44 protein-coding genes, 1 tRNA gene and 1 pseudogene are annotated in these 54,968 nt (G+C 71.0%); 7 read left to right on the forward strand and 39 right to left on the reverse strand.

Annotated features, from left to right (window positions below; all coding sequences use genetic code 11):
- The 4 genes from E4099_RS01295 to E4099_RS01310 form a co-directional block, all read right to left on the reverse strand.
- The coding region (locus E4099_RS01295) for a DUF6531 domain-containing protein (RefSeq protein ID WP_135337007.1) at window positions 1-3,876 on the reverse strand (3,876 nt) is incomplete at its 3' end.
- A complete protein-coding gene (locus tag E4099_RS01300) occupies window positions 3,873-4,409 on the reverse strand; it encodes a hypothetical protein (RefSeq protein ID WP_135337008.1) in 537 nt (178 codons plus the stop codon). The genes E4099_RS01300 and E4099_RS01295, both read right to left, overlap by 4 nt.
- On the reverse strand, window positions 4,409-4,747 hold the full coding sequence (locus tag E4099_RS01305) for an SseB family protein (RefSeq protein ID WP_135337009.1): 339 nt from the start codon (window positions 4,745-4,747) through the stop codon (window positions 4,409-4,411). The genes E4099_RS01300 and E4099_RS01305 overlap by 1 nt, the downstream gene beginning before the upstream one ends.
- 256 nt (window positions 4,748-5,003) lie before the next feature.
- Window positions 5,004-5,612 carry a sigma-70 family RNA polymerase sigma factor gene (locus E4099_RS01310; RefSeq protein ID WP_245244475.1) on the reverse strand — a complete coding sequence of 203 codons (609 nt, stop codon included), beginning with the start codon at window positions 5,610-5,612 and terminating at the stop codon, window positions 5,004-5,006.
- A 76-nt stretch (window positions 5,613-5,688) separates the two neighbouring features.
- Between E4099_RS01310 and E4099_RS01315 the strand changes: the two genes are divergently transcribed.
- A complete protein-coding gene (locus E4099_RS01315; RefSeq protein WP_135337048.1) occupies window positions 5,689-6,516 on the forward strand; it encodes an alpha/beta fold hydrolase in 828 nt (275 codons plus the stop codon).
- Window positions 6,517-6,892: 376 nt separating this feature from the next.
- Here the strand turns inward: E4099_RS01315 and E4099_RS01325 are convergent, their stop codons facing one another.
- From E4099_RS01325 to E4099_RS01425, 21 genes are all read right to left on the reverse strand, one after another.
- Window positions 6,893-7,732, reverse strand: a complete 840-nt coding sequence (locus tag E4099_RS01325; protein WP_135337012.1) for an ATP-grasp domain-containing protein — start codon at window positions 7,730-7,732, stop codon at window positions 6,893-6,895.
- Window positions 7,729-8,664, reverse strand: a complete 936-nt coding sequence (locus E4099_RS01330) for an ATP-grasp domain-containing protein (protein ID WP_135337013.1) — start codon at window positions 8,662-8,664, stop codon at window positions 7,729-7,731. The genes E4099_RS01325 and E4099_RS01330 overlap by 4 nt, the downstream gene beginning before the upstream one ends.
- 355 nt (window positions 8,665-9,019) lie before the next feature.
- Window positions 9,020-9,400 carry a transposase family protein gene (locus E4099_RS01335; RefSeq protein WP_209446498.1) on the reverse strand — a complete coding sequence of 127 codons (381 nt, stop codon included), beginning with the start codon at window positions 9,398-9,400 and terminating at the stop codon, window positions 9,020-9,022.
- Between the two features lie 98 nt (window positions 9,401-9,498).
- A complete protein-coding gene (locus E4099_RS01340) occupies window positions 9,499-10,212 on the reverse strand; it encodes an alpha/beta fold hydrolase (RefSeq protein ID WP_135337014.1) in 714 nt (237 codons plus the stop codon).
- Window positions 10,213-10,402: 190 nt separating this feature from the next.
- Complete coding sequence (locus tag E4099_RS01345; protein ID WP_245244476.1) at window positions 10,403-11,311, reverse strand: helix-turn-helix domain-containing protein; 909 nt, start codon at window positions 11,309-11,311, stop codon at window positions 10,403-10,405.
- Window positions 11,312-11,522: 211 nt separating this feature from the next.
- Window positions 11,523-12,770 (reverse strand): PucR family transcriptional regulator, encoded by a 1,248-nt coding sequence (locus tag E4099_RS01350; protein ID WP_135337016.1) that lies wholly within the window; start codon window positions 12,768-12,770, stop codon window positions 11,523-11,525.
- Window positions 12,771-12,908: 138 nt separating this feature from the next.
- Window positions 12,909-15,752: an ATP-binding protein gene (locus tag E4099_RS01355; RefSeq protein ID WP_342451896.1), complete on the reverse strand. Its 2,844-nt coding sequence runs from the start codon at window positions 15,750-15,752 to the stop codon at window positions 12,909-12,911.
- Window positions 15,753-15,855: 103 nt separating this feature from the next.
- The gene (locus E4099_RS01360; RefSeq protein ID WP_135337018.1) at window positions 15,856-16,470 is read right to left on the reverse strand and encodes an FMN reductase; all 615 of its coding nucleotides are present in this window, start codon (window positions 16,468-16,470) and stop codon (window positions 15,856-15,858) included.
- A complete protein-coding gene (locus E4099_RS01365; protein WP_135337019.1) occupies window positions 16,467-17,564 on the reverse strand; it encodes an LLM class flavin-dependent oxidoreductase in 1,098 nt (365 codons plus the stop codon). Before E4099_RS01365 ends, E4099_RS01360 begins: the two co-directional genes overlap by 4 nt.
- Before the next feature lie 91 nt (window positions 17,565-17,655).
- A complete protein-coding gene (locus tag E4099_RS01370; protein WP_135337020.1) occupies window positions 17,656-18,492 on the reverse strand; it encodes an alpha/beta fold hydrolase in 837 nt (278 codons plus the stop codon).
- Window positions 18,493-18,624: 132 nt separating this feature from the next.
- Window positions 18,625-21,396: a helix-turn-helix transcriptional regulator gene (locus E4099_RS01375; RefSeq protein WP_135337021.1), complete on the reverse strand. Its 2,772-nt coding sequence runs from the start codon at window positions 21,394-21,396 to the stop codon at window positions 18,625-18,627.
- Window positions 21,393-22,280 carry a carbohydrate ABC transporter permease gene (locus E4099_RS01380; RefSeq protein WP_135337022.1) on the reverse strand — a complete coding sequence of 296 codons (888 nt, stop codon included), beginning with the start codon at window positions 22,278-22,280 and terminating at the stop codon, window positions 21,393-21,395. The genes E4099_RS01375 and E4099_RS01380 overlap by 4 nt, the downstream gene beginning before the upstream one ends.
- Window positions 22,277-23,239: a carbohydrate ABC transporter permease gene (locus tag E4099_RS01385; protein ID WP_135337023.1), complete on the reverse strand. Its 963-nt coding sequence runs from the start codon at window positions 23,237-23,239 to the stop codon at window positions 22,277-22,279. Before E4099_RS01385 ends, E4099_RS01380 begins: the two co-directional genes overlap by 4 nt.
- Window positions 23,239-24,570, reverse strand: a complete 1,332-nt coding sequence (locus E4099_RS01390) for an ABC transporter substrate-binding protein (protein WP_135337024.1) — start codon at window positions 24,568-24,570, stop codon at window positions 23,239-23,241. The genes E4099_RS01385 and E4099_RS01390 overlap by 1 nt, the downstream gene beginning before the upstream one ends.
- Before the next feature lie 228 nt (window positions 24,571-24,798).
- Window positions 24,799-25,539, reverse strand: a complete 741-nt coding sequence (locus E4099_RS01395) for a GPR1/FUN34/YaaH family transporter (protein WP_245244478.1) — start codon at window positions 25,537-25,539, stop codon at window positions 24,799-24,801.
- 14 nt (window positions 25,540-25,553) lie between these two features.
- Window positions 25,554-27,440, reverse strand: a complete 1,887-nt coding sequence (locus E4099_RS01400) for an amidohydrolase (RefSeq protein WP_135337025.1) — start codon at window positions 27,438-27,440, stop codon at window positions 25,554-25,556.
- On the reverse strand, window positions 27,437-28,390 hold the full coding sequence (locus E4099_RS01405) for an alpha/beta hydrolase (RefSeq protein WP_135337026.1): 954 nt from the start codon (window positions 28,388-28,390) through the stop codon (window positions 27,437-27,439). Before E4099_RS01405 ends, E4099_RS01400 begins: the two co-directional genes overlap by 4 nt.
- An 83-nt stretch (window positions 28,391-28,473) precedes the next feature.
- Entirely contained in the window at window positions 28,474-29,082 is a 609-nt protein-coding gene (locus E4099_RS01410) for a Dps family protein (protein WP_135337027.1), read from the reverse strand.
- Between the two features lie 91 nt (window positions 29,083-29,173).
- Window positions 29,174-29,695: a DoxX family protein gene (locus E4099_RS01415; protein ID WP_135337028.1), complete on the reverse strand. Its 522-nt coding sequence runs from the start codon at window positions 29,693-29,695 to the stop codon at window positions 29,174-29,176.
- Window positions 29,696-29,700: 5 nt separating this feature from the next.
- On the reverse strand, window positions 29,701-30,363 hold the full coding sequence (locus E4099_RS01420) for a hydrolase (protein ID WP_135337029.1): 663 nt from the start codon (window positions 30,361-30,363) through the stop codon (window positions 29,701-29,703).
- A 224-nt stretch (window positions 30,364-30,587) separates the two neighbouring features.
- Window positions 30,588-31,244, reverse strand: a complete 657-nt coding sequence (locus E4099_RS01425; protein ID WP_135337030.1) for a TMEM175 family protein — start codon at window positions 31,242-31,244, stop codon at window positions 30,588-30,590.
- A 348-nt stretch (window positions 31,245-31,592) separates the two neighbouring features.
- Between E4099_RS01425 and E4099_RS01430 the strand changes: the two genes are divergently transcribed.
- Window positions 31,593-32,627 (forward strand): helix-turn-helix transcriptional regulator, encoded by a 1,035-nt coding sequence (locus E4099_RS01430; protein WP_245244481.1) that lies wholly within the window; start codon window positions 31,593-31,595, stop codon window positions 32,625-32,627.
- Window positions 32,628-32,687: 60 nt separating this feature from the next.
- Here E4099_RS01430 and E4099_RS01435 read toward each other — a convergent pair whose 3' ends face one another.
- On the reverse strand, window positions 32,688-33,665 hold the full coding sequence (locus tag E4099_RS01435; RefSeq protein ID WP_135337031.1) for an alpha/beta hydrolase: 978 nt from the start codon (window positions 33,663-33,665) through the stop codon (window positions 32,688-32,690).
- 409 nt (window positions 33,666-34,074) lie between these two features.
- Between E4099_RS01435 and E4099_RS01440 the strand changes: the two genes are divergently transcribed.
- The 3 genes from E4099_RS01440 (at window position 34,075) to E4099_RS01450 (ending at window position 37,494) form a co-directional block, all read left to right on the forward strand.
- A complete protein-coding gene (locus E4099_RS01440; protein ID WP_135337032.1) occupies window positions 34,075-35,574 on the forward strand; it encodes a PucR family transcriptional regulator in 1,500 nt (499 codons plus the stop codon).
- 700 nt (window positions 35,575-36,274) lie between these two features.
- A complete protein-coding gene (locus E4099_RS34995) occupies window positions 36,275-36,673 on the forward strand; it encodes a hypothetical protein (protein ID WP_342451897.1) in 399 nt (132 codons plus the stop codon).
- A gap of 146 nt (window positions 36,674-36,819) precedes the next feature.
- Window positions 36,820-37,494, forward strand: coding sequence for a sigma-70 family RNA polymerase sigma factor (locus tag E4099_RS01450; RefSeq protein ID WP_245244485.1), 675 nt, complete (start codon window positions 36,820-36,822; stop codon window positions 37,492-37,494).
- A 48-nt stretch (window positions 37,495-37,542) separates the two neighbouring features.
- Here E4099_RS01450 and E4099_RS01455 read toward each other — a convergent pair whose 3' ends face one another.
- The 11 genes from E4099_RS01455 to E4099_RS01505 all read right to left on the reverse strand — a co-directional run bounded on the left by E4099_RS01455 (window position 37,543) and on the right by E4099_RS01505 (window position 50,997).
- Window positions 37,543-38,346, reverse strand: coding sequence for an ABC transporter ATP-binding protein (locus E4099_RS01455; protein ID WP_135337035.1), 804 nt, complete (start codon window positions 38,344-38,346; stop codon window positions 37,543-37,545).
- A complete protein-coding gene (locus E4099_RS01460) occupies window positions 38,343-39,308 on the reverse strand; it encodes a FecCD family ABC transporter permease (protein ID WP_135337036.1) in 966 nt (321 codons plus the stop codon). Before E4099_RS01460 ends, E4099_RS01455 begins: the two co-directional genes overlap by 4 nt.
- A gap of 74 nt (window positions 39,309-39,382) precedes the next feature.
- Window positions 39,383-40,411 carry an ABC transporter substrate-binding protein gene (locus E4099_RS01465; protein ID WP_135337037.1) on the reverse strand — a complete coding sequence of 343 codons (1,029 nt, stop codon included), beginning with the start codon at window positions 40,409-40,411 and terminating at the stop codon, window positions 39,383-39,385.
- Between the two features lie 69 nt (window positions 40,412-40,480).
- A complete protein-coding gene (locus E4099_RS01470; RefSeq protein WP_135337038.1) occupies window positions 40,481-44,755 on the reverse strand; it encodes a non-ribosomal peptide synthetase in 4,275 nt (1,424 codons plus the stop codon).
- Entirely contained in the window at window positions 44,742-44,999 is a 258-nt protein-coding gene (locus E4099_RS01475; protein ID WP_135337039.1) for a phosphopantetheine-binding protein, read from the reverse strand. The genes E4099_RS01470 and E4099_RS01475 overlap by 14 nt, the downstream gene beginning before the upstream one ends.
- 56 nt (window positions 45,000-45,055) lie before the next feature.
- Window positions 45,056-46,648, reverse strand: a complete 1,593-nt coding sequence (locus E4099_RS01480) for a long-chain-fatty-acid--CoA ligase (RefSeq protein ID WP_135337040.1) — start codon at window positions 46,646-46,648, stop codon at window positions 45,056-45,058.
- 73 nt (window positions 46,649-46,721) lie between these two features.
- Window positions 46,722-47,264 carry a (2E)-enoyl-ACP glycyltransferase gene (gene scoD, locus E4099_RS01485; protein ID WP_135337041.1) on the reverse strand — a complete coding sequence of 181 codons (543 nt, stop codon included), beginning with the start codon at window positions 47,262-47,264 and terminating at the stop codon, window positions 46,722-46,724.
- Window positions 47,261-48,151 carry a (3R)-3-[(carboxymethyl)amino]fatty acid oxygenase/decarboxylase gene (scoE, locus tag E4099_RS01490; RefSeq protein ID WP_135337042.1) on the reverse strand — a complete coding sequence of 297 codons (891 nt, stop codon included), beginning with the start codon at window positions 48,149-48,151 and terminating at the stop codon, window positions 47,261-47,263. Before scoE ends, scoD begins: the two co-directional genes overlap by 4 nt.
- Window positions 48,152-48,179: 28 nt before the next feature.
- Entirely contained in the window at window positions 48,180-48,416 is a 237-nt protein-coding gene (locus tag E4099_RS01495; RefSeq protein WP_135337043.1) for an acyl carrier protein, read from the reverse strand.
- Window positions 48,413-49,510 carry a beta-ketoacyl-ACP synthase III gene (locus tag E4099_RS01500; RefSeq protein WP_386389043.1) on the reverse strand — a complete coding sequence of 366 codons (1,098 nt, stop codon included), beginning with the start codon at window positions 49,508-49,510 and terminating at the stop codon, window positions 48,413-48,415. Before E4099_RS01500 ends, E4099_RS01495 begins: the two co-directional genes overlap by 4 nt.
- An 83-nt stretch (window positions 49,511-49,593) precedes the next feature.
- Window positions 49,594-50,997: an MFS transporter gene (locus E4099_RS01505; protein WP_135337044.1), complete on the reverse strand. Its 1,404-nt coding sequence runs from the start codon at window positions 50,995-50,997 to the stop codon at window positions 49,594-49,596.
- A gap of 931 nt (window positions 50,998-51,928) precedes the next feature.
- Here E4099_RS01505 and E4099_RS34770 point away from each other — a divergent pair.
- Window positions 51,929-52,949, forward strand: a pseudogene (locus E4099_RS34770) (heavy metal translocating P-type ATPase); the annotation flags it as partial.
- Between the two features lie 130 nt (window positions 52,950-53,079).
- Window positions 53,080-53,502, forward strand: a complete 423-nt coding sequence (locus E4099_RS01525) for a copper chaperone PCu(A)C domain-containing protein (RefSeq protein WP_167828258.1) — start codon at window positions 53,080-53,082, stop codon at window positions 53,500-53,502.
- A 58-nt stretch (window positions 53,503-53,560) separates the two neighbouring features.
- On the opposite strand, the gene E4099_RS01530 is transcribed toward E4099_RS01525, so the two are convergent.
- Window positions 53,561-54,313, reverse strand: a complete 753-nt coding sequence (locus E4099_RS01530; protein ID WP_135337047.1) for an aspartyl/asparaginyl beta-hydroxylase domain-containing protein — start codon at window positions 54,311-54,313, stop codon at window positions 53,561-53,563.
- A 469-nt stretch (window positions 54,314-54,782) separates the two neighbouring features.
- Window positions 54,783-54,867, reverse strand: a tRNA-Leu gene (locus E4099_RS01535).
- Window positions 54,868-54,968 lie beyond the last annotated feature (101 nt).

Below are 54,968 nucleotides of genomic sequence, written 5' to 3' on the forward strand. Positions count from 1 at the left end.
GCTGACGGCGTCGGCCGGGGCGGGGAGGGGGGTGCCCCAGAGGGTGGTGCGGTGCTGCCAGACCAGGGTGCCGTCCGGGGTGACGAGCTCGGTGGGGGTGCCGGCCTGGTCGGTGACGACGGCATGGCAGCGGGTGGAGCCCAGCTCCTGGTCGGTCTGGGTCACCGGACTGTGGGTGCCGGGGGCGTAGTCCCAGGTGGAGGTCGCGCCGCGGTCCGTGGTCTGTTCGACCAGGTGGCTGCCGTCCCAGGTGAAGGTGGTGGACGTCCGGTCCGGGCCGGCCTTGGATATGCGGCGGCCCAGGGCGTCGTAGGTGTAGGTCCACTCCTCGCCCCGCGGAGTGATGGCTCGGGTGAGGCGGTTCTGCGTGTTCCAGTGGTAGACCCAGGTGGCGGTGGTGCCGTCGAGGCGCTTGCGCGTTCTGCGGACCAGCCGGCCCGCCCCGTCGTGCTCGTAGGTGGTGCGGCCCGCCTGGCGGATCAGGGTGCCCTCGTAGGCGCGCTCGGCCGGTGCCTCGTGTCCGGGAGCCGCGGCGTGCGTCTGGTTGCCCGCCGAGTCGTAGGCGTACGCCTCGGTCCAGCCGTGTGCCCGCACGCCCGTCACTCGGCCCATCGGGTCCAGCGAGAAGCCGCGGGTTCCCGTGCTGAGTTCGCGGATCTGCGTGACGTAGCCGTCCGGCCGGTGGGTGTAGCTGCGGTGCTGCAGCAGGCGGTCCTCGGTGTCGGCGGTGACGCTCTGCGCGGTCAGCAGGCCCCTGGCGCTCCAGCTCTGGGTGAGGGTGACCGCTCCGATGGCCCGCCGGGTCTCCCGGCCCTCCGCGTCGTACTCGAAGGCGAGGGTGTGACCGGCCGTGCTGAGCGTGGACGGCAGCCCCGTCGGGCCGTAGGCCCAGATGGAGGTGAGCCCCGAGGGCGTGGTGCGGTGGGTCCGGTTGCCCACCGCGTCATAGGCGTAGGTGGTGGCGCGGCCGTTGACCGTCTCCGCGGTGATCCGACCCAGCGGATCGCGTTCCAGGGTCAGTTCGCTGTCCGCGTTCACCGCACGGGCCAGGGCCCCGCCGGTGTCATAGGCGTAGGTCGTCACCTCGCCAGAGGACTCGTCGTGCTGGGTGACCACGCGGCCCATCGCGTCGCGCGTATAGCGCAGGGTCTCACCGAGCGCGTTGGTCTGGGCGATGAGCCGGCCCGCGGGGTCGCGCTCGTAGCCGCGCCTCGCCCCGTTGAAGTCGGTCTCCGCGACCAGGCGCCCGGCCGCGTCGTACTCGTAGGTCCACCGCCGTTCCTGCGGGTTGGTGACCGCGATCAGGCGCAGCTCGGTGTCGTATGTGAAGGCGTACCGCGCCCCGTCCGGGTCGGTGCGGGTGGCCGGCAGGTCGAAGTGGGTGTGGGTGTGGGTGGTGGTGTGTCCGGCGGCGTCGGTGTACAGGGCGAGGTTGCCCTCGGTGTCCCACTGCCATGTCTCCCGGGTGCCGTCCGGCGCCTCGCGCCAGGCGGGCCTGCCCTCGATGGTCCAGCCGTGCCGGGTGGTGTGCCCGAGCGGGTCGGTTACGGCGGTGATCTGCCCGTGCGGTCCTCGGTGGACGTGGGTGGTGTGGCCCAGGGCGTCGGTGATCGCGACGGGGAGGCCGGTGGCGTCCGGCGTGATCTCGGTGGTGTTGCCCAGGGGGTCGACGACGGCCGTGAGGTGGCCCGAGGCGTTGTAGGCGTACCGCGTCGTGGCGCCCGTGGGGTCGGTGGTGGAGGTGCGGGCCCCGCGTTCGTCGTAGTCGTACCGCCAGATGGCGCCGCCCGGCTCGCGGATCTCCACCGGCAGGCCCTGCTCGTCGTAGACGGCCTCGGTGACCGTGCCGTCCGGCCGCTCGACGGCGATGAGCCGGCCCTGCTCGTCGTGGCGGTAGCGGGTGGTGTTGCCCAGCGGGTCGGTGACGGCGACGGGGCGGCGGTTGTCCTCGTCCCATTCGGTGCGGGTGGTGTTGCCCAGCGGATCCGTCGCCGCGACCACCTTGTACGCCTCGTTGAGGACGTACGTGCTGGTGTTGCCCAGGGAGTCGGTGTAGCGGGTGGTACGGGCCGCCGTGTCGTAGTGGAACCGGCCCGAGAGGATGCCCTCAGGACCTATGCCGCGCAGCACACGGCCCCGGTGGTCGTACACATAGGCGTAGGTGGTGCCGTTCCGGTCCGACCAGGACGTCATCCGGTGCTTCTCGTCGTACCGGTAACGCAGCTCCTTGCCGGTGGAGTTGACGACCTCGGTCAGATCGCCGGCGCCGTCGTAGCCGAAGGAGACCAGCGTGGTGCTGTGCTGGTGGTCCTCGCCGTGCAGCAGGCGCAGGGCGGTGATGCGCAGCAGTGCGGGATCGGTGTCGACCGCGATGCGGTAGCCGCCGGAGTGGGTGATCCCCGTCGGCGCGCCCTGCGCGTCGTAGTGGACCTCGATGCGGTCGCCCTCGCCGGTGCGGTCGGTGATCGCCTGGAGCGCCAGCTCCCGGCCGCCCACCGGCAGCGGGGCGAAGTGCAGGGCGCGGCCCTGCTCCGGGATGGTGATGCTGAAGGTGCCGCCGGGCTTGCCGTCCCAGCACAGCGGCCAACGCGGCCCGTGGGTGGGCATCGTGGGCACGCCGGGCCTCGGCACCGGGTAGCTCAGCAGCATCCCGTCGTCGGTGATGTAGACGACGCCCGCGTCGTCGATCTCCAGCCGCTGGTCCAGCGTGCCGGCCCAGGTCCGGCCGAACCAGCCGCCGCACGGGTGCCCCGAGGCGTAGTGCCGCTCCAGGACCAGCGGCAGGGCCCCGGGCAGGGTGACGTCGGTGGCCGACATGACCATCTCGCCGGTGGCCACATCGATCGGCTCACCGGTCGTGCACCGTTCGCTGCCGGGTGTGCAGGTCTTCTTCGGATCGCTGTCCACGTGGTCGCGACCCTTGCCGTCCCGGCTCAGCGCGCGCTCCCGGTCCAGCAGGCGCCGTGCGGCGCGCTCCGCCGTCGTGGCGCCGCGCCGCAGCGCCCCCGAGCCGCCGGAGGCGAGGGCGAGCAGCAGGTCAGGGGTGAGTTGGCCGGCCGCCCGGGCCGGGTTGCGCTGCCACTCCTCCCAGTTGAGGACGGCCTTCGCGAACTCCTTGGGGTGCTCGGCGGCGTAGGCGGCGCCGTCCGCTATGGCCGCCAGGTGGAGCAGGGCGCCGTCGGGCCCGTCCTTCACCAGGGACTCGAAGTCCTTGTACATGCCCCACACGGAGTCGCCGGCCCCGCTGAAGAAGTCCCCGAGCCCCTTCTTGACCTTGTCGAAGCCCTTTGCTCCCGGGGGCTTGACCGGGGCCTTCTTCGCCGCCGTGTCGATTGCGTTCTTCGACGCGGTGACGACCAGTGCGAGCTCCGCCTCCAGCTTGTCCAGACGGCCGTAGCAGGCGATCAGCGCGGCGTTGCCCGGATCCGCGTCCGGAGGGCGCTTGGGCAGGGGATCGTCCTTGCGGTCCACCGCCTCGTTGTAGGCCGTGACATCGGACCAGTACTTCTGGGAGGCCGCCCGCGCGGCGTCCGCGTCCTCGATGAGCGGTTTGACCCGGGTATGGAGCGAGCGCAGTTTGTCGGCGTACGAATCCAGCGCGCTCGCGGCGGCCTTGAAGTAGGTCTGAGCGTTCTCCAGCTCCAAAGGGAGCTTCGACGTCGCCGTCTTGAAGCCCTCCGAGCCGGCTCCGGTCCAGTTCAGGAGGGAGAGGTCGGTCAGCTTGTCGTTGCCGTCACCGAACGCACCCGCGTAGGCGAGGAGCTTGTTGACGAGCTCGTCGATGACGGACGGGTCGCCGGGGATGACGTCCGAGGGTTTGGCGTGCGGCGGTATGCGGTCGGGTCCGCCGCCGTCTATCGCGTCGCGCGAGGTCATGCGATCGTTCCCTTCGATCCACCGTCGACCAGCCATGTGCCGTCGACCGTCAGGCGCGGGTTGGTCGGCACATCGCCCACATGGGTATCGCCGTCATCCAGCCAGGGCTCCTGGTAGATCTGCGGCGGTGGATCGAATTTCGGCCGGGACCCGTGCTCCCAGGCCTTCAGCCCGGCCTCGCCGAACGGCAGCTTGGCGATGTTGGCCTCGGTCGGTGAGAAGTCCTTGATGCGCAGCAGATCGGCCATCACATAGGCGGCGATGACCTGGTTGAGGGTCTCGATCACGGTGTCCGTGTGTTCGGCGACCCGCCCCATGCCGAAGCCCCAGGCGGAGAGCATGCCCTCGGCCGCGTGCACGATGTCGAAGGTGGCCGAGAAGTTGATGTGCTCGGCCATGGTCTTCCAGTCGTCCTTGATCTTGTGTGCCGCGACGACCGACTCCTCCAGCGGCGACATGACCTTGAACAGCGAGGCGATCTCCACCTTGTAGCCGTCGCCCGGCTGCGGTCCGCCCTTGTCCGGATCCGCCATCAGGCGTTCCCTCGGGCCTCGGACGCCCGAACCGCTTCGGTGTCCAGGACGAACGTCTGCGGCCCCAGCGGATCCACCAGCGCACGGACCCCTTCGGGGAGCAACTCCGCCAGATCGCTGACGCTTGTCGACGCCCACTCGCACACCCCGGCGAACAGCGCGAGCCGTTCCAGGGAGGTGAACACCGGAACCACCGGGCCGTCCTCGGTCTCGGCGACCAGGAAGCCCGGCTCCTCGGGCCGTTGGAAGTACAGGCGTGCCGACCGCATCGCCGCCAACCGCTCCGAAGGTGACATCGACGCGACGATCTCGTCACGTACCAGGTCACGCAATGACATCTCTTCCCCCGTTCTCCAGGGCCACATGCAGACGGCCCTGGCCAAATATATTCGCACATAGGTGCCGTGAACTGGGGGCCAGTCATTCCGCTTTGGGCGGCGGGACGGATGGCGTCGGTGCCTGTCGGAGTAGGGGGGCGCCTGGGCGGGCGGCGTTCGCCGCCGAGGAAGGATGAGGCGGACCGCCCGGCCCGCGGTTGCCCGGGGCCGGCCGCTCGGGGTGTCCCGTGCCCGGCCGTGCCGCCCGCCGGAGGGGTCAGCCGGCGAAGCCGTCCCGCAGGTGGATCCGCTGGATCTGGCAGGCCAGGGCGCGGCGGGTGGCGGCGGAGGCGGGGCCGGTTGCCCCCGAGGGGAGATCGAGGCCGCGGCTGATCGCGTCGTACGCGTCCCGGTAGCCGCGCGGCAGCGCCGCCCGGTGCAGCCGCAGGTCCGCTTCGACCAGGCGGCGCAGCTCGTCGACGCCCTGCGGGGTGAAGTGCCTTCTGCCCCGGGCGATGGCGATGACATGGCGGGTGCAGCGGGCGGTGTCGGTGAAGGTCTCGGAGATCTCCTCGGCGAGGCCCCAGAGCCGTCCTTCCAGCCAGGGGATGTCCTGCTGGTCGAGGGAGAGGTCGAAGGGGGCCGGTGGGTCGCCCGCCGCGTTCCTCGCGATCTGCTTGGACACGGCGGGCTGACTCATGTCGGCCAGCCGGGCGATTCTGTCCTGGGTCCAGCCGAGCCCGGCGAAGATCCTGATCACCTCGGCGCGCAGCTTCCGCATCTCCTCGCCCGCGCGGATGACCCCGTTCATGTCGGCGAGCATGCGCCCGGCCTGTTCCTCGGTGAGCGCCCCGGGGTCCGGGTGCGTGTGTCGCCTGTCTGCCACAACTCGGTTATATACCACGGGATCCGAGACCATAACTCGGTTGTACAACCTGGTTATGACTGCCATGATCCACGCCATGCCAACCTTCTGCGCACCTGACGGAACCCGGCTCGCCTACCGCGTGACCGGAGACGGCGCCCCGGTCGTCTGCGTCCCCGGAGGCCCCGCCGACTCCGCCTACCTCGGCGACCTCGGCGGCCTGTCCGCGCATCGCCGGCTGATCATCCTGGACCTCCGCGGCACCGGCGGGTCCGCGGTTCCAGCGGACCCGTCCTCGTACCGCTGCGACCGCCTCGTCGACGACGTGGAGGCGCTCCGCGCGCACCTCGGCCTCCTGCGGATCGACCTGCTCGGCCACTCCGCCGGCGCGAACATCGCCACCCAGTACGCGGCCCGGTACCCGCGGCGCCTCGGCAGGCTGCTCCTGGTCGCCCCCGGCACGCGGGCCCTCGGCGTCGCGATCACCGGGGAGGCGCGGCGCGCGATCGCGCGGCTCCGGGAGGGTGAACCGTGGTACCCGGAGGCGTCCGCCGCGCTGGCGGCGGTCACCGCGGGAACGGGCGGCGACTGGGAGGCCATCGCCCCCTTCTTCTACGGCCGCTGGGACGCGGTGGCGCGGCGGCACCACGCGGCCGGCCTGCCGGACAACCAGGAGGCCGTCGCCGGCTTCGCGGCCGAGGGCGCCTTCACCCCCGAGGCCACCCGCGCGGCCCTCGCCACCTGCTCGGCTCCGGTCCTGCTGCTCGCCGGAGAGTTCGACCTGAACAGCCCGCCCGGCTCGGTGGCGGAGTGCGCGGAGTCGTTCCCCGCCGCCGTCCTCACCGTCCAGCCGGGAGCGGGCCACTACCCCTGGCTCGACGACCCCGACCGGTTCGCGGCGAGCGTCGAGGCGTTCCTGGGGTGAGGACCGGCGAGGCTCGCCGGGCCGCTCACCGGCCCGAACCGTCCTGACCGGCCCCGACCCCGCCCGAACGCCCAACGGCTCCACCCCGCTTGACGCTACGCGCCCTCAAGGGTCCGGCGTACCGCGGCAAGTCGCTCCTCGTCCCACTCCACCTGCGGATCCGGTTCCAGGAAGGCGAGGGCGGTGGTGGCGACGCCGAGCGCGGGCTGTGCACGCCCGTCCAGTCGCGAGTGGGTCCACCGGCCTCGCCGGTGACGCGACCGGACGGCGCGGGCGAACTCTGACTGTCGCTCGTCGCGTGCCCGTGGCCCCGGGCGGGGCCGCGTGGGTCATGGCCGGGCTCCCCGAGCGAGTTCCTGGTGGAGGCCGGAGCGCGTCAGGCCTCGTGGGCGGGCGGGCCCGGCCGGGGGCGGCGCAGTGCCAGGGCTGCCAGTGCCGCGGGGGCGTTCTTCGGGCCGCGGATGCCCGGAAAGGCGTTGATGTCGACGACGACGGGCGCGCCCTCGCGGTCCAGCACGTCGACACCGTAGACATCCAGGCCGAAGACCTCTCCCGTGTGGAGGGCGAGTCGGCTCCAGGACCACGGCAGGTCGCGAACCAATGGCGCGGACTGGGCACCGTCCGGCGGGGCACCCACGGGTGCGGGGCGCACTCCCGCGAACACCTCTCCCGCGATCACCCACAGCTTGTGGTCCCAGCCGCTGTTGGCGACGAACTCCTGGAGGACGACGGGCTCGTCGGGCCACTTGGCGGCAAGGTCCCGGAGCTGGGCCGGACCGTCCACCCGGGCGACCAGGTCCGCGCGCCGACTGCGGCGGCTCTTGACCATGAGCGGATAGCCGCTCTCCGGCCGCTCCGCTCCGTCGACGGCCTGGGACAGCGCGTCCAGGGTCCTCGTCCTGGGCATCGGCAGGCCGGCGCCTTCCGCGACGGCGGCGGTCCGGCTCCGGTCCTGGCACAGCTCTGTCGCCGCGGCGGAGTTCACCACCCGCGCGCCGTGTGCCTCGAGGAACCGGGCCAGCGCGAGTGCCCGGGGGGTATGGGCCTTGAGGAGGTAGACGTCGGCGAGATCGTCCGGGGCCACCAGTTCCGAGGGCGATCCGGTTCCGGTGTCCGGGTCCAGAAACGTCACCCGGTGCCCCGCCTCGACCAGTACGGAAGAAGCCGCGGCGAGCAGCGGATGGTCCGGCTTGTCGGTCAGCAGACACACCCTCATATCCGCGCGGCTCCCAGCATGTCCGCTTCGGGATCGGGAACGGGGTGCGGACCAGGCAGTCCATGGGCGATCTGCGGCCGCGTGGGAATGCTCGGGGCGGGGGCGAGCACGCCCGTCCTGGCAGCGCCACCCGTCCTGGCCAGGTCGAGGACGGCTCCGGCCAACCGGGATACGACGTCGGGCACCTGGCGGAAACTCGGGAAGTCGTTGATGTCGACGATCACCGGGCCGTCGGGGCCGAGCACCACGTCGACGCCGTACAGATCGAGACCGAAGACCGCTCCCACCTTCGCCGCCACCGCGGCCACCTCGGCGGGCAGGGGGACGGCTCCCTCGTCGAGCGGCCCGTCCGGATGGAGTGGGGAGCGGCGCAGGGTCGCGTGGAACTCGCCCGCCAGGCAGTAGACCTTCAGGTCGGATCCGGAGTTGGGCACGTGGGGCTGTGCGATGAGCTGGCCCTCTCCCGGCTGCTCCGCCTCCGCCAGTCGCCCGGGGTCCGACACCAGCCGCACCCCGCGCCCCGAACTCCCGTCGGCGGGCTTGACCACCAAGGGGAATAGCTCGTCGGGAACCCCTGCGAACAGCGCGGCCCTCGGTGCCGAATAGGTCACCGGAACCGGTAGCCCGTGCTGTCGCGCGATGACCGATGCGAGGACCTTGTCGCGCACCGCGCGGATCGACCGGGCGTCGTTCACCGTGGTCAGGCCCACAGCCGCTGCGGCCTCCAGCAGGGTGAGCCCGGGGCCGCCGGACACGGTCTTGAGTACCCAGGCGTCATGGGTCCCCGCCCTCACCTCTTCCGAGATCCGCAGTAGTGAGCCGCCAGGGCGGACCACGTCCACCCGGTGTCCCCACGACGACAGCCGTCGGACGACGGCAAGCGGCATGCTGTCATGCCGGTACAGCTCTTCGACGAGGAAGCAGAGCTTCATCCCAATACCCCTCGGTGCCCTCATGACTGAGGACGCGACGATGACGTGCGGTGCTCCTCCGAACACCGCCAAAGGGGCAACGCTACGTCACGCTCAACCCAGGGCGACGGCCACCGTCTGAGGGGCCGACAGATGGCGCGCGGGGCGCGCGAGCGGCAGGGCACGGGACGGGACGCCCAGGGGTGAGGATCATCGGAGCGACGGAGGCGGACGGTGCCGACCAGGCCCGGACGCCAGGTCCGGCGGCATTCGAAACCGGCGGCGAGCCGACCGGCTGCCGACACGGGCGATGACGCGCCGCCCGCGCCTCGGAGACGGGCCGCCGCGCTTGAGCCATTCGCCCAGTCGATCAGGATCAGGAGCCGGCCAGCCTGGCGGGCGTCTGACCCGGGCCGGTGTATCGCTGGAGCGGGCGCCACTGCCGCAGTTCGGCGTTGGCGTGCTCGACGCAGTCCCGGGCCGAGGACTGTCGGCGGCGCACCTCACGCCAGGCGTACTGCTCGCCGAGCGGCGCGTCCTCCTTCGGCTTCTTCGGCGGGGCACCGACCTGGCTGGGGAACTCGTTCGCCAGGCCCCGGTAGCCCTCATCGACCTCGGCCTTGAGGTTGGGGTGCTGCCGGAACTGCTCGGGGATGCCCTCGGTGCACGTGGCTGTCCGGTCGTGCACGCGGCCGGGCCGGTCCGCGCCCGACCACAGCAGACGGCCCTGCCCGTCGCTGACGATGGAGGTCCTCATGATGTTCTGCTTCTTCCTGCCGGAGACGAAGGCCCGCCGTCCGGGCCTGTTCCTCCCGGCTGATGGCCGGGTTCCGCACGGCGGGGCGTGCGGGCCGGTCAGCTCGTCGCCCGTACCACGTCCCTGATCAGGTCGGCGACCTGGCTGGGCTGGGACAGGGCGACGGCGTGGGAGGCGTCCGGGATCTCGGCGACGACGGCTCCGGCCCGCTCGGCGCCGAAACGCTGGACCTCGGGGTTGATCGTGCGGTCGGCCCCGGCCACCAGGGCCCAGGACGGCCGGGTCCGCCACGCGGCCGTGGCCGCGGCCTCGGCGAAGACGGCGGTGGCCAGCGGACGCTGGGTCGCCGCCAGGATGCTGGCCACGTCCTTGGTCACGTCGGCCGCGAAGACGGCGGGGTAGGCCGCCTCGTCGATGGTGACCTCGACCGCGCGGTGGCCGTCGTGGAGCGGGTACGTCCATTCCTTCAGGTTGCTCGTCAGCGGGGAGTCAGGGAAGCGCGCCAGCAGTTGGGCGATGCTCTCGCCTTCGCGCAGGACGTAGGCGGCCACGTAGACGAGCCCGACGACGTTCTCCGCCGCGCCGGCCACAGTGATCAGGGCACCGCCGTAGGAGTGGCCGACGAGCACGGCGGGTCCGTCGATCTGCGAGACGACGGAGGCGAGGTAGGCGGCATCCGAGGCGAGGCCCCGCAGGGGGTTCGGCGGAGCGATCACCGGAATGTCATGGCTCCGCAGTTCCGCGATGACGCCTATCCAGCCTGTCGCGTCGGCGAAGGCACCGTGCACGAGGACGACGGTGGGAGTGGTCATGGGAGTTCTCTTCTCGGTGTCGGGCCACGTGCGAGGCGTCGCGTCACCGACGGCCGGCGTCATGGCGGTCAGGGCGCGGCCCGCGGATCGGCAGGCGGGTCCGTGCGCCTGATCGCTCAGGGTAGAGCCGGAGGAACAGCGCCTCTTGCACGCCGGTGCACCCGCACTGTCATGACAGCGCACGCGCCTCTCATCGCCGTCGCCCGCCTTGGGCGTCGGTGGCCGCCGGAGCGAAGGCGGAGGTCGCCAGTGACTGCCACTGGCTGGGGGTCATGCCGTACGCGCCCCGGAACGTCCGGCTGAAGTGCGAGGGGCTGCTGAAGCCCCAGCGGTGCGCCACCGCCGCCATGGTGAATCTCCGGTTGGACCGGCCCAATTCGATCCGGCAGGACTCCAGCCTGCGTCGCCGCACCCATTGGCCCACCGTGCTGCCGTCGCCCTGGAAGAGCTTGTGCAGGTACCGGACGGAGATGTGGTGGGCGCGTGCGATCGACTCGGGTGACAGGTCCGGGTCCATGAGGTGTTCTTCGATGAAGGCGCGGATCCGGGACAGCATCTCGTTGCCGGCCCCGGCCATCTCGTCGGCCTCGTCCGCGGTGTCCACGTCGAGGAGTTCCATGACCAGGATGGACAACAGGTGAACGGCCGTCCGGGCGCGCCGGTCCCCGATCGTGGACGGGCGGGACTCCGCCGTGGCGGCAAGGGCGGACAGGAAGTCCGACACCAGCGACCCGAGCCCCTCACCGCCATCCATGGGCACCCCGAGCACCCGGTTCAGCTCCGACTCGGTGACTCCCGGATAGCAGCGCGGTATCCGGAAGAAGATCATCTGGCAGTCGTCGCCGAAGCGCAGCAGGTTCCGTCGGGACGGATCGCAGAAGACCAGGTCGTTCGGCTCCAGGCGGGCCTTGGCCCCCTGACGGGCGGTCGTGACGGGTCCGCGGACATGCAGGCCGAGGTAGAGGTGGTTTCCGTCGCTCGAATCCGGCATCTCGGAAAGTACCTGCACCAGCAACTCCGAGGGGAAGGAGGCCGGAGGGAGGTCGAGTGCGCGCCGACTCGCCCGTTCGGCCACGGGGGACATCAGTGATGGGGTCATGGGACATCCGGGCCGGCTCCGTCTCCGGTCCGCCGTGATCGGCTCCTTCATGGCCTCTTCCCTGGTCGGGGGCGGCCCGGTGCGTCCGCCTCGTCCCCGACATCTTCGAACGCGGCGCGCCGCCGCCACCACCGCGTGCTGTAGGACTCGGCGGGGCGATCCTTCTCGCTTTGTCGAATCGGTGGGAGGCCGCCGCGGGGCCGGGCCGCGGTCAGGCGGCCGCCTCGTCGCTCGCGGTGAGGAGTTCCTCGATCCTGAGCCCGAGGTGCAGAGTGAGCCGGTGAGCGCCGTTGTCGAGGTCGAGTCCGGTGATCTCCTGGATCTGGCGCAGGCGGTAGTGGAGCGAGGTGCGGTGGAGTCGCATCGCCTCCGCCGCCCGGGAAATCGATCCGGCGTGCTCAAGGAAGCAGCGCAGGGTGTCCCGCAGCCGGTCGCCGCCGTCGGCCTCGGCCAGGGTACGGAGCGGCTTGGGCACCAGTGACGCGTTCAGGGTGTGCTCGGGGAGTTGGAGGAACACGGTGAGGTCCCCGAGCAGGTCCCAGTCGCCGATGCCCTTCAGGGAGGGCAGTCGGCGCGCCGCGCGGGCCGCCACGAGCGCCTGCTCGTACGAGGTCCATGCGTGGTGGAGGCCCGGGTGCCGCCCGCCGACGCCGATCACGGGGGCGGCCGACGGGTGCAGGAAGGTGCGGAGTTCGTCGAGGATGCGGGCGCACTGGGCGGCGACCTGGTCCGGGCCGCAGGGCCCCTCGCGCAGTTGCAGCAGGATCGCCCGCTCCTGGTCGACCGCGAGGAGGCCCTGTGCCGAGGGCGTCTGCCGGAACCCTTCCAGCACCCCCCGCAGGGCTGCCTCGGACTGCCGCACCGGCTCCGGCCCGCGGCTCAACTGGACGAGGGTGACCAGGACGTGCTCCGCCTCCCCGAGCAGACCGAGTTCCACGGCCCGCCGACGGGCGGCGGTTCGTGCGGCGACGTCGGTGCCGACGAGTTCCAGCACCAGGTTCCGCTCGTCGGTCCTCCGGGGGTCGGTGGCGATGTGCTCCACGTACAGCTGGGCCGCCATGGCCTCGGCGGCCCGGGCGATGGCCTCGGTCTCCTGATCCCCGAGCGCCATCTCGGGCTCGATCACGATGAGCAGCCCGAGGAGATGTCCGCGCTCGCGCAGCGGCACGACGTAACGGGGCAGCAGTCCCAGATCGTCGCGGCCGTCGATGAATCCCGGCCTGGACCACTGGGTCACGCCGTGGGCGAGGACATGGCGGATGGCCGCGTTGTCCGCACAGCCGTGCAACAGGGTGCGGATCCGCACCGGGTCCTCGTCGCCGAAGTGGCGGCTCGTACTGACCATGCGGACCAGCGGATCGGCGACCGCCACGGACCGGCCGAGCTTCTCCGCGAGTTCGTCGACGAGCGCCTGAAGCTCCGGGCTGCCAGGGCGGGCTCGCTGGAGCCTTGCGGTCATGCGTCGTTCCTCTCCCGATCACTGTTCCCCGCGGATCGCCCCCCTTTCCGCGGTTCCCGACCATTGTGGGGAGGCCTGGGCGTCGGCACATCGCATGAATCCTTCATGAGTACGACGCCCGCATGGGATACGAAGCGGTTACTCTCCGCTGTCACGGATCCGCGCCAGCCTGGTCAGCTCCGCCCGCGAGGTGAGGTCGAGCTTGGTGAAGGCCCGGCGCACGTGCGAACTCACCGTGTGCGGCGAGAGGGAGAGGCGCTCGGCCACCTGGAGGTTGGTGAGTCCCTGGGTCACGAGCCGTACCACCCGGACCTCTGCCGCCGTCAGCTCGGGCCACTCCCCGGCCCGTGCGGCCGACGAGGGACGTCGGCGGACACCCGCGGCCCGCAGGCGCCGGCGGACGCGTGTGACGTCCCGCTCGGCGCCCGCTCGGGTGTAGAGGGCGAGGGCCGCCTCCAGGTAGGGCACCGCTTCGAACCTGCGAGTGGCCACGAGTCCGCGTCCGGCGTCCTCCAGCGCCGAGGCCCGGGCCATCGTCCGAGGGCAGTCCTCGTACAGCCGCACCGCGCGCAGGAGGGGACCGAGGTCGTTGTCCAGGAGACCGCGGGCGTGCGCCGCGGTGGCGGCGAGGAAGGGGAGCTCGGGGTTGAGCGCGGCTCGTCGCTCGGCCAGTCCGACCGCCTGCGCGGCCCGCTCGTACGCGTCGGCGCGCACCGCCATGCGGACGAGCACCGGGGTGTCGGCGGGGTCGAGCCAGCCGGCCAGGGCGGGCCGCTCCTCGGCACGCGCCGCCATCACCTCGTCGAGTTCGGCCATGGCACGGTCGGGTCGGCCCTCGACGTCGGCCATCAGTGCCAGCATCCAGGAGCCGACCTCGCGGACGAGTGGTGCGCCGCCGCTCCGCATGCGCCGCGCCCGGGCCGCGTACTCCCGTGCGGCCTGCTGGTCGTTGGTGTGGAGTGCGACGCGCATCATCGCGTGCCGGAGCGTGATGTCGGCGAGGTCCCCCCTGCCGAACTCGTCGGTCATCGCGGACGCGACGTCGGCGGACGCCCGGGCGTCCGCCAGCCGTCCGGCGTCCAGGAGCACTCGGGCGCGATTCGTGAGCCACAGGCGGGTGGTGGCCGTCCGGCCCTGGCCCCGGGCCTCTCGGGCGCCCTCCTCCGCGGCGGCGAGCGCCTCCGCCGAGCGGCCGGCCGCGTTCAGCAGGAAGCCGTGCCACAGAGCCGGTGGATCCCACGGCGACGGGTCGTCGCCCAGTTCGGCGGCCAGGGCGGCGCCCCGGTCCGCCCGCCGGATCGCCTCGGTCCACTCCATCCGGTGGAAGCACACGGCCGACTCGGCCATCACCACGGTGGCCTCGGCCGCGCGGTCCCCCGCCGCCTCGACGCTCTCCCGTGCCTCCGCCAGGGCCTGCTCGGCCGCCTGGCACTCGCCCGCCAGCGCCAGGCCCAGACACAGCAGCCCCAGCAGCCGGGCCCGCAGGGCCGCGGGGATCCGGGGCAGCGACGCCCCGGCACGGGCCTGCCACACCATCTCGGTGAAGCCGAACTGGGCGGACAGGCGCGCCAGGGCCAGGTGTACGCGGGCCGCGGCCTCGGGCCCGAGGCCGTCGGCCGACAGGGCGGCGGCTCCCAGCTCACGTGCTCGGTCCGGCCGGCCCGTCTGCCAGAGCAGCGGGATGGTCTCGGCGATGATCCGCGGCCGCTCCACGGCGTCCTCGGCGGTGAGCTCCAGGGCCTTGAGGCTGAGTTCGGCCGCCGCTTCGGGGGCGGTGGCGGCGAGTTCCGCGGCGGCGGCACGCAGCCGTTCGGCCTGTACCCGGTGGCCCGGCTCCGCGTCGCCGGCCGGCGACGCGGAGGGCCCGATCGGTGCGGGCACGCTCTCCACCGGCAGCTCGGCTGCCTGACGGCGCAGCGCCTGGCGCAGGGACAGCGGAAGGCAGGCTTCCACCGCCTCGCGTATCAGATCGTGGCGGAATTCCAGGCGGTCGCCCCGTTCGACGAGCAGATCAGCGTCGATGGACTCCCGCACCGCGGTGATGAGTGCCGCCGACGATCTGCCGAGCAGTTCGGCGACCAGGGCGACGGTGACCGGGCGGCCCGCGGCGGCCACCGTCTGCACCAGCTCGCGGGCCGCGTCCGACAGCTGGGCGAGGCGGCGTCCGACGGAGGGCAGTCGCCGTGGGGGGACGGATCCGGCCGACAGCCTGGCCATGCCGTTCTCGATCGTCACCACCTCCTCGTTCCTCAGCGCGCCCAGCAGTTCGACCAGCAGCAGCGGCACCCCCTCGGCGCGGCCGGCGAGGCGGAGGACGTCCGGATCGGGAGCGGCGCCCAGGAGGTCCTCGGCGATCCGCGCGATCGCCTGCTCCCCGAGCGCCGGGAGAACCAGCTCGTGTGCGCCGATCTGCCGGAGCCTTTCCAGCGTGGTGCGCACGCCCGGCGGCACGCTGCCGCCGCTCACGGCCACCAGCCACAGGATCGCGTGCGAGGTGAGCCTGGCCGCGATGGTGTGCAAGGTGAGCAGCGTCAGGTCATCGCACCACTGGAGATCGTCGAGGACGATGAGCAGCGGTCCGTCTCCAGCCGTCTCCCGCACCCGGTCCTCCAACTCCTGGAGCAGCCAGAACCGCTGGCCGGGTGTGGTGGCGAGGTCCCGGAGCCGGGTGGCGACCGGCCGCGGGCCCGCCTGGGAGTGCAGCCCGTCCAGCAGTGGGCCGAGCGGCACGAACTGCCCGTCGGGGTCGGCCGCGCCGTGGAACACCCTGATCCCGCGTCGTTCGGCGGAAGCCGCGGCCTCCGCGAGGAGCCTGGACCGGCCGATGCCCGCAGGGCCTTCGACGAGGACGATCCCGCCTTCGCTACGGGCGAGCGCGTCGAGCCGCTCCTCGATGGACGCCAGCTCCGCCTCCCTGCCGCGCAGGGGCGCCCGCGCGGCGTCGAGGCCCTCGGGCACGGGCCATGTTCTCAATCGGTTCACGCTCATTCCGCCGGCCGGGGCCGCACGGGACGGGCTTCGGTCCGCGTGCGGTACGGCGGATCAGTATGCGGCACACCGCCTTCGTCAGGGGCGGGATCCGGTCTCAGTCGAAGCGCAGGTCCGCGAGTTGCCGTTCGAGGGCGGTGACGTCGTCCTCGGGTTCGGCGCGGGTCGGACGGGTGGCCATGAGCGCGGCCAGCTCGGCGCCCGCCCGGCGGACGCGGGCGGGCAGGCCGTCGGTGTGTTGGTCTCCCCCCGACCCCCAGTCCTCGGACGCCGCGTACACCGCGGTGGGTACGGTGGCCGCGCGCAGATAGGCGAAGAGCGGGCGCATGGCGTGTTCGAGGACCAGGGAGTGGCGGGCGGTGCCGCCCGTCGCCGCGATCAGGACCGGCTTCCCGGTCAGGGCGTCCGGGTCGATCACGTCGAAGAAGGACTTGAAGAGCCCGCTGTAGGAGGCCGCGAACACCGGGGTCACGACGATCAGGCCATCGGACCCTGTCACGGTGTCGATCGCGGCGGCCAGGCGCGGCGGCGGAAAGCCTGTCACCAGGTGGTTGGCGACATCGCCGGCCAGCTCGCGCAGCTCCACGACCTCGATGGACGCGGCGTGGCCCCGGGTGGCGAGCTCGTCGCGGGCCGACTCGGTCAGCCGGTCCGCGAGCAGACGGGTGGAGGACGGGGTGCTCAGCCCCGCTGAGACGGCGGTCAGTTTCACGCGGTGGTCACTCCTTCGGCCATCGTGGCGGCGGTCACCCGGGCCGCGTGGACCGGCGCGTCCGGTACGTCGGCGGGGCGTCCGGCGGCGAACTCCTTGCGCAGCACGGGCACGACCTCCTCGCCGAGGATGTCGAGCTGTTCCAGGACGGTCTTCAGGGGCAGGCCCGCGTGGTCCATCAGGAAGAGCTGGCGCTGGTAGTCCCCGACGGTCTCCCGGAACGACAGGGTCCGCTCGATCACCTGCTGGGGGGAGCCCACCGTCAGCGGGGTCTGCTCGGTGAATTCCTCCAGGGACGGGCCGTGGCCGTACACGGGCGCGTTGTCGAAGTAGGGGCGGAACTCCCGTACGGCGTCCTGGGAGTTCTTCCGCATGAACGCCTGTCCGCCGAGGCCCACGATGGCGTCCTCCGGACGGCCGTGGCCGTGGAAGGCGAACCGGCGCCGGTACAGCTGGACCATGCGCCTGGTGTGGTCGGCCGGCCAGAAGATGTTGTTGTGGAAGAAGCCGTCGCCGTAGAAGGCGGCCTGCTCCGCGATCTCCGGGGACCTGATGGATCCGTGCCAGACGAACGGTGGGACGCCGTCCAGGGGCCGGGGCGTCGAGGTGAAGGCCTGGAGCGGCGTACGGAAGGTGCCCTCCCAGTCCACGACGTCCTCGCGCCACAGCCGGCGCAGCAGCGCGTAGTTCTCCTTGGCGAGGTTGATGCCCTGGCGGATGTCCTGCCCGAACCACGGGTACACCGGGCCGGTGTTGCCGCGCCCCAGCATGAGGTCGACCCGGCCGTCGGCCAGGTGCTGGAGCATCGCGTAGTCCTCGGCGATCTTCACCGGGTCGTTGGTGGTGATCAGCGTGGTGGCGGTGGACAGGATCAACGTCTCGGTGCGGGCCGCGATGTAGCCCAGCATGGTGGTCGGGGACGACGGTACGAAGGGCGGGTTGTGGTGTTCGCCGGTCGCGAAGACGTCCAGGCCGACCTCCTCGGCCTTGAGGGCGATGGCGACCATCGCCTTGATGCGCTCGTTCTCGCTCGGAGTACGACCGTTGGTGGGGTCGGGTGTCACGTCCCCGACGGTGAATATGCCGAACTGCATGGGGCTGCTCTCCTGAGCCTGTCTGAATCTCTGCGGGTCGGGGCCGGTGGGCCGGGATTCCGGCCTCACCGGGCGGCTCGATGGTGTGGCGTCACTTCGCCAGGAAGGCGAGGAGCGCGGCGTTGACCTCCTCGGCGTGGGTCCACAGCAGGCCGTGCGGGGCGCCTTCGATCTCGACGTAGTCGGCGGACGGCAGGGCCTTGTGGAAGGGGCGGGCGGTGCCTTCGGCGGGCAGGATGCGGTCGGCCGTGCCGTGCAGGATCAGGGCGGGGACGTCGATGGCCGGGATGTCGCCGCGGAAGTCGGTGTACCAGGTCGACGGCGCGGCGGCCGCGGCGTGGAAGCCGCCGGCGGCCGCGGTGTTCCAGCTGTTGCGGACGGCTTCCTCGCTGATGCGGGTGCCCAGGTTCTCGTCGAGGTTGTAGAAGTCGGCGAAGAAGGCGGTGTAGTAGGCGTAGCGGTCGGCCTTGACGGCCGCGACCACGCCGTCGAAGAACTCCTTCGGTGCGACACCCTCCGGATTGTCCTCGCTCTGGAGCAGGCAGGGCTCCAGCGAGGCGAGGAAGGCGACCTTGGCGACGCGGGCGGACCCGTAGGTGGAGACGTAGCGGGCGACCTCGCCGGTGCCCATGGAGAAGCCGACCAGGACGGCGTCTTCGAGGTCGAGGGTCTCCATCACGGTGTTCAGGTCGGCCGCGAAGGTGTCGTAGTCGTAGCCGGTGGTCGGCTGGGAGGACTGGCCGAAGCCGCGGCGGTCGTAGGTGATGACGCGGTAGCCGGCGTCGAGGAGCGCGGCGCTCTGGCGCTCCCAGGAGTGGCCGTCGAGCGGGAAGCCGTGAATGAGGACGACCGGCCGGCCGGTGCCGTGGTCCTCGTAGTACAGGTCGATGGCGGTGGAGTTCTCCTGGCCCACGGTGATGTACGGCATGGGGCGCTTCCTCGATTCCGGTCGGCTGGGCCGCGCGTCGGCGCGGCGCGGTACGCGGTCACGCTAGGGCCGGCGCGGCGCCGCCTGTTGTCCCGCGGTGCACCACGTCTTGCACGGGGGCGCCACGTCCGCTCAGCTGCCGGCGGGCGCCTCGGTGCCGGTCTGCGCCAGCACGAGGCGGGCCAGGTGGACCCTTGAGTGGACCGAGAGCTTGCGGAAGATCGACGCCAGGTGGGTGTTGACCGTGTGCGGGGAGACGACGAGGGCGGCCGCGGCCGACCGGTTGGTGTGGCCTGCGGCGATCAGCCGCGCGACCTTGCGCTCCGAGGCCGTGAGCGCGTCCCACCCCTGGCCGGGGCGCGGCCCTGGGCCCGTGGCGCGTCGGCCGGAGCGGGGCGTGGCCCGGTCCAGTTCGGCCCGGAGCCGGTCGGCCTCGAAGCCGGCCCCCGCCTGTGCGTAGGCCTCGTAGGCTCTGGTCAGGGTGGGTATGGCGGCGGCGTCGCCCGCGGTCAGCAGCGCGCCCCCGAGGTCGGCGTGAGCCGCTGCCAGATGCAGGGGGCGGGGGCCGGTGCCGAGGATGCGGACCGACCGCTCCAGAAGTCCGTGGTCGGCGGTCACCAGGGCGGCGGTGTGGGCGGCGATCCCCTGTGCGGTCGGTACGCGGGGGTTGCGCGAGGCGTGGTCGGCCGCCTGGGCCGCGAGGTCCTCGGCCAGGGGCCGGTCCTCGGCGCGCAGGGCGATGCGCACGGCTTCGACGAACCGTGTGCGCAGCAGCCTCCACCGGACGAAGGGGTGGTCCCGCTGGGCGGATCGGACCCGTTCGGCCGCTGCGGCGGGGTCGCCGTCGGCGTCGGCGACCACGGCCTCCAGGTACTGGTGTGTGGCGTGGTTCCCCGTGTTCGGCCGGTCGTCCATGGCCGCCCTGACGACGTCCAGGTGTTCCCGCGCGGCGTCGCGGTCGCCGCGCAGCATCGCCAGCAGGCCGCGGTTGACCCGTATGTTGACCAGGTTGCCCGGCACGCCGATGTCGGCTTCCAGTCGTTCGGCGGTGGCGAGGTCGGCCTCCGCGTCGTCGAGCCGCCCGAGCCCCAGGTTCAGGTTTCCCTGGGCCCACATCAGCATCGCGGGACGCAGGTGTTCGCCGCCCGCCGCCCGCAGCAGCTCCCGTGCCGAGTCGAAGTCGTCCATGTGGACCCGTGCGACGATCTCCTCGGGCAGGAAGGCCGTGTCGAAGGCGCTCAGTGCCGTGTGGTGGTCCACGGCGGCAGCACACTCTCCCGCGTTGAGGGCGATCTCGCCGAGGGCGCGCAGCGCGAGGAAACGGGCCTCCCGGTCGCCGGTCCGCTCCGCCTCGGCGAGCGCCCGCTCCCCCGTCCCGCGAGCGGCCTCGAGGTCGCGCCCGCGGGACCGGGCCATCGCCTGCCAGGCCGTCAGCCGGGCGCGTATGGCCGGGTCGGTGGCGACCGCCAGGGCTGCCGTCGAGCGGCGGGCCAGCTCGTGGATGGCGTCGAGGTGCCACAGCGTGTCGCCGAGTGCGGACTGCAGGCGGGCGGAGACGTCCAGGGGCGGGCGCCGGGCCAGCAGCGCGTCGCCGGTCTCCCGTGCCCGGGTGTGCCGGCCCGCGCGGGTCAGCGCGCTGATGGCCCGTTCGCCCACGTCGAACACCGCGGGCTCGTGGGGCGGTACGAGTTCCAGGGCGCGCACAGCCAGGTCGGCGGCGAGATGGGGCATGACGGCGATCACGTCCGTGGCGGCTCGGCCGAGCAGCCCGATCGCCTCCTGGTCGCCGGGTTCGGCGCTCTTGAGCAGATGGGGGACCGCGTCGGCGGAGGTCCGGCCCGTCGCGACGAGCCGGCTCGCGGCCTCCCGGTGCAGCGCCCGTCGTACCGAGGGAGCGAGGTCGGCGTACACCGCCTGGCGGAGCAGGTCGTGGCGGAACAGGAGGCGTTCGCCGTCGTCGTCGAGGAGCCCGGAGGCGATCGCCTCGTCCAGTTCGCCGATGAGGGTGGCGGGGGGTCGGCCGCACAGGGCGGCGGCGTCGGCGAGCGTGAACGCGCGTCCCAGGACCGAGCCGATCCGCAGGAAGTGGAGGGTGCCGGGGCGGAGTGCGGCCAGCCTGCTGCGTACGCCGGGGACCAGGCGCTTCAGCGGATCCGGGCCGTCCACGCCCGACGCCGCGATCCCCGTCAGCATCTCGGACGCGAGAAACGGGTTGCCGCCCGCCCCGTCGAGGAGAGCCGTGACCTTCTGCGGCACGTCGCCGCCGAGGATGTCGTGTGCCAGTTCGGCCAGGGCCGCCCCGGACAGCGGCCGCAGCGGGAACGTCCTCGTCCGCGGCCCGTCCCCGTACGAATCCGGGTCCTCCCTGCCCGCGAGCAGCCACAGGACCGGGGAGGTGAGCAGCCGCACCGGCAGGACGTTCAGGGCGAACCGGCTCAGCGGATCGGCCCACTGGACGTCGTCGATCGCGATCAGTGTGGGGGTGCCCGCCGAGCGCTCCTCGATCAGCTGGGCCAGCCGTTCGACGAGCCAGACGCGCTGATCGTGGTGGCCCGCGAGGTGCGCGAAGTCCGCGGTGGACAGCAGCGGCGGGGCTCCGTGCAGGATGCCCGAGGCCAGCGAGGCCAGCGGGGCCACCTCGTGCAGTTCTTCGGCGCGTCCCTGGCTGACGACGAAGCCGTGGGCCCGTGCGATCGAGACGGTCTCCTCCAGCAGGACGGTCTTCCCGATCCCCGGCTCGCCGAGCAGCAGCGCCATGGCGCCGCCTTCGCCCTGGTGCACCGTCTCGACCAGGGAGCGCAGTCGTGCGAGTTCGGCTTCGCGGCCCCGCAGCCCAGGCCGGCTCAGCCCGGCGTCCGGGGGCTGCTGCGCCAGGTCGCCGCCTGAACCGGTCCCCGGGTTCATCCCTTGACCGATCCGGCGAGCAGGCCCCGTGCGAGGTGCCGCTGGAGGGAGAGGAAGACGAGGATCGGGACGAGCGCCGACACGAACGCTCCTGCCGTGAGCCGCTGCCACTCGTCGCCGCGTGTCCCGGCCAGTTCCGCCAGTCTGACCGTCATCGGCGCGGTGTCGGCCGTTCCGCCCGACAGGGTCAGTGCCACCAGCAGGTCGTTCCACACCCAGACGAACTGGATGATCGCGAACGTGACCAGGGCCGGGCGGGCCAGCGGCAGCACGATCCGGAGCAGAAGCGTCCGGTGCGAGGCGCCGTCGACCCGGGCGGCTTCGATGAGGTCCCGGGGCAGTCCGGCCAGGAAGTTGTGCAGGAGGAACACCGCGAAGGGCAGCGCGAAGACCGTGTGGGCGAACCAGACGTGGCCGAAGCGTGCCGGTCCGGTGGGGTTCCAGGCCGGCAGGAACAGCCATCCCTGGGAGAAGAGCTTCAGCAGCGGCGCGAGTGCCATCTGGAGCGGCACGACCTGGAGCGCGAAGATGCCGACGACGAGCGCGTCGCGCCCTCTGAAGTCGATCCACGCCAGGGCGTACGCCGCGAAGAACGCCAGGACGAGGGGGAACAGCACCGAGGGCACGGTGATGACCACCGAGTTGACGAAGTACTCGGCGAGTCGCCCCGACCCGTTCCCGCCGCCGGACACCACCTCGCCGTAGTTGTCGAGCGTCAGGTGCGGCGAGCCCAGCATGGTCCACCAGCCCGTCGTCTTGATCTCCTGCTCGGGGCGGAAGGAGGACAGGAGCAGACCCAGGGTCGGCGTCGTCCACAGGACCGCGATCACCACGGCGGTCAACGAGAAGGCGCGGGAGGTCAGGCGCTCCCGCACACCGCTCACGCCGCCCTCCGCCGCGCCCGGACCTGGCAGGCGACGACGGGGGTGACGAGGACGAACAGGAGCACGGCCAAAGCCGCGCCGCGTCCCGTCTCGCCGTAACGGAATGCCTGGTCGTACATCTCCTGGGCGATGACACCGGTCTCGAACCGGCCGGCGGTCATGGTCCTGACGATGTCGAACGCCTTGAGGGTGCCGATCGCCTCGGCGAGGACCACGACGAGCAGTGTGGGCCTGATCGACGGGATCGTGATCCGCCAGAAGACCTGTCGCGGGGACGCGCCGTCCAGCAGGGCGGCCTCGACCAGCTCATCGGGAACGGCCCTGATCGCGCCCGCCAGCAGGACGGCCGCGAAGCCCGCCTGTGCCCACACCATCGCCACGATGAGGAACAGGACGTTCCAGGGGGAGTCCACGAGCCACTGCCTCGGTTCGCCGCCGAAAGCGAGGACGAGCTGGTTCAGCAGCCCGATCTGCTCCGCCTCCGCGGGGCGGTAGGCGTAGACGAACCTCCAGACGAGCCCCGCGCCGACGAACGAGATCGCCATCGGCAGCAGGACGAGGGACAGGGCGAGCGCCCGGAACCGCGACCGCACGACAGCCGCCGCGTACAGCAGACCGACCGCGGTCACCAGCAGGGGCACCAGCACCACCCAGATCAGGGTGTTGCGCAGCGCGATCAGTGCCTCGGGGTCGGTGAACATCCACCTGTAGTTGTCGAGCCCGGCCCAGCTGCCTCCCCCGTCGGTGAACGACAGCGCCAGGGTGTGCAGACCGGGCAGCAGGAGACCGACCGTGAGCAGCAGCAGAGCGGGGGCGATCAGCAGGAAGGCCGCGCCCCGCCTCCGCGCCGGTCCCCGGTGCAGCGCCAGCAGGACCAGGCCGACCACGGCCGCGAAGACGGCGAGGGCCTGGAGGAGGTACGCCAGCTTGAACTGCTGGGCGACGACATCGAACGGCATCAGCGGCCCGGCCAGGACCGTTCGATGGAGTCGGCGACCTGCTGGGTGCTCTTGCCGCCGATCCAGTCGACGGCGCCCTTCCAGAACGACCCCGCGCCGACCGACGCGGGCATCAGGTCCGAACCGTCGAACCTGAACCGCGTCCTCGGGTCCTGGAGCAACTGGATCGCGAGCCTGTCGACCGGGGTGTCGGCGTTCGCCGGATCCACGCCCCTGTTCGCCGAGACGAACGGGCCCTTCTTCATGCGCGCGTTGGCGAAGTCCGCGCTCGCCAGGTACTCCTGGAAGGCCCGCACCTCGGGCCGGTCGGCGAAGGCCGCGGCGAACACCCCGCCGCCCAGTACGGGCCGGGTGGCCCTGTCCGGCCCCGGCAGGACGAAGACGAAGACGTCCTTGTCCGGTCCGATCCCGGTGCCCTGCGGCCACTGCTCGGCGTAGAACGAGGCCTGGTGGTGCATCGCGCAGTCACCGGAGAGGATCGGTGTGCCGGCTTCCTGGTAGGCGATCGAGGCCATCGACCGGGCCGGACCGAAACCGCCGTTGGCGTAGCGGTCGGTCCTGAGGACGGATCCCACGGTGTCCATGGCCTGGATCACTCTCGGATCGTTGAACGGGATCCGGTGGGCGACCCACTGGTCGTAGACGGCCGTCCCCTGCTGGCGCAGCAGGACGTCCTCGATCCAGTCGGTCACGGGCCAGCCGGTCGCCTCACCGGACTCGACGCCCGCACACCACGGTTTGACGCCCGATGCCGCGACCTTCTCCGTCACGTCCATCAGCTCGGACCACGTGCGGGGGACGCGCAGTCCCCTGTCCCGGAAGAACCTCGGGGAGTACCAGACGAACGACTTCACGTTCGCGACCAGCGGAGTGCCGTAGAGGGTGCCGTGCACGGTCGCGTAGCTGTTCCACTCCGGCGACCAGCCCCGCTTCGCCAGGGACGCGACCTCGGCACTCAGGGGCTTGAGCTCTCCCGCGCGCGCGAAGCGTGCCAAGAGCCCCGGCTGGGGGAAGAACGCCACGTCGGGCGCGCTGCCGCCCTCGACGCGGAGCTGGATCCGGGTCTCGAACTCTCCGTCCCCCTCGTACTGGACGTCGATTCCCGTGCAGTCCGCGAAGTCCGCCCAGGTCTCTTCGAACAGATCGGCTTCCCGGTCCCGGTTCGACGCGTAGACGCTGACCTGGGTGCCGGGGTGCCTGCCGTACCTGGCGTACGGTGCGCAGTCCTCGGCGGTGCGGGACCGCGAGCCGCTGTCGTGCGGGATACCGCAGGCGGTGGCCGTGCAGACGAGGATGGTGACGGCGAGCGCGAGCCTCGCGCCGAACCTCATGGGTGTGCTTCCTCCGATCGCCAGCCGAAGGTTCTCGGAGGCGGTCCGAAGCTATCAGCGCTCCCTCATAATCGACCAATCGTTCGATTCTGAGGGCGGGTCGGCGCGCGGCGGCCGTGCCGCTCCCCGCACGCACCGGAGGGGCGAGAGCCGGGGAAGCGCGTCGCCGCAGCTCACCCATGATCTCACCCCCTCCGGCGGTGTCCCCCGTGCGGGGTCCCCAGGCGTTCAGAGCGTGCGGCGCACACCCGCCTGGCGTTCCAGATTGCGCAGCTGGACGGTCAGACCGCCTTCCATGGCGGTGTACGCGGGACCGCTGCGGCCGATGGGCAGGACCTCCTCGCTGCGCATGTCCTCCAGCATCAGGGCGAATGCCGCGTACATCGCGACCAGTGCCACCAGGATGCCAAGGGCCCCGGAGGTGCGCGTCAGCCATTCGGCGCCGGTGAGCCCCGACAGGCCGGTGGCCGCCCAGCGGGGCAGGGAGACCACCAGCACCCACCACAGCGCGCGCTTGGGCCGGGTCACGGTGGTCATCAGCGCCCCGAAGCACAGGAACGCCAGGTTGAACACGCCCAGCACCCGCAGGCCTTCGGCCGCGCCGCTGAACATCACGAGCGCGTAGGCCAGCCAGCTGCCGGCGAACACGCCCATGAGCGTCGCCGCGATCACATCGCGGGCGCCGAAGGCCAGAACGCTCACCAGGAGTTGCAGGACGAAGGCGGGCAGCACGCACAGGGCGACGGCTCCGCGGGCCTCGGCCTCGAAGATCCCGAGCTGCATGCACCCCGTCATCACGGAGGCGATCGCCACCGTGAAGAAACCCAGCGGCATGGGCGAGGCGATGGGACGCAGAGTGATCCGGGTCATGGACCGCAGATCCGGTTCGAAACGGCGTTCCGGGGCAGCGTCCGGCCGGTCGGCCGGTGCTGCGTCGCCGCCGCCGGTGGCGGAGGAGGCTTTACTCACGTGCGCTCTCTCTTTCAGTGCTCGAAGCAGGGGTCGAGGAACGACGGCGGCGTATCGGCGGCGGAGCCGCGGTCCACGCGCCACCGGCGGTGCTGCTCGGACTCTGCGACGGCCTCGGCCAGCAACGACGCCTGACGGGCACCCCCCTGGTAGCCGCCGAAACGGGCCACCGGACTCCACTCCGGCCGGATGGGTGGAACGGCCTCGTCGAGTCCCTCGTACTCCGCGCTCGCGTAGACGATGCGACCGCCGACGACGGTGAGGACGGACTCGATGTCGGGAATGACGGCCTCGGGCACGGTGAGGTAGTCGTCCGACAGGATGGCGAGGTCGCCGTAACAGCCCTCCCGCAGGGTTCCCTTGACGTCCTGCTCGCCGGTGAGCAGCGCTCCGCCGCGGGTGTAGAGGCCCAGGGCGGTCTCCCGGCTGACCAGGTTCTCGGCCGGGTAGAGCGCGGTGCCGCCGACGGTGCGCCCGGTCACCAGCCAGTGCAGCGCGACCCACGGGTTGTACGAGGAGACGCGGGTGGCGTCCGTTCCGGCGGCGACGGTCAGACCCCGGTCGAGCATGGCGCGGACCGGTGGGGTGTGGGCGGCGGCCTCGGCACCGTAGCGGTCGCGGAACGCGGTGCCCTGGAAGGACATGCGGTTCTGGATCGACAGGGCGCCGCCGAGGGCCGCGATCCGGTCGAGGCTGCCGGCCGAGACGGTCTCCGCGTGGTCGAAGAGCCAGCGGTTGCCGCCGGGGAACAGTCCCTCCGCCGCGAGTTTCTCGAAGACGGCCAGGTCGCGGCGGATCGTCTCGTCATAGGTCGCGTGGAGCCGGAAGCCCCAGCCGTTCTCCAGCAGGAGCCGGACGGCCTTCTCGAACTCGGCCTCGTACCCGGCGGCGAGCTCGGGCCGGGGCTCGGAGAAGTTCTCGAAGTCGGCGGCGGCCCAGGTCAGGTTCTCGCCCGCGCCGTTCAGCCGCAGCCACTCGTCCCCGTCCCCGGGCTTGACCATCTCGGTCCAGCGCTTCAGGTCGGCGAGCTCCTGTCCGGCCGTCTGCGGGAAGAGGTGGTAGGCGATCCGCAGGGACAACTCCCCTGAACTGGCGAGGTCGACGACCGTGCCGTAGTTGTCGGGGAAGTTCTGGAAGCCGCCCGCGGCGTCGACCGCGGAGGTGAGGCCGAAGCGGTTCAGCTCACGCAGGAAGTGCCGCGTCGAGGTCCGCTTGTCGGCCTCGTCGAGGGCCGGTGCCTTGGCCAGCGTCGAGTACAGGACCAGAGCGCTCGGTGCCGCGAGGAGGACGCCGTTCGGTTCGCCGTCCCGGCCCCGTACGATCTGGCCTCCGCGGGGATCGGGGGTCTCGCGGGTGAAACCGGCGGCCCGCACCGCGGCCCGGTTCATCAGGGCCGACTGGTACAGGTGCAGGACGAAGACCGGGGTGTCGGGGGCGGCGGCGTTCAGCTCGGCGACCGTCGGCATCCTGCGCTCGGCGAACTGCTCGGCGGTCCAGCCGCCGACGACCCGGATCCACTGCCCCTTGGGGGTGCGGCCGGCCTGCTCGCGCAGCATGGCCAGGGCGTGACGCAGGCTGCGCACCCCGTCCCAGCGCAGCTCCAGGACGTAGTTCAGACCGCCCCGGATGACGTGCAGATGGGAGTCGTTCAGGCCGGGGATCACCCTGCGGCCGAGAGCGTCGACGACCCGGGTGCCCGGCCCGACGAGGTGGGCGAGGTCGTGGTCGTCGCCGAGGGCCGCCACCCGGCCGTCGCGGATGGCGACGGCACGGGCCTGCGGGCGGCCGGCGTCACCGGTGAACACCTTCGCGTTGCGGATGAGGAGGTCGGCCTGGGCGGGTTCGCGCCGCGGGGCGGGAACGAGGCCCGCCACCGGCATGCTCGCCGACGGCCCGGTCATGCGAGGGCCTCGCGCAGGGTGTCGGTGGCGACGCGGATGGCGAGCTCCGCGCCCTGCGTCTGGCGCAGTGCGTTCAGCATGACGAAGTCGTGGATGGCCCCCTGGACGCGCAGGGCGGTGACGGGGACGCCGGCGGCGCGGAGCTTCGCCGCGTACGCCTCGCCCTCGTCGCGCAGGACGTCGGCCTCGGCGGTGATGACCAGGGCGGGCGGCAGGTCGGCGAGTTGCTCGGCGGTGGCGCGCAGCGGTGAGGCGGTGATCTGGGCCCGCTCGGCCTCTTCGGTCGTGTACTGGTCCCAGAACCACTTCATGGCATCGCGGCGCAGGAAGTAGCCCTCGGCGAACTGGTGGTACGAGTCGGTCTCGAAGCTCGCGTCGGTGACCGGGTAGAAGAGGACCTGGTGGGTGAGGCGGACATCGCCGCGCTGCTTGGCCATGAGGGTGAGGGCCGCGGCCATGTTGCCGCCGACGGAGTCGCCCGCGACGGCGATCCGGGTGCCGTCGAGGTCCTGGTGGTGCCCCTCGCGGGCGATCCACCGGGCGACGCCGTAGTTCTGCTCGATGGCCACGGGGTAGCGGGCCTCGGGCGACAGGTCGTACTCGGGGAAGACCACGGCCGCCCCGGTGCCGACGGCGAGCTCGCGGACGAGCCGGTCGTGGGTGTGGGCATTGCCGAAGACCCAGCCCGCGCCGTGGATGTAGAGGATGACCGGGAGGGAGCCGGTGGCTCCCCGGGGGCGCACGATCCGGGCGCGGACGTCGCCGGTCGGGCCGCCGTCGACGGTGACCCAGTCCTCGTCGACCTCGGGCAGCGGGACGCCGTCACCGCTTTGGACGTCGTCCACGGCCTTGCGGCCGTCGGCCACGGGGATCTGGTAGAGGAACGGCGGCTGCGCGGTGGCGCCGGCGAAGGCCTCGGCGGCGGGTTCGAGTACCGGCCGATTCTTCATGGGGGGAGTTCTCCTTCGAGGGGATGTACGAGGTGGGGCGGGCGCTCTGCCGCCGCCCGCGACTTCGCCGTGTGAGTCGTCTGTCAGCCGCGGACCAAAGGGGTGTCCACGAGGTGCTCGGCCAGGAACCACACCTGCGCCTCACCGGTGCGGATGACCTCGGACACGAGCAGGTCGGTGCTGCCCTCGTCGCCCTCCTTCGAGAGCCTGGCGGCGGCGTCCCGCGCGTCGATCAGGATCCGCTCGTGCGCGTCGAGGAGCCGCGACAGCATGACGGGGACCTTCTCCACCCCGTCCGGCGGGCGGGGAACGGACGTCAGCTCCGCGACGTGGCGCGGGTCCGCGACGGCGACGCCGCCCAGGCTCTGGACCCGTTCGGCCAGCGCGTCCACGATGGCCAGTTGGGCCTCCGCGTGCTTGTCCAGCATCAGGTGCAGCGAGTAGAAGGTCGCCCCGCGCAGGAGCCAGTGGTGCTTCTTGTACAGGGAGTAGAGGATCTGCGTGTCGGCGAGGACGCGGTTCAGCCGCTGGCAGGCGTACCTGCGGGTGTCGTGGCCAAGGCCGATCGGCAGCTGCCTGAGCGTGCCGAAGGCCTGGGTCTCGGCACCCTTCTGGTGCAGCAGCGGCTGGCCGCCGCCGGTCGGGGACGTGGCGGTGGGTTCGGTGCCGGAGGCAGTGATCGCGGTTTCCATCGAGTACTCCATGGTCGGGACAGAAGTGGGAGGGCCCGGCCGCCCGGGCGGGGACACCGGGCGGCCGGACCCGGTCTCCGCGGCTTCGCGCTCAGCGCTCGCCCGGGGCGGCGGTCCCCGTCGCGGCCGAGGACGGCCGGTGCAGGACGAGCCGGGTGAGCAACCCGCTGCCGAGGCCGGCCACCAGTGCGAGGGCCGCCCACCACAACGGGTACGGCGTGAGGCCGAGGGCCGCGTCGAGGGACCAGGAACCGGGTCCGGTGGCGGCCAGAGCGGCGGCGGTGCCGATGAGGACGAGCGGGTACTCGTATCCGTCGTTCTGCACCCACAGGCCGTGGCCCCACTTCACCGTGAGGGCGACGGTCATGACACCGATGGCCCCTGTCGCGGCGAGCGGGGTCAGAAGGCCTCCGGCCAGCAGCAGACCTGAGCCGATCTGGCCGCCGCCTGCCGCCAGGGCGGTGAGGGCTCCGCCGCGGAAACCGTCGGCGCGGAACTCCTCGGTGCCGCCCTCCAGCCCCCTGCCGCCCAGGTGCGAGCTGATCTTCTGCACCCCATGGCCGGCCACGAGCAGTCCCACCAGCAGACGCAGGATCAGAATGCCGGTGTTCACGGACGTCAGCCGGCCGCGTGCGCGCCGATGACGCTCTGCGCGTACACGACGCCCAGGCCGTACGCACCCGCGTGGGCCTTGACGATGTCCATGACCGCGCCGTACGTCTCCTGGCGCGCCCAGTCGCGCTGGAGCTCGAGGAGGACCTGGACCCAGGTCACCGGGACGGCGCCGGCGGCCACCATCCGCTGGAGGGCGTGCTCGTGGGCGGCCGGGCTGACGCCGCCGGAGGCGTCGGCGACGACGTACACCTCGTAGCCCTGCTCCAGCGCCGAGAGCGCGGGCAGCACCAGGCAGACCTCGGTCCACAGACCCGACAGGATGATCTTCTTGCGCCCGGTCGCCTTGACCGCCGCCACGAGCGCCTCGTCCTCCCAGGCGTTCATGGTGGTGCGGTCGATGGCCTCGTGCTCGGGGAACACCTCGGCGAGCTGCGGCAGCAGGGGCCCGGAGAACGACTCGGCGGCGACGGTGGTCAGGACGGCCGGCACATCGAAGGCCCGAGCCGCCTTCGCCAGGCCCACGGTGCTGTTGATGATGGCGGCGCGGTCACCGCTGCCGGTTCCGAAGAACATCTGCGGCTGGTGGTCGACGAAGAGCATGACCGCGTTGTCGGGCGTGATCAGGTCCGCGCTCGGGGCGGCCTGCACCTTGGCGATGTCGAACATGAGGGGTCCTTTCGGAGCGTCGATGGCGCGCCCGCCGCCTCGGCGGCTCGGCACCCCCCGAAGCTATGGCCGATCCGGCCGACCGCCTGTGCTCCCCGTGCCCAGGGGTTGGCACCTCAGCGCACTCCTGTGTTTCTGATCGCCGTCGGAGCCCGTGCCGGTACGTCGTGCCCTCGCCCCGCCCGCGGCCCACCGTCCGGGAAGCCCCGTGGGATGCCGCCCCGTCACGAGGAGCCGTCCCGCCCACTGGGCAGTCCTTCGCTGGTGACGAAGTAGAAGACCGGGAGGAGCACGAACACCGCGATCGCCAGCAGCGGTGTGGCCAACACGCCGAGAAGCCCGGCGCCGGTGTAGGCGAGGGCTCCGGCCCACGAGCGCAGCAGTCCGTGCCGTACGTAGGTCGTCTCCACGTCGGGGTCCAGCAGTTCGGGTCGCCGGGCCATCTGCTGGTAGAGGGCCACCCAGCTCAGGCACATCGCCGCGGCGAGGCCGGCGTACAGCGCGACGGCCACTCTCGCGTCGGAGTCCGCCAGGTCGCTTTGCAGTGCGTCCGCGACCACCGCCGTGGGAAAGGAGAGTGCCGCCGTGGTGAGCAGGAGAAGCAGGTTGGCGGCATGGAGTCCGCGGTCCATGGCCCTGATGCGGACGAACGCCTGGTGGTGGTTGAGCCAGATCACCGCGACATAGCCGAAGGACGCCAGATAGCCGAGATAGGCGGGCCACTGGGCCAGCAGAGCGCGGCCGAGGCCGCCCGGCTTGTGCGGCGGGTCGGCGAGGTTGAGGACCAGCAGCGTGACGGCGATCGCGAACACCCCGTCACTGAACGCCTCAGCCCGTGTGGTCTCCGAACGGGAGAACTTGCGAGGATGGGTACGGGACAAGCCGGCTCCTGAAGTACGTGACGCATGTCGGATGCGAGTGTTTCCGTCACGGCGCATTCTCCAGGGATCGGTCCGTTCGGCAGGTGCCGGGCCGACGTCCGGGCGCTGTGCCGGTATGACCGCGGACCCGCGAGCGGGGTTCGGTCATTCCCGGGATCCGAGCCGCACCAGCCGCTCGCGGCGGTGACGGAGCAAAAGTACCGGTGCCCTCTCCTTTCCCGGGTCCACCGAAAACAGCGCTGTGCGCTCCCGGACAAGAAGAGGGCGCGGACGGAAAAGCCGGCCTCTTCTGGCACTTGGCCGCAGGACCGGCGGCGCACGCCTCCGACCTGCGCATTGTCATGGTCGGTGGTGCTCATCGATGGGGCAGAATGGCTGAGAGCTGTTTCCCTGGGAGGCTGTGTGCTGCTGCTCGATCTCAACACCGTGGCACCTCGTGAGCGAGTGGAGGCATTCCATCACGCGTTGACGGATTCGCTGGTACCCAACGACGTCTCGCACGAGGAGCCGGAGACCGGCATCCACGCACGTATGGAAATGTGGCGCGTTGGCGGATTGGACCTCTTCGCCACCCGGAATTCCGGCTTTGAGGTACGGCGCACGGCCACACACGTACGCCACCACAGGAGCCGTCCCGTGGTCTCGGTCTCGCTCCAGCCCCTGGGCGTCCACCGGGCCGAGGTCTCCGGCCGGCAGGCGTTCCTGGGCTTCGACGACATCTGCGTCTTCCATGAGTTGTCGCCCCGCGTGTACGGCTGGTCCGGCGACGGGGCATCCCGATCCATCATGTTCGACATGCACCGCCTGGGCGTGCCGGTGGACGCGGTGACGAGAGCGTCCCTTCAGTTGCGGGCCAGCCCACTCTATGACCTGGTTCTCCAGCATCTGCGCGGAATGTGGCGCGACCCCGGCCGCCTGGAGGCCGATCCCGGCGCGGAGGCTCTGGCCTCCGCCACGACGGAACTCGTACGCGCGTTGCTCGTCTCGGCCGCGCACGCCGAAGAGACCGTCGAGGTCAGGTCGACCATGGACGACACCCTCCTCACGCGGATCATGGCCTACGCGCGGTCGCACCTCGCGGACCGCGACCTGACGCCCGAGCGGATCGCGGCGGAGCACGCCGTCTCACTTCGCCGGCTCTACTCCCTGCTCAGCGGGGCAGGGATCAGCCTGGAGCAGTGGCTCATCGAGGAGCGACTCGGTAAGGCACGGCGCATGCTGGCCTCTGCCCGTTATGACCGCCTGACCATCGCCGCGGTCTCCGCCCGGTGCGGGTTCAGCAGCCCGAGTCACTTCAGCCGCCGTTTTCAGGCCGCCTACGGGGTGTCCCCGAGCGAATGTCGGCGGCTTGGCGGCGCCATCACCGTGAACGGGCCCGAGTGATCCGCTCGAACCGCGCCGGAGATGCCCGCCCGAAGGAACTCGCGCAGGTGCCGGGCGACGTCACACCGCGTGCAGGGCGGTGTGCAGGGTATCGGTCAGCTGGATACGGGCCGCCCTGGACGCCTCCGTGCCGCGGAGCAGATCGAACAGGACGAATCCGTGAATCGTGCCGTGATAGCGGATCGACACGACCGGGACGTCCGCCTGCCTCAACCGTGCCGCATAGGCCTCACCCTCGTCACGGAGCACATCGGCCTCGGCGGTGATGAGGAGCGTGGGCGGCAGACCCACGAGACAGCGGGTGGGCGCACGCAGCGGTGAGACGGTGTCCTGTGCGCGGTCCCGCGGGTCCGGTGCGTACTGCTGCCAGTAGTCTCGCATGGCGGCGCGGCTCAGGAAGTACCCTTCCGCGAACCGGCGATAGGAAGGGGTGTCCATCGCCGCGTCGGTCACCGGGCAGACCAGCGCCTGGTGGCGGAAGCGCGGGCCGCGGCGCTTGCGCGCCACGAGGGTGAGCGCGGCCGCGTACTGGGCGCCCGCACTGGCACCGGCGACCGCGATCCTGGTCCCGTCCAGTCCGCGTCCCGCCCCGTGCCGGGCTATCCACTGGGCTATGGCGTACGCCCGCTCGACGGCCTCCGGGTGGCGAGCGTGCCGGGGCACGTCGTGCTCGGGGATCACCACGGCCGCGTCCGCCCCCAGCACCAGGTCCACCACCAGTCGCCGATGGGCATGGGCATCGGTCAGCATCCAGCCGAATCCATGCAGATAGAGCACCACGGGCAGCGGCTCACAGGCCCCCGCGGGGCGCACGATCCTCACCCGGATGCGATTCCCCCCGCTTCCCGGCAAGGCCAGCCACTCCTCCTCGACATCGGGCTCCTCCCGGCCGCCGCCATTCCAGTAGGCGGCCATACGCGCCCTCGATGCGGCGCTGCCGGCGTGCGAGGAGACAGGCCACGGACAGGACTCGAGGAAGGCACGCGTCTGCCGGCCGAGGACGGGCGTCCCCCACGGAACCTGGACGTCTTCTTGCACAAGCACTCCTACGCAGGCGGATTCACGGACCACTGGAAGGGGCGACCGGCGCGCCCGCGGCCGACCGGGCAGGTACCCCATGTCGGAAGTGGATCCGCCGACGCGGGTGCGTACCAGGCCCTGGGGCGACGCATCCGTTCGCGACCGGGGCGGTGCCGTGTGACACGACCGGGCAGCGAGTCACCGGATCAGCCTGAGGTAGTTCGGCTGCGGATGCGCGGCGGCCCGGCATTCCCTGCGGACACGGGCAAGAGCCTTGCACTGTGGGGCATCGCGGCAGTGCCACCGTGGCCGAAGGACATGCGGGACCGGAGCGGTCCGGGTTTCGAGACCGGTGCCTGGCGGGCCGGCGCGCGATCCGGGCCGACCGTCCCGTGTCGCACAGAGAAGACCACGAAGGAGGACTGCCATGACCGATCCGTTGCGGCGAGCCCCCGTCGGCACTGCCGCGCTACAGGAACTGATCGAGGAACTCGCGGAGTCGCTCCGCCGGTCCGTGGCCCTGGACGACCCGCTGGTCAGACTCATCTGTTCGAGCCGCCACTTCGATGACGCGGACCCGACGCGCATCCACAGCCTTCTCCAGGGACGGGCGAGCGGCGACGTCACCCGGCACGTCCTCGACCAGGGTGTGGCCCGGTGGTCCAAGCCGGGTTTCCTCAAGGGCCGGGACGATCTCGGGCTGCTCCCTCGCTACTGCGTGCCGCTGCGTGAGCGCGGGCACTTCCTCGGTCTGCTGATGGTGATCGCGCCGGACGCGTCCCTGACTCCGGAGGAAACCGAGGCCATCGCCCGGGCAACACCCGCCATCGCCGCCCAGATGTACGCCGATCACGTCCTGGCCGACGCCGAGAAGACCAGGGAGCAGGAGCTTCTCCTGGCGCTGCTGGGCTCGAGCCCGGCAGCGCGCGCCGAGTCCCGAAGGCGGCTCCTGGACGAGGCGCTGCTCGCGGACGCCCCCCACGCGGTGGTCAGCATCGTGCAGGTGACACGCTCCCACGCTTCCCCCGGGCAGGTGGGGACCGCGCTGCGCGGGGCACTGGAGGGGCTCGCCCGTACCCGATCGGCGCCCCGCGCGTTCGCGGTCACCTCGGACCGAGCCGTCCTGCTCCAGCTCGCCGACCGGCCGTTGGGTCAAGAAGCGCTCCGGCAGCAGTCCACCCGCGTCCTGGAAGCCCTCGGCACCTATCTGGACGCCTCAGCCGCTCCCGTCATCGGCATCGGCGGTCATCAGACGGGCCTCTCCGACGCGTGGACCTCCTACGAGCAGGCACTCGTCGCGGTGCGCGCGGCACGCCGGATGCCCGAGCTGAAGGGCATCGGCTCCTGGGAGGAGCTCGGTGAGTTCGCCGTGCTCCTGCAACTGCCGGACCGTGCCCTGAACGAGTCGCTGCTCCCCCATCCGCTGCGCGCCCTGCTGGAGTCCAGCGGCAGACATCTCCTGGAGACGACGCTGCGATGCTTCCTGGAGCAGGCCGGATCGATACCGAGGACCGCGGAGGCGCTTCGGATCCACCGCACCTCGCTCTACTACCGGCTGCGGCAGATCCAGAAGATCACCGGACTCGATCTGAACAACGGGACGGACCGCATCACCTTGCACCTGGGCCTGCGCATCCGGGAACTCCTCCCTCCCGACGCCTTCGGCGACGACGGCCAGGGCCAGGCGTCCCCACCAAGCACTGATCTCGCCAGCCGCGGCCACCTCGGCGGCCCATCGCTCGGCGCCGATCCGCAGGGCCCGCGCGGCGCGAGCGTACGCCGGGAACGGCAGCGCCAGCCGCAGCGGACGCGCGCCCGGGGCGATCAGGCCGGGCAGTCCGCCGTGGCTGGTGACCGCGGCCAGGGAGCCCACCGAGGGGGGCAGCAGCGGGCGGACCTGCTCGGCGCCGGCTGCGCAGCCGACTAGTACCTGTTGCTGGGGCCGGTCGGAGGCCGGGCCGGGCGAGCGGGATCGCGTACTGCGCGCCGTCGGAGCCGCTGAAGGCGCGGCCACCATGCGAGTTCGGTCGCCGCGCAGACCGCGACGGCGGTGATCAGCAGTCAGGGCACGCTTGGCGCCCGGGATCGGCGGCTGTCCGGGGCGGTGGCGTCGGTTGTCATGCCCGCCCGCCGGCACAAGGCCCTCTCCCCAGACCAGGACGCCCTTCGGTTCCCACACTTCTCCAAGTTCGCAATGCCAACCGGCTGGTTGAATGTGACGCACCAATTCACGGAGTGATCCACGACAACGACCGGACTTCGGATGCGAGAATGAAGCCCTCATGACTGCCGGGTGGTGGGTTCGGACGGTACGGGCCGCGGTGTTTGCGACCGTATGTGTGGTCCTCGCCGCACTGGCGCACACCGTGATGTCCGGTAGCCCCGTCTCCTGGGGGGCGCTGGCGGCCGGAACCGTGGGGTCGGGGGGCGCGGGCTGGGCGCTGGCCGGACGCGAGCGAGGGCGAGCAGTGATCACCTCCTTGGTGGTCACTGCTCAAGGAGCACTCCACTGGGGGTTCTCACTCGCTCAGCCGACTGGGCCGCCGGCGGTCCCGGGTAACGGTTCGACGCGACCCCTGTCGATGGAATCCCCATCGACAGGGTCCACGACGCCTCACGCGGGTTCCATGGACATGAGCGGCATGGACGCCCACGCGCACTCGGTGCACGTGGGCTTCATGGGCATGGCCCATGCGAGTCACCGGGGTCACGGGCCCACCGTCGGCCTGGGGCATTGGCTGCCGATCGGCGTGCCGTCGCCGCTCGGCATGTACGCGGCCCACCTGGCGGCCGCTGTGCTGTGCGGTCTGTGGCTGGGATACGGCGAGCACTTCGCGTACCGCATGCTGCGCGCGTCGGCCACGTGGCTGACGGCACCGCTGCGCCTGTTGCTCATCCTTCCCACTCCGTGCCGTGGCCCTCGCGCCCTGGTGCGACGGGGCGGTTCGTCCAGGGAGCCGCGGCGTCTCCTTCTCGTTCACGCCATCACCTCGCGTGGGCCGCCCCTCGGGCCTGCTGTCGTCTAGAACAGCCGGTTCCCCGAGGCGCGGGTGCGCTTGGACACCCGCGCCTCGGGAAGCGGTCGTGCCCGCGCATGGCCGCGGTCTCGTTATCGCCGGAACGGCGTGTCCGTGTGCCGCCGTTTCGCGCACGATGCGTGAAGGAATATCAGGTGCTCGCTCCTGCCTTGCCCGCTTTGTACGATCAGCGAAAGAAGCATGACAGGCCCAACACGGCCGACCAGTCCATCACCGCGTGGGCGTTGGAGGCCCGCCACGGCAACCCGGACGCAGTCGAGCGTTTCGTCCGCGCCCTGCACAGCGACGTCCTGCGGTACGTCGCCCATCTGAGCGATGACCCGCAGTTGGCCGATGATCTGACCCAGGAGACGTTCATGCGCGCGCTGGGCAGTCTGCACCGGTTCGAAGGGAGGTCCTCGGCGCGTTCCTGGCTCCTGTCCATCGCGCGCCGGGCCGTGATCGACGACTTCCGCCGTACCGCCTCCCGGCCGCGTCTGTCCGACAGCTACGACTGGCGGCGGGCGGCCGAACTCACCCAGCCGTGCGACGTGCCGGGCTTCGAGGAGGGCGTCGCCCTGCTCGACCTGTTGGAGGCATTGCCGAACGAGCGCCGCGAGGCGTTCGTCCTCACCCAGATGCTCGGCCTGTCGTACGCGGAGGCCGCGCACATCACCGCCTGCCCCGTGGGAACGATCCGTTCCCGGGTGGCCCGGGCACGCGCGACGCTGCTGGATCTGCTAGCCGAGGCGGACGAGTCCTCTTCGGGTCACGGCGCACCTCACTCGCCCGTCCGGTCGCACGCGGCGGCCGTAGCAGCCGCCGCCTGACGTGGAGAACAGGTGCCCTGCCCGCGGAACGGGGCGGCCATCAACCCGTCAGCCGACCGTGGGCTGTGGCACCTGGTCCAGGCTGAGCGGCTGTGCTCCGTAGGTGATGCGGACGACACCGTCGGCGTGGCGGCTGGCGGTGGCCGCCACGCCGAAGACGTCGCGCAGCAGGCCGGGGGTCAGGACATCCAGGACCGCGCCAGCGGCGACCACCTCGCCCGCGTGGAGTGCCACGAGCTGGTCGCACAGGCGGGCGGCCAGGTCGAGGTCGTGGAGGACGGCGAGGGTGGTGATCCCGGTGGAGCGGATGAGGTCGAGCAGCTCGAAGCGGGCCCGGATGTCCAGGTGGTTGGTGAGCTCGTCCAGCACCAGGAGCCTGGGTTGCTGGGCGAGAGCCCGGGCCAGGAGTACGCGCTGGCGTTCGCCTCCGGAGAGGGAGGTGACATCGCGCTCGGCCATGTGCCGGATCCCGCACAGGTCGAGCGCCTCGTCCACGGCCTGGTGGTCGTCGGCGCCGTCACGGCCGAGCAGTCCGTGGTGCGGTGTGCGGCCAAGTGCGACGACGTCGCTCACGCACACGCCGGTGGGGCCGCCGCCCGCGTCCTGGAGGACCGCCGCCGTGCGGCGGGCGGCGCTGCGGGCGGAGAGGCTCCAGACGTCGTCGCCGTCGACGCGCACCACACCGCGCTGCGGACGCAGGGACCGGTAGATGGTGCGCAGCACGGTGGACTTGCCGCTGCCGTTGGGGCCGATCAGTCCGACGACGGCGCCCGGCGTGGCCTCCAAGGTCACGTCGCGCAGGACCGGGCGGTGACCGAGGGTGATGTGGACACGTTCCACGCGGAGCTTCATATGGTGTCCAAGCTCTTGTTGCGGCGCAGCAACCACAGGAAGAAGGGCGCGCCGAACAAGGCGGTGAGGATGCCCAGGGGCAGTTCGTTGGGGCGGTCGAGGGTCCGCGAGAGCAGGTCGACGACGACCAGGTAGATCGCGCCGACGAGGGCTGCCTGGGGCAGCAGTCTGCGGTGGTCCGCCCCGGTGGTCAGGCGCACCAGGTGGGGGATCATCAGGCCGACGAAGCCGATGCCGCCGGCGACGGCGATGACAGTACCGGTCACCAGGGAGGAAAGCACCAGCAGAACGGCTCTGAGGCGGTGGACGTCGATGCCCAGGGAGGTGGCGGACTCGTCGCCGACGAGCAGTGCGTTGAGCTGTCGGCCGAAAAGGGTGAGGGCCACGGTGGTGGTGAGGACGACGGTGGTGACGATGGGTAGTTGGTCCCACTTGGCGCCCGCGACGCTGCCCAGCATCCAGAACATCACCGTGCGCAGTTCGGTCGGCGTGGCTCGCAGTTGCAGATAGCTGGTGGCCGCCAGGAAGAGGTAGCCGACGGCGACGCCGGACAGAACGAGGCGGGTGGGCGCAAGCCGTCCTCCTTTCTGCCCAAGGACGAAGACCAGTGCTACCGCCGCCACCGCGCCGAGGAACGCGGCCGAGGACACCCCGATCCCGCCGAGGGTGCCCGTGGTGAGTGTGATGACCAGGACGGCGCCGAGCGATGCGCCGGAGGAGACGCCCAGCACGTAGGGGTCGGCGAGCGGGTTGGCGACGACGGCCTGCAGTACGACACCGGAGATCGCCAGACCCGCGCCCACCAGAGCTGCCAGTACCACGCGTGGGGTGCGGAAGTTCCAGACGATCTGGTCGGTCACCGGATCCCCGGGGGCGCCGGCGCCGGAAACGTGGTGCCAGACGATCCCCCACACCTGGTCCAGGGGAACGGTGACGGCTCCGATGCTGATCGCCACCGTCATCACGGCCGCGAGAATGCCCAGGAGGACGACCAGTACGGCCGCGGGGTGCGGCGGCTTCCGCCTGCCGGGGCGTATCAGAAGACGTCCGGGTGCAGCATTCTGGCGATCTTCTCCACGGCCAGGTCGTTGCTGGGGCCGAGGTAGATCGAGTCGGACAGTACGAGCGAGCGCTGGTTTTTCGCGGCCGGCCACTGGGGGAACTCCTTGAGCAGTTTGCGGGCGTACGCCTCAGGGTCCGGGTCGTTGTAGCTGATCACCACGAGGGCGTCGACCCGCTCGGCGGCGACCTTCTCCTTGCTGAGGTCGGCGAAGGTGGTCCGGGAGGTGGCGGCGAAGGCGTTGCGCCCGCCGGCCTTGGCGAGGATGTCGTTCCAGATGCCGTTGGCGGCGATCGAGCTGAAGTCGTTCCCGCCCATCGACATGTTGGCGAACAGCACCATGACGTTGGGTCTGTCCTTGCCCTTCACCTTGGTTGACACGGCGGCGATCCGCTTGCGGGACGCGGCGACGATCCGGTCGGCCCGATCGCTCACGTGGAAGATCTTCCCCAGGTCGGCCAGCAGCCGGTAGCTGTCCTCGACCGTCATGTGCGAGGTGTCCTGGTCGCACCCCTGCGGCGAGATGTAGGTGTTGGCCCCGACCGACGTGAGGTCCTCGCGGGTCGCGAAGCCGTTCTTGGCGTCGAAGCCGTAGGACGTGGTGGACAGCACGAGGTCGGGTCGCAGCCCCACCATGGACTCGCGGGGGATGTCGAAGGCGTCGTTGAGCGTGAGGTTCCCGTCGGGCAGCTTCCTGATGGCCTCGGCGCGGCCGGGGACCTCGGAGCGTCCGTAGGACTGCTCGTTGGCGACGATACGGTCGCCGAGGCCGAGCGCGAGCAACGAGGAGACCTCGGCCACGGAGGCGCCGTTCATGACGACCACCCGGCTCGGCGCCTTGGTGTACGTGGTGGTCCGCTCGCAGTTCCTGAGCGTGACCGGGTAGCCGGGGACGTTCGCGTCCCCAGGGGAGTTCGCCGTCGGGGAAGCCGGGGTCCCGCATGCCGCGGTGGCCAGGCAGAGCAACCCTGCCAGGGCAGCGGTGGCAGGCCGTTTCGTCAGCACACGGACTCCTTGGGTGAGAGGGACTCCGCTCAGTTAGTCGGGGCGGAGTCCCTCCGGGTTCCCGAGGAGTCAGAGCTGCCGTTCGCCGGGAGCCGGCAGGATTCCCGATTTCACGCAGTGGTCCAGGTAGCGGAATACCAGGGCGCGATCGGCCGGCGGGCAGGAGATACCCGTGCCTTCCAGACCGCGCAGCACGTTGTCCGCCCTGACGTGCCCCAGCCCCAGGTCCGGCCCGGTCGCGTCGGCGCTCCCGCCGGTGAAGGAGTCGAAGAACGCCCCGGTCGTGGCGGCCACATCGGCCGACCGAGGCAGGTCCGTCCGCCACCGCGGCAGCGGCATCCGGGTGACGGCGTAGCCGTACTCCTGGACCCAGTCGTACAGGTCGGCCAGGCGGATCGGGGGTACGGGCGCGTGGTTGAAGACCGTGCCGGGGGCGCCGGTCAGGGACAGTCGTACGACGGCGCGCGCGACGTAGTCCGCGGGAGTCCAGACCTCCGCCTCGAACAGGTCGGGCACGATGCCGGCCGGGATGCCCGAGGCCAGGACGCTCCACAGGAAGTCCCGGCGGTTCACCTGGCCGGTGTCCGGCGCTCCCACCACGCGGCCGAGCCGGTGCACGGTGACCGGGAGCCCACGCTCGGCCGCCTGTTCGGCCAGACGCTCGGACGCCCACTTGGACTGCTGGTAGCCCCGGACGAGCCCGGGGTGGGGCGGGAAGAAGGCTTCGGGGACTTCGGGGCTCTGGCTACGGGCAGGGGCGACGGAAAGGGTGGATACGAGGTGGAACGGAATGGAACGCGTCGACGCCATCCGCAGCAGCTGCCGGGTGGAGTCGGTGTTGGCGGCGCGCAGACTGGCGTATTCGCGCATGATGCTGACCGTCGCCGCGTTGTGGAAGACGGCGTCGCAGGTCTCGGCGAGTTCGGCCATCCGGTCGGCCCCGAGCCCCAGGTTCGGGCGGGTGAGGTCCGCGGGGACGGCGGTGATCCGATCGGCGCAGGCCGGGAGGGGGATCTGCTGGTCGGCCAGGGCCTGATGGATCCGGTCGGCGGCCTCTGCCGGGCTGGCCGCGCGGACCGGACAGATGATCTCGGCGTCCGTGGCCGCGAGAAGTTCGGTCAGCAGATGGGGGCCGACGAAACCGGTGGCCCCCGTGAGCAGGACGGTGCGCGGCGCGTCCGGAGTACGGGCAGGTGCGACGGGCCGGATGTCCTCCTCCAGGGTGGCGTCGGCGCGGACGCCGTCCAGGAGAGCCGTCGCGGGTGCCGCGTCGGAGCGGTGCTCCAGGTGGCGCGCGAGCTGGGCGGCCGTGGGGTGCTCGAAGAGCCAGGCGACACGGACCTCCCGGGCCAGTTCGACGCCGAGCCGGTTGGCGACCTGGATCGCCTGGAGTGACTGGGCGCCGAGGTCGAAGAAGTCGTCGTGCGGCCCTATCCGCTCGGCGCCGAGGAACTGGGCCCACAGGCGGGTGATGGCCTCTTCCAGGGAGCCACCGGTCGTCTCGGCCGCGGGACTCTGTTCCTCGGTGAGGGCGGTCAGGGCGTTCCTGTCGATTTTCCCGGTGCTGGTTCGGGGCAGCCGGTCGGTGAATCGCACGATGGACGGGACCATCGCCGCCGGCAGGAGTGCTCGGAGGTGTTCCCGTACGTCGGCGGCGGTGGGGGCGGGGGCGTCCGCGACGACGTGGGCGGCCAGTCGGCGTGTACCGTCCGGCAGCACCTGTCCGACGACGGCGGTTTCGCGGACGCGCGGCTGGGTGAGCAGGGCGGCCTCGACCTCGGACGGGTGGACGCGATGTCCGCTGATCTTGAACTCGTCGTCCGCCCGTCCGAGGAATCGCAGTCCACCATCCGCGCCCACTCGCACCAGGTCACCGGTGCGGAACGCCCGTGGGCTGCCGGGCAGTCGGGTGAGCGGGGCGAACCTGGCGTTGTCCGCCGCCTGGGCGCCGCGGTAGCCGCGGGACAGCGCATCGCCGATGAGGTACAGCTCGCCATCCATGACGGCGGCCCGCACGCCGGGCAGCGGCACCCCGATCGGTACGTCTCCGGGGGCGGTCGTCTCGTGGAGGGCGGCGACGGTGGCGACCACGGTGGCCTCGGTCGGGCCGTAGGTGTTGAACAGCCGCACCGATGCGCCGAACGTGGCCTGCCAGCGCTGGACACGCTCGGGCAGCGCGGCCTCTCCCCCGATGATGACGGTGTGCACCGTGGCGGGAAGCGCGGCGGCGGTGCCGGTGGAGACGGTGTAGGCCAGCTCGTGCCAGTAGGCCGTGGGCAGGTCGAGGACGCTGATCCGCAGTCGGTCGCAGGCGTGCAGGAATCCTGGTACCGAATCGGTCATGTCGGAGGTGCGCACCACGAGGGTGGCACCCGCGCACAGGGTGAGGAAGATTTCTTCGACGCTGGCGTCGAAGTGCAGCGGTGCGAACTGCAGGACGCGGTCCTCACGGCGCAGTCCGTAGCGCTGGGTGGCACCGGCGACGAAGGCGGACAGCGCGCCGTGGGTGATCTCCACGCCCTTCGGGCGGCCGGTGGACCCCGAGGTATGGAGGACGTAGGCCAGATCCTCCGAGGCACCCGACGGCGGAAGTTGTGCCCGGATGCCGGGGTCGGCGTCCGGCGCGTCCAGCAGCAGAATGGGCTGCCCGGCGAAGCGGGCGGCGTTCGCGCTGGTGGTCACGGTGACGGCAGGCTGCGCACTGTCCAGGAGCGCCTTCGTCCGCGAGTGTGGTGCGGTCGGGTCGAGCGGGCAGTACGCGGCGCCGGACAGCAGCACAGCGAGGATGGCCCGGACGGCGTCGATACCGCGCGGTACGGCGACGGCGACAAGCGCTCCGGGACCGATGTCCCGCGCGGCGAGCCGAAGTGCGAGATCCCGGGCGGAGCCGAACAGCTCCGCGTAGGTGACGCTCCGGCCGTCGTGCTCCACGGCGATGACGCCGCCGGACCGGGCCGCGTGGCCGGCGATGAGGTTCAGCACCGGACGGGCTGGGCGGGGAAGCGGACCGCCGTCCAGCACGGTCGTCTGGAGACGTCGCGGGCCGATGGCCCGATCCGGCCCGGCGACGGACTCACGCAGCAGGGTCAGCAGCCCCTGTTGGTGCTCGGCCAGATCCGTCTCGTCGTACAGGTGGGGGTTGGCGTCGACGGCGATCCGCAGGCCGGCTCCCTCGGCGCGGTCGTAGACGTTGACCGACAGATCGTCCACCGGCCCTGCGGACACGTTGTGGACCGTGCTGTGGTGTCCGGCGAACCTCAGGTCGTACTCGAACGGCATGATGTTCACGCCGGGGCCCGACAGACGGCGTCGGCCACCGAGCAGTTTGAGGTCGCGCCGCAACTGCTCGTAGCGGTAGCGCTGGTGCGGCAGTCCGGCCCGGAGCTCCGCGGACACCCTGGCGGTCAGGTCGCGCAGGCTGTCCCGGTCGTCGATCGCCACGCGCAGCGGCAGGATGTTCCGCACCATGCAGGGAACCCGCAGCGAGACCGAGCCGAGGCGGCCCATGGCGGGCAGGCTGAGGACGGTCTCGGGCGCTCCGCTGATCCGGTGGACGTAGGCGGCGGTGACGGCCAGCAGTAGATCGGACCAGGTCACCGACAGCTCTTGGGCCACGGTGCGCAGCCGCTGCGTCTCTTCGGGGTCCAGGTCGACGATACGTCGCAGGAAGGTGCGGGCCGGTAGGGCCTGGCCGTCCGTGAGGCTGACCACCGCCGGCCGGTCCGCGAACCGCTCGGTCCAGTACGCGCGGTCCTTGGCGAAGCGTTCCGAGGCGCGGTAGGCGGCCTCCTCCTGCCGCACCGACTCCAGGGTGCCGAAGCCGCTCTCGCCGAGGGGCTCGTCCGCCACCAGAGCGGTGTAGACCTGCGCCACGCGGCGTGCGACCAGGGACAGCCCGAATCCGTCGAGGGCGATGTGGTGGACGCGGTGGTACCAGAGGTACTCGTCGGGGGCCGTGCGCAGCAGGGCGTGGCCGAAGACGGGACCACGTGCCAGGTCGACGGGGCGGGCCAGGTCGCGGGCCATCCAGTCGAGGGCGGTCCGGCGCGGGTCCGCGGCCGTGGTGAGGTCGGCGATGTGCGGGTCCCACTCGATGTCGGGAACGCTCAGCTGCCGTGGGCGACCGCTGTCGTCCACGACGAAGCGCACGTTCACGGCCTCGACTTCGGCCACGGTGTGGCGCAGGGCCTTCTCGAAGGCCGTCGGGTCCACCGCTCCGTGGATCCGTACGTATTCGGCCGTGTTGTAGGCGGGACTCTCGGGGTCGAGCTGGTGGCCGGCCCAGGTGCCTTCCTGCGCGGCCAGCAGCGGCCGGTGCTCGCCGACGCGGTCAGGCGTCGCCATGAGCGGCTCCCGCCAGGCGTTCGGACAACAGCTGCCACCACTGGGAGAAAGAGGTGCGTTCGGCGAGTTCCACGAAGCTCACGTCCGCGCCGGCGGCCCGCCACCGCTCGACCAGCGTGACGATGCGCAGCGAGTCCAGACCCGCGGACAAGGGGTTCTCTTCAAGGTCGACATCATCCGGTTGCTGGTGCAGGAACTCCGCCAGATCCGCGCGGAAGACGGTCGGCGTCAGGGGCTCAGGCATGGTGTTCTCTCTTGATAGCTGCACGTTGGTGGCTGGGTTCTGCGGCAGGCGCAGGGTCAGTTGACCTTGCGTTCGGAGTCGTTCCAGAACCGGTCTCGCAGTTCCCGCCGCAGGATCTTCCCGCTCGGATTGCGCGGAACATGGTCGATGAACTCGTAGTGGGCGGGCAGTTTGAAACTGGCCAGGCGGCTCGCGAGGAACCGGTGCATGTCCCGTGCGGTGGGCTGCTGTCCGCGGACGGGTACAACGAAGGCGTGCACCGCCTCGCCCCAGCGTTCGTCCGGCGCTCCGACGATCACTGCCTCCGCCACGCCGGGGTGGCGCTCCAGGACGTTCTCGATCTCGGCGGGGTAGACGTTCTCGCCCCCGACGAGGATCACGTCCTTGATACGGTCGCGGATGAAGATGTAGCCGTCCTCGTCGATGTATCCGGCGTCGCCGGTGTGGATCCACCCGTCGACGAGGGTCTCGGCGGTCTTGTCAGGCAGTCCCCAGTACTCGACCATGCGGGCCGGGGTGGCCAGGCAGATCTCTCCGATGCCGCCCGGCTGCAGTTCGCGACCGTCCTCGGCGATGGCCTTGGCCCGCACTCCCGGGTAGGGGTGGCCTGCGGCCTTCATCCTGGGATGCCCGGGGATATGGTCTGCGGGCGGGAGGCACACGGCCGTGTTGCCGGTCTCGGTCAAACCGTAGATCTGCGCGAACTCGCTGCCGAACATGGCCAGGCTCTCTTCGAGGAGGCTCTCGGAGATCGGCGACCCGCCGTAGACGATCTTGCGGAGGGTGGTGAAGTCGTCCGGCTTGATGCCGGGTTCGCCCAGCATCATGCGCAGCATCGCGGGGACGACGCAGGCGGTGGTGACGCCCTGCTCGCGAATGAGGTCGATCGCGTCGGAGGACGCGAAGGCGCGCATCGCCACCACCGTCGTGCCGGCGTTGAAGTTCTGGGTGGCCCACCACAGTCCGCCGACGTGGAACCCGGGGATCCCGACCAGCGCGACATCGCCGACACGCCAGTCGATCCAGTCGAGTTGTCCGGCGGCCAGGGCGTCGCGGATGGCGAAGAAGCTCCGGTGGGCCAGGACGACGCCTTTGGGAAGACCGGTGGTACCGCTGGTGTAGATCTGGGCGACCGGCGTGTCGGGGCGGGCCGAGGTGGCCGGTTCGATCTGGGGGTGTTCTGCCTTCCAGGCGGCGTAGCCGTCGGACCTGCCGAGCCGGACGACCGTCTTGGGCGGCGCGGTCGGCAGCCGGTCGAGGAGCGGTGCGAACTCCTCTTCCAGGAAGAGCACCTCGCTGCCGGAGTCCTGGAGGATGTGGCTGACCTCGGGAGCGGTCAACCGCCAGTTGATGGGTACGAGGACGGTCTCGCTCTTGGCGCAGCCGAAGAGGATCTCGTAGTAGTGCTCGGACTCCTTGCCGAGATAGGCGACCCGGGCTCTGGGGCCGGCTCCGGCGGCGTGGAGGGCATGGGCTACACGACTGCTCTCGGCGTGCAGCTGCGCGTAGGTGAGGGTGCGTCCCTCGCAGACGACGGCGGTGGTGTCGGGTTGCCGTGCGGCGTGAAGGCGCGCGGTGTCGACCAGGGTCCTGAGATCGGGGTGGTGGAGCCGTGCGCCGGCTGTCCTCCGTGTCGACGGTTCGGCCATGTGAGGATCCTGTCTCTCGGTCTTCCGGGGGCGTGCCGCCGAGCGCGGCGGCACGCCGAGGCCGGTCGCTGGTTCAGGGGACGTTGACGAAGGCGAGCTTGATCGTGCCGTCACACCGGCCGCCTGCCTCGTCCCAGTACCGGTAGGAGGTGTCGGCGACGAGGAGCGGCTCACCACCCGGCGCACGCCGCTGCACGGAGAGGAAGGTGAGCTCGCCGAAGAAGGATCGGGCGTTGATGGCCCGTCGGTAGTTGCCGCTGAACCGGGCGATGAGGATGTCGGGCAGCTGATGCCGCCAGTAGTCCTCCAGCGTCCAGTCGGCGAACGCCTCCAGCAGGCCCTCCTTCACCGCCTTGGCGACGGTGTAGTACATCATCTGGTTGTAGCTGATGTTGACTTCAACGGCATTGAGGTGACCGGTGTCGTCGATGTAGCAGGACTCCGGAATCGCCAGTTCACAGCGCGCCGTCACCAAGCCGGAGTCGGTGCCGACCACGGCTGACTGCAGGTACTTGCAGTGCGCCTTGTAGGGGCGCAGGACCTGGGGCAGGAGCTCTTCGTCGTTGACGTAGTGCCGTAGCGGCGGACGCGCTGTCTTCGGAGCCTGCTCGCTCATGCGGTCGCGGTCTCATCGTAGAGCTTGCGCTCGTCGTGCACGGTCACCCGGAAGGAAACGGCCGGCTCCGGGGTCGTGGTGTGCCGGGCACGGTGGACGAGGCTGCGGTTGTCCCAGAGCAGCAGATCGCCCTTCTCGAAGGTCTGCAGGTGGATGTTGGGGTGGCTGAAGGTGTCGTCGAGCTGACCGGTCGCGTCCAGAAGGCGGTGGAGCAAGTCCGTTTCCAGCGGCTTGCCGTGCTCGTCCTCGATCCCGATGGTGAAGCCCTCGCTGATGTACAGGACGGTTTCACCGGTCATCGGATGGGTGAAGGTGGTGGGCTTCACCACCGGCGGGGTCTTGGTGTCGACCTCCTCGATGATCTCGGAGATCGGCCGGTAGACGTCCGAGGGGCGAATCTTGAAGTACTTGCGCACCGAGTGCCGGGAGAAGGTCCCGCCCGCCTCCTTCTTCAGGTCGTCGGACAGTCGCTCGTAAGCCTTCCCCATGTCGATGAAGTAGGTTCCCCGGTTCTTCTCGGGGACGACCTGGGGGTGGATGAAGGTGAGCCCGAAGGGGTCCGGCATGAACTGGTAGTCGGCGTGCCAGAACTTCCCGGTCTTCGGAACCCCTATCTGCTTGCCGTCCTCCGGCACGTTCGAGGAGACGAACACCTCTTCGACCTCGGGGTGCTTGTACATCGGCTCGTAGTAGGTTTCCGGGCGGCCGAACCGCTGGGCGAGTTCGAGGAGCTGGCGAGGCGTCAGGTGCTGGTCTCTCAGGACGGCGATCTTCTTGTTGTAGACGGTCTCCTTGATGGCGTCGATGTCCGCCTGGGAGGCCGTCGCGTACTCGAAGCCCACGACGGTGGCGCCGATGTCCTGGCCGATGCGTTCCGTGATCTCCATGTTCCTGCTCCCTGTGGTGTGGTTGCGGTTACTGGGCGAGCTTCGCGTCGATGAGCTGGGTGGTCGCTGCGAGGGTGAGGTCCTCCTCGAGCTCGTTGTCCTCGATACGGATGCCGAGGTCGCCTTCGATGCGCAGGCTGATCTCGACCAAGGTCAGCGAGTCGACGTCGAGTTGCGCGAAGGTGACGTCAGGCCTTATCAGGTCGGCCGGCGGGTTGTGCAGCTTGGTGACGATCTCGACCAGCTGGTCGTAGGTGGATGTCATGACTGCTGGGTTCCTCCGATGGTGTACGGATGGTCGGTCCGGGAAAGGGCGGGCCAGGTCAGGAGGCATGACCCCCAGGTGAGTCCGCCGCCGAACGCCGTGATCAGGACGCGTTCGCCCGGCTGGAGGGTGGTGCGGGTGGCCGCATCGGCCAGGGCGAGCGGAATGGATGCGGCACCGGTGTTGCCCACGGACTCGACGTTGGTCACCAGCCGTTCCGGGGGCAGTCCGAGTTCGTCCGCCACCGTGCGCAGGATGCGCAGGTTCGCCTGGTGGGGGACGAAATGGTCGATCTCGTCGACCTTGCGGTCGGCCAGGGTGAGCGTGGCGCGCGCGGAGGCCGTCATGCGGGTGACCGCGTGACGGTAGACCTGCTTGCCGCACATGGAGAAGTAACGTTCCTGTGGGCTCACCGGTCCGGGCGTCGAGCGCTGGCGTGAACCGCCGGCCGCAACCATGATCAGCTCTTCGCCGGCGCCGTCGCTGCCGAGGTCGAAGTGGCCCACGGCACCCTGCTCGTCGGCGCGCCCGGCGCGCAGGACCACGGCTCCGGCTCCGTCTCCGAAGATGATCGCGTTGGTGCGGTCCCGCGGATCGACGATGGTGGAGTACGTGTCCGCGCCTATCAGCAGAACACGCTCGGCCACACCAGCGGTGATCAGGCCCGCGGCCGAGGCCAGCCCGTAGACGAAACCGGTGCAGACGGCGCTGATGTCGAAGGCCGCCGCCCCCGTCAGGCCGAGCCTGCCGGCCACCAGCGGGGCGGTGGCGGGGCAGAGGCGGTCCGGAGTCGTCGTGGCTACCACGACGGCGTCCACCTCTCCGACGCCGGCGGACCGCAGCGCGCGGCGGCCCGCCTCCACGGCGAGATCGGAGGTGGCCTGTCCGGGTTCGGCGAAGTGGCGTCGGCCGATTCCCGTGCGCGTCCTTATCCAGGTGTCGCTGGTGTCGAGTCGCCGGGAGAGATCCTCGTTGGTCACGAGGATCGGAGGCAGCCAGCCCGCCAGCCCGCACAGGACTGCGGCCCGGGCCGGAGACGCGGGTGGCGGAGGTGGCGCGGCGGACAGGGTCGGGTGCGTGGGCGTGCTGGACACAAGGGCTCCTTGGTGCTTCTGGGCGTGCGGATTCGAGGCCAGAAGGGGGCGGCCGGGCCGTGCTGTGAGGCGCGTGGGCGGTTTCAGTCGCCGGCGCGTCGCCGAAGGGGCAGGAGCGCCACGGCGCCGAGGCAGATGCCGGCGACGATGATGTGGACGGCGTCACGGATCCCGTCGAGTAACTCGGCGGTGGTCAGACCGTGGCGTCCGGTGCCGGTGACGGCGACCAGAACGGCCAGCCCCACGGCGCTGCCCACCTGCAGCGTGGTGGAGGCCAGTCCGGACGCGATGCCCTGGTCGGCTGCGGGTACGCCGGTCGACGCCGCGATCCACATGCCCGTCCAGGTGGCGCCCTGCCCCAGGCTCAGCAGCACGATTCCGGGCACCAGACGGAGGTAGAGTCCGTCGGCGCTGAGCGAGAGGGCGAGCAGCGCGACGCCGACCGCGCCCAGAGTCATGCCGCCCAGCAGGGCGGCCCGTACGCCGAAGGCGCTGACGACTTTCTCGCCGGCCTTCGTCCCGACCGCCACGACAACGGCGGGCAGCAGGAACGCTACTCCCGTGCCGAGCGCGCCGTAGCTGCGGACCGTCTGGAAGTAGAGGGTCAGGAAGTATGGCAGTGAGCTGAACGTGGCACTGAACAGAGCGGTCAGCGCCATGGCGCCGAGCAGGCCGCGATGGCGGAACAGGTGTCCGGGTGTCAGCGGTGCTCTGGCCCGTGTCTCGACGAAGACGAAGAGGACCAGCGAGATCACCGAGAGCACCGCGCACATCAGGACGCTCCGGCTGCCCCAGCCGGCCTCCGGCGCATGGACAAGGACGAAGACCAGCAGGGTGATACCGGCGGTCGCGGTCAAGGCACCCGGCAAGTCGAAGTCCCGCCACCCGCTCACCGCCCCGTCAGGTGGGAAGAGGAAGCTCCCGGCCAGTGCGATAGCGCCGGCCAGCGGCACGTTGACGAGGAACACCGCCGGCCAGTCGAAGGCATCGACGAGCACCCCACCGAGCAGGGATCCGAAGCACAGTCCGCCGGCCCCCGCGGCCCCCCAGACGGCCAACGCCCGGTTCCGGTCGGGGCCCTCCTCGTACAGCGTGTTGATCAGCGAGAGGGCAGCGGGGAACAGCAAGGCGCCGCCGACGCCCTGAACAGCGCGCATGCCGACCAGGATGCCGGCCGATCCAGACAACCCTCCCACCAGGGACGAGACCGCGTACAGCAGGGCCGCCAGAACGAACATCCTGCGCCGCCCCAGCAGGTCGGTGGCCCGGCCGCCGAGGAGCAGCAGCCCTCCGGTCGCCACGACATACGCGCTGACCACCCACTGGAGGTCCTGACCGGAGAACCCCAGCCCCGCGCCGATCCTGGGAAGAGCGACGTAGACGATGCTGTAGTCGAGCGAGATGACCAGTTGCGCGGCAGCGAGGACCAGCAGAGGCAGCCCGAGGCGCTGACCGGGTGGCGTGGACGATGACTTCACTGCAGGCATGGCGCAACTAGCTCCCTCTGGGAACCGCAGGTGAATAGAGGCGAACCGTGCTGTGCGGGTGCGCGGCGTCTTCAGATGGTTTCGTGACCCCACCTGTCGCGGCGACCCCCGGATCGTGGCTCACTCCGCGCGCCTCGACAAGCACTGTCTAAGCAATTTCGGACTGGCTCGCCAACCGATTGCCGGAGTCGATCACACAATTCGATCAGTAAGTGAAAACGAGACTTTCAATGCCTCAGGGCGCCGGAAGAAAGGCGGAGGTGATCGCACCTTCCTGGCCGTCGGCGGCAGCCGTACACCCTGCGCCCAGGTGGCGACTCCGCACATCCCCGTTCGATGACGCCACGGTTTTACACGCACAGATTCGGCCTACTTGATCCCTGGGCAACTCGTCATGGATGGCCGATTCCAGCGCCTTCCGTAGGGGGTTCATATCGCCTTCGGTATTGTTCCGGCCAATCCGGAGTCCGAGATTTCCCAAAAGCGCGAACCGGCCTATCTATGGGCAGTCGGATGGGCGGGTGGCATGGTTCCCGGCCCTCGGGAAGTTTTTTCTCACACCCGCCGGGCACATGTCCACCCCACATAACCCTCTCCGGTATGCCTTCAGATGCTGACCGCCGCTGAACCCTCGGAGGAGTCCTGGTGCCGTTACCCGTTTCCCGGAAGCGGGGTTTCGTCGTACCACCCGCCCTGCTGGGATTCGTCCTGCTGCTCGTGGTGGCCTCGCTCTCCTGTGCCGTCGGGCGTATGGCGGGGCCGGTGGCTCCTGGCGCGCACGGGAAGGCGCCCCGGTCCCCGCGAGACGGTGGTCCCGGGATGTCGGACACGCACGGCATGGGTACTGTCGGCGCCGGAGCGCGGGTGAACCCATGACCTACGCCGATCACCCCGCAGCGGCGCGCGGAGAAACTCTGACCACCGCCGTCGGATTCCGGCCTCCGGCCTCCGCACGGGGCAGGACTTCGTGGTACGGCTGGGAGAGAAGATCGCGACGGACGGAGTCGTGACCCGAGGGCGGCTCCGCCCTGGACCTGTCGCTCGTGACCGGCGAACACTCCGGCGGAGGTAGGCCCTGGATCGGGACGGCGGAGGTCGCCGTGCTCGTCGTCGCCTGCCCCTGTGCGCTCAGCCTGGCCACGCCGACCGCCTTCATGGCGGCGACCGGACGCGGTGCCCAGCTGGGAGTACTCACCCACCGCCTGGAGGCCCTGGAGCGGCTGCGGCACATCGAATGCGTCGACGGACACCGGGTCGCCGTGGGCCGACCGCGGCCGGGCAGTGCCATGCCGGACGGTCTCCAACAGGCCCTCGACCGTGCCGCTGCCCTGGCGTGCACCGCCGTGGTCGTGGAGGTCGACGGATGCCCCGTCGCCGTCCTCGCTGCGGGCGACACTCTGCGTCCCTCCGGTGACGCGGCCGTCCGACAGCTGCGCAAGCTGGGCGTCGAGCCGATCCTCGTGACCGGTGACGGCCCGGTCGCCCCACGGGCGGTGGCCGAGCAGGTGGGATCGAGGAGGTCCACGCCGCCGTCACCCCGGAGGGGAAGGCGGATATCGTGGCAGAGCTGCGGCCGGAGGGGCGCAGGGTGGCCGTCATCGGCGACGGGGTCAACGACGCCGCCGCGCTGGCCTCGGCCGGCCTGGGCATCGCGATGGATGGCGGCACGGACGCGGCGATCGGGAGCCGCCGACATCACCCTGGTGCGTGAGGACACGCAGGCGGTGGCCGCGGCCGTACGGCTCACGCGCCGGACGCCGGGCACCATCCGCGCCAGCCTTGCCTGGGCTTTCGGCTACAACGCGGTCACTGTCCCCCTGGCCGCCACCGGCTGGCCCAACCCGGTGTTCGTCGCGCTGGCCATGTGCGCCAGCTCGGTGCTCGTGGTCCTCGACAGCCTGCGCCTCAGGGCCGACTCACCAGCCCCGCCGCTCCGCCCGGACCGCGGGCGAGGGCTCGACGTCCGCACCGGAGGGAGTCCGATGAGCTCTGTGTCCGGGCACCTCCACGACGGGCTCCGCGCTCTCCTGACGCCGCCTCGTCCGCGCACCCCGTGCCGTGGCCGCGCCTCTTGGTGCCTGCGTGACGGCCCTCGTTCTCCTGGACGCCTACACGGCGACGGGTGCGGCCGGCGATCCCGCGGCGAGGATCAGCGTCGCCAACGGCCGTGTCTTCGTACCGCTCAGCACCGAGTCGACCGCGGCGTTCTTCGGCATCAGCGACACCGGGGCCTGCGAGGACCTCCTGGAGTCCGTCTCCTCGACCTCGCTCAGGGTCACCGTGCCCAGCCGGAACGTCTCGAAGGATGGCGTGGGTCGTATGGAGGCCGCCGGCCCCCTCACCATCCCCGCCCGGAGCCGGGTGCGCCTGACCCCGTTCGATGTCGGCATCATGGTCCTGGACCCGCCGAAGCCGAACGCGGGGGACCGGGTCGGCATCGACCTCTGGTTCCGCTCTTCCGGCCTGGTTCATTCCGAGGCGGTGGTGGTTCCGGCTCGGTGGTAGCCCATCTGCCGGCGAACAGAAGGCGGCGTGACAACGGAAACGGAAGGGGCCGGTCGGCTCAACTCTCGCCCATCTGCTTGCGGATCTCGGTGATGAGCGCGACGAGCGCCTTCCGTTCCGGAACCGTGGTCTCGGGGTGCCACAGGTCCACCAGCAAACATGTGCGCGGGCGGGTCCCGCGGTTCCACGCCTCGTGTTCGAAGGAGTAGTCGAACAGCAGGCACTTACCCTCCTGCCAGGACCGCCTCTCCCCGGCGACGGTGATGGCGCACTCCTCTGGAACGTCCACCGCCAGGTGCAGATTGATGCTGAAGTTCCACAGATCGCAGTGCGGAGCGATCGCCGCCCCGGGCAGCAGGGTCGAGAAGTGGCACTCCAGCAGGGGGCACAGGGTGCCGGTGTCGACGGCATGCTCCTTGAGCACCGCGAAGGCGGTCGGGACGGCATCGGCCGCCCCCTGCACCAGCCCGCCCTTACGGTACAGATAAAGAGCCTGCCAGTCCGACTGTCGCGTGAGGTAATGCTCGTAGTCCGAGAACGCACCTCGTCGTCCTTCCCAGGCCGCCGCCAACTCCTGCTTGATGGCGGCATGGTGGGCTTCGAAGGCGTTCACAACCGGCGCCACTTCGGGATGGCCGTACGGATCGTGCCAGGGCTGCTGCGAGATTCCCGGCAAAATCCATTTGGCGCCCTTCTGCAGGGGGTGCCGTTGCTGCCTGCCCGCCTCCAGCATCTGCTCGACCCTGGCGATCGAGTCCGGTCCGTGCTCACTCCTGATGGCGGCGAAGGCATTCTCTATCTCCGGGGTCATAAGGTCTCCAGGATGTATGCTCCACGGTCCCGTGCGTACCGCGCGGAAGGTACCCAGGACCTACCCCGGCTGTCCGGAGAGACTGCGTCAGAGGAAATCAGCATGGGAGCACGTTCCATGACAGGCATGGCCTGATGCGCCGCTCCGTGCTTCATATGCCTCGAAATCCTGATGGCCGTCGGGAACCGGAAGGCCCGCGAGACCGACTACCGCTTGACCCGGATCTCGCTTGAGGGGTCCGCCAGCTCACCGGTGGCCTCTTTCCGTCGCTCCGAGCGGTCAGCTGCCGCCTCACGAGGTCGGCCAGATGGTCAAAGCGCTGGGCGACATGACCGACCGCCTTCAGGCAGCCGAGCCCCAGCGCAAAGCACCCCTCTATGTCAGCCTCGGCCGGCAAGTGCCCTATGACGCGAAAACGCGGATCGTGACCGTTGAGTCACAACCCGCGCCTGTCATGTGCGTAACTGCGTGTCCGAGGGGGGACTTGAACCCCCACGCCCGATAAAGGGCACTAGCACCTCAAGCTAGCGCGTCTGCCATTCCGCCACCCGGACCAGGTGTCTGCCGTTCGGCCGTGGCCGTTCCGACGTGGAAAACCATAGCAAACTTCCGGACGTGCTCGATCACGCGAGCGGGGAGGGCGGGGGTCGTGTGT

The sequence above is a fragment of the Streptomyces palmae genome, from assembly GCF_004684805.1.
GTDB classification, from domain to species: domain Bacteria; phylum Actinomycetota; class Actinomycetes; order Streptomycetales; family Streptomycetaceae; genus Streptomyces; species Streptomyces palmae.

What these genes read in the sequence shown, in the direction of transcription:
- E4099_RS01300 (WP_135337008.1), bottom strand. Translation starts at nt 4,409, where the DNA reads ATGGCGGATCCGGACAAGGGCGGACCGCAGCCGGGCGACGGCTACAAG.
- E4099_RS01475 (WP_135337039.1), bottom strand. Translation starts at nt 44,999, where the DNA reads ATGCCTGAGCCCCTGACGCCGACCGTCTTCCGCGCGGATCTGGCGGAG.
- E4099_RS01365 (WP_135337019.1), bottom strand. Translation starts at nt 17,564, where the DNA reads ATGCAGTTCGGCATATTCACCGTCGGGGACGTGACACCCGACCCCACC.
- E4099_RS01315 (WP_135337048.1), top strand. Translation starts at nt 5,689, where the DNA reads ATGCCAACCTTCTGCGCACCTGACGGAACCCGGCTCGCCTACCGCGTG.
- E4099_RS01470 (WP_135337038.1), bottom strand. Translation starts at nt 44,755, where the DNA reads ATGGCGACGCCTGACCGCGTCGGCGAGCACCGGCCGCTGCTGGCCGCG.
- E4099_RS01370 (WP_135337020.1), bottom strand. Translation starts at nt 18,492, where the DNA reads ATGCCGTACATCACCGTGGGCCAGGAGAACTCCACCGCCATCGACCTG.
- E4099_RS01405 (WP_135337026.1), bottom strand. Translation starts at nt 28,390, where the DNA reads ATGAAGAATCGGCCGGTACTCGAACCCGCCGCCGAGGCCTTCGCCGGC.
- E4099_RS01390 (WP_135337024.1), bottom strand. Translation starts at nt 24,570, where the DNA reads ATGAGGTTCGGCGCGAGGCTCGCGCTCGCCGTCACCATCCTCGTCTGC.
- E4099_RS34995 (WP_342451897.1), top strand. Translation starts at nt 36,275, where the DNA reads ATGGACATGAGCGGCATGGACGCCCACGCGCACTCGGTGCACGTGGGC.
- E4099_RS01325 (WP_135337012.1), bottom strand. Translation starts at nt 7,732, where the DNA reads ATGAGGGTGTGTCTGCTGACCGACAAGCCGGACCATCCGCTGCTCGCC.
- E4099_RS01505 (WP_135337044.1), bottom strand. Translation starts at nt 50,997, where the DNA reads ATGCCTGCAGTGAAGTCATCGTCCACGCCACCCGGTCAGCGCCTCGGG.
- E4099_RS01305 (WP_135337009.1), bottom strand. Translation starts at nt 4,747, where the DNA reads ATGTCATTGCGTGACCTGGTACGTGACGAGATCGTCGCGTCGATGTCA.
- E4099_RS01495 (WP_135337043.1), bottom strand. Translation starts at nt 48,416, where the DNA reads ATGACATCCACCTACGACCAGCTGGTCGAGATCGTCACCAAGCTGCAC.
- E4099_RS01440 (WP_135337032.1), top strand. Translation starts at nt 34,075, where the DNA reads ATGACCGATCCGTTGCGGCGAGCCCCCGTCGGCACTGCCGCGCTACAG.
- E4099_RS01345 (WP_245244476.1), bottom strand. Translation starts at nt 11,311, where the DNA reads ATGACCCCATCACTGATGTCCCCCGTGGCCGAACGGGCGAGTCGGCGC.
- E4099_RS01410 (WP_135337027.1), bottom strand. Translation starts at nt 29,082, where the DNA reads ATGGAAACCGCGATCACTGCCTCCGGCACCGAACCCACCGCCACGTCC.
- E4099_RS01340 (WP_135337014.1), bottom strand. Translation starts at nt 10,212, where the DNA reads ATGACCACTCCCACCGTCGTCCTCGTGCACGGTGCCTTCGCCGACGCG.
- E4099_RS01455 (WP_135337035.1), bottom strand. Translation starts at nt 38,346, where the DNA reads ATGAAGCTCCGCGTGGAACGTGTCCACATCACCCTCGGTCACCGCCCG.
- scoE (WP_135337042.1), bottom strand. Translation starts at nt 48,151, where the DNA reads ATGGAGATCACGGAACGCATCGGCCAGGACATCGGCGCCACCGTCGTG.
- E4099_RS01530 (WP_135337047.1), bottom strand. Translation starts at nt 54,313, where the DNA reads ATGACCCCGGAGATAGAGAATGCCTTCGCCGCCATCAGGAGTGAGCAC.
- E4099_RS01375 (WP_135337021.1), bottom strand. Translation starts at nt 21,396, where the DNA reads ATGAACCCGGGGACCGGTTCAGGCGGCGACCTGGCGCAGCAGCCCCCG.
- E4099_RS01350 (WP_135337016.1), bottom strand. Translation starts at nt 12,770, where the DNA reads ATGACCGCAAGGCTCCAGCGAGCCCGCCCTGGCAGCCCGGAGCTTCAG.
- scoD (WP_135337041.1), bottom strand. Translation starts at nt 47,264, where the DNA reads ATGAGCGAGCAGGCTCCGAAGACAGCGCGTCCGCCGCTACGGCACTAC.
- E4099_RS01460 (WP_135337036.1), bottom strand. Translation starts at nt 39,308, where the DNA reads ATGACGGTGGCGATCAGCATCGGAGCCGTCACCGTTCCCCTGGACCAG.
- E4099_RS01330 (WP_135337013.1), bottom strand. Translation starts at nt 8,664, where the DNA reads ATGAAGCTCTGCTTCCTCGTCGAAGAGCTGTACCGGCATGACAGCATG.
- E4099_RS01480 (WP_135337040.1), bottom strand. Translation starts at nt 46,648, where the DNA reads ATGGCCGAACCGTCGACACGGAGGACAGCCGGCGCACGGCTCCACCAC.
- E4099_RS01335 (WP_209446498.1), bottom strand. Translation starts at nt 9,400, where the DNA reads ATGAGGACCTCCATCGTCAGCGACGGGCAGGGCCGTCTGCTGTGGTCG.
- E4099_RS01420 (WP_135337029.1), bottom strand. Translation starts at nt 30,363, where the DNA reads ATGTTCGACATCGCCAAGGTGCAGGCCGCCCCGAGCGCGGACCTGATC.
- E4099_RS01400 (WP_135337025.1), bottom strand. Translation starts at nt 27,440, where the DNA reads ATGACCGGGCCGTCGGCGAGCATGCCGGTGGCGGGCCTCGTTCCCGCC.
- E4099_RS01385 (WP_135337023.1), bottom strand. Translation starts at nt 23,239, where the DNA reads ATGCCGTTCGATGTCGTCGCCCAGCAGTTCAAGCTGGCGTACCTCCTC.